This window comes from Staphylococcus sp. IVB6240, from assembly GCF_025558425.1.
In the GTDB taxonomy this organism is placed as follows: Bacteria; Bacillota; Bacilli; order Staphylococcales; family Staphylococcaceae; genus Staphylococcus.
Genome location: NZ_CP094718.1, coordinates 1672476 through 1730146, shown reverse-complemented (window position 1 = coordinate 1730146; position 57671 = coordinate 1672476). Strand labels below are relative to the sequence as shown.

Sequence of the window (57671 nt, the reverse complement as noted above, 5' to 3'; positions counted from 1 at the left end):
AACAAAAGAAGAAAAGGCTTATTTCCAACAGCAACAAGCCGTAGAATAACATATAAAGTAGATAAGGTTGCGTTATGTTCAATCTGTATTTTAGGAACTCAAATAGGGGGTCTTAGGGTTGGATTTTTAACTTAACCTTGTCTACTTTTTCTTTTCAAGTGCTATCAATTTCTATCCTGTATCTGAAACGTTACAATGAAGATGAGGTGATAAAGATGCCAATTATTTATTATGATCATCAGTGTGTTTATTGTTATAACTATGCGATATGGCTTATTCGACATGGATTACCACGTAGTTATCAATTTGCACCGCTTAAAGGTAATGTTGGTCAAGGATTAGAAGGGAAACATGTAGGTGTTACGACAAGAAACAGTGTCGTATTACAACGTGGAGAAGAACTCACTTTTGAATCAACAGCGATCGTCCATATGTTACGTGCATTAGGTGGCTATAAATGGCTCGCACTTTTATTATGGAGTGTCCCGAAACCGCTTCGTAACTTAGGGTATCGTACCTTTGCGAGTAATCGAGACAAGTTATGGTCAACGACATGGGCAACACCAACTGAAGAAGAAAAAACATTTTTCATAGAATAGTGAGGAAGAAGCAGAATGGCACATAAGATTATTATCATTGGGAGTGCGTCTATGGATTTAACGGTTCAAACGCAAATGATACCAGAACAAGGAGAAACTGTATTAGGAGAAAATTTATTGATGGCGCCTGGTGGAAAAGGCGCGAATCAAGCAGTATCTGCTGCCCGATTAAAGCGTGATCAAGATGTCTATATGATTGGAGCTGTAGGAGACGACGCCTTTGGCAAACAAATATTGGATAACTTACAGCAACATTGCGTCAATACACAATATATGCAAACGGTTGAAGGGGAACATTCTGGAACGGCTCATATTACGTTATTTGAGCAAGATAATCGTATCATTGTTGTACCTGCGGCGAATAATACGATTCTGCCTGAAGTGGTATTACCGATATTACAACAATTTGAACCAGGTGACTTTATCATGATGCAACAAGAGATACCAGAGGAGACCGTTGAAGCTGTGATAGAAGAAGCGGCATTACTTGGTTTGAAAGTTATTTTAAATCCGGCGCCTTATCGACCATTGGATAAGAAGTTACTTGATAAAGTTGCATATTTAACACCCAATGAAAGTGAATGTCGACAGCTGTTTGATGAATCGATGGACGATGCATTAGCGCAACATCCGAATCAACTTATCGTAACACTGGGTGCAGAAGGTGCAGTGTATTTTGATGAGACACGACAAACAGTGCCTGCTTACCCATGTGAAGTCGTTGATACGACAGGTGCCGGTGATACATTTAATGGCGCGCTTGCGGTGGCACTAAGTGAGGGACAATCACTTGAAACAGCAATTCAGTTTGCGAATAGTGCATCTAGCTTTGCGGTAACAGCATTAGGTGCACAAGGTGGTATTCCGACACGTGAAGAGGTTGATGAAGCACTGAATAAATAATAAAAATTCCCCACAATCATGGTTGAATCACCATTGTTGTGGGGATAAGCTTTTTATAAAGATAAATTATTCAGCAATTTCAAGTGCAACTTCCATCATTTGTGTAAATGAGTTTTGACGTTCTTCAGGTGTTGTTGCTTCGTCGCGTAATAAATGGTCAGAAACTGTGAAGATTCCTAACGCTTTTTTACCAGCTTTGATCGCATTTAAGTAAAGACCTGCTGATTCCATTTCTACACCTAGGATACCCATATCAATCCATTTTTGGTTGAAGTCAGCATTTGCATTATAGAATGTGTCTGAAGATAACACATTCCCAACATGTGTACGTGCACCAATGGCATCCGCTTTTTCTTTCGCTTTAACGATTAAGTCAAAATCACCAAGTGGTGCGAAGTTGCCTGGAATTTGGTATTGATCTACAAAGTTTGAATTTGTTGATGCGCCTTGAGCAATGATGATGTCATAAAGTTGAATGTCTTCTTGCATTGCGCCACAAGAACCGATACGGATAATTGTGTCTACATCGAAAAAGTTATATAACTCATATGAATAGATACCGATACTTGGAATCCCCATACCAGAACCCATCACTGAAACTTCTTTCCCTTTGTATGTGCCTGTGTAGCCAAACATATTACGCACGTCATTGAACTGTTCTACATTTTCTAAGAAGTTATCCGCAATATATTTTGCACGTAATGGATCGCCTGGCATTAATACCGTTTTAGCAATTTTTGTTCCGTTTGGTTGAATATGTGGTGTACCTTGTGTCATAACAAACAGCTCCTTGAATAATTTGATTTTATTGGATTACCTTAAAGATAACAGACCTGTCCCTAAATGTCGATTAGAGTTACTATTCGTCTATTGAACAAGGAATGAAACACATAGACAGTTATGTGATTGAATGCTAAGAGCTATATTCACAACTTTGTTAGGTGCTTAATCAAAATATTTACGATTTACAACTCGAAATATTTATCAAATGAAATATAATCAGATATAATAGAATAGAAAAGGCTTACAAAATAAATAAGGAAAAGACATAATCATTTTGTATTCTAGGAAACTGATTGTCAGTGTTTAAGGAACAGAATTCTAAATGCTTCTTTATATAATCTGGATACATGAGACTCCTAAGCGTAATATTTTCAACAGGCCTGTCACGATTCCAACATAATCCAAATGTGATTGTGTTTGTCGTATGGTTCTGTTCAAATACGATGCACATTTGTCTTAACCTTGTTTAAATGTAAAAGAGAGAAGAGGAGAATAATCATGAGAATGGTAGACATTATCGCAAAAAAAAGAGACGGACATGCTTTAACAACGGAAGAGATTAAGTTTTTTGTGAATGGATATACGAATGGTGATATTCCGGATTATCAAATGTCAAGTTTAGCAATGGCAATTTTCTTCCAAGATATGACAGATGAGGAACGTGCAGATTTAACAATGGCAATGGTTGAATCAGGTGATCAAATTGATCTGTCAGATATTAATGGTATCAAAGTAGACAAGCACTCAACAGGTGGTGTAGGTGATACAACAACACTTGTACTTGCACCTTTAGTAGCAGCATTAGATATTCCAGTTGCTAAGATGAGTGGACGTGGCTTAGGTCACACAGGTGGTACGATTGACAAATTAGAAGCAGTTGAAGGCTTCCACGTTGAGATTTCTGAAGATGAGTTTATTAAGTTAGTAAACGAAGATCATCTAGCAGTTATCGGTCAAACAGGTAACTTAACACCTGCGGATAAGAAAATTTATGCGCTACGTGATGTAACAGGTACGGTTAACTCAATTCCGTTAATTGCATCTTCTATTATGAGTAAGAAGATTGCTGCCGGTGCAGATGCGATTGTATTAGATGTTAAAACAGGTAACGGTGCATTCATGAAAACAGTTGAAGATGCAGAACAGTTAGCAAATGCTATGGTAAAAATTGGTAACCAAGTTGGCCGTAACACAATGGCGATTATTTCTGACATGAGTCAACCACTTGGTCGTGCCATTGGTAATGCACTTGAATTAAAAGAAGCGATTGACACATTAAAAGGTGAAGGACCAGAAGACTTAACAGAATTAGTCTTAACACTTGGTTCACAAATGGTCGTATTAGCTGAAAAAGCTGAGACTTTAGATGAAGCACGCGAAATGTTAAAAGGCGTGATCAATAATGGTAAAGCACTTGAGAAATTCAAAGTGTTCTTAAGCAATCAAGGTGGCGATGCATCTGTAGTGGATGATCCATCTAAGTTACCAACAGCACAATACACATTTGAATTACCAGCAAAACAATCTGGTGTTGTATCTGAAATGATCGCAAATGAAATTGGTATTGCGTCTATGATGTTAGGTGCAGGTCGTCAAACAAAAGAAGATACGATTGACTTAGCTGTTGGTCTTGTATTAAACAAAAAAGTCGGTGACAAAGTTGAAGAGGGCGAGTCACTCTTAACCATTTATGCGAACCAAGAAGATGTTGAACAAGTGAAAGAAAAATTATATGATAATATCACAATTAGTGATCATGGAGAAACACCTACATTGATTCACGAGATTATTACGAAATAAAGGATTGAGTATCATGAAATGGATAAGTCGACAACTGTTAGCAATCTTATTTACGGGAGCGGGATATTTACACTTTAAGAGAGAACGTAATTTCAGAAATATTGTACCGCACTATTTACCGTTCAAAAAAGAGATTGTTTGGATAACAGGTGTGATGGAATTGATCTTTGGTATTGGCTTAGCTATAAGAAAACCTGGCTACTGGTTTAAACATGCAATCATTGCATTTTTATGGGCGGTACTTCCAGCAAATATTTATATGGCACGTCATAAACTACCATTGGGTGATAAAGAATTACCTCAATCTGTTTTATATGGTCGACTCCCATTACAATTTGTCTTAATGACATGGATACGAAAACTATAATGATATAAAAAACACGGATGCACATGCACCCGTGTTTTTTTATGATTTTTAACCTATCCCTCACCAAAGACATCGTGCCATTGATCACGTTTATCTAAAAAGGCTTGAGCAATTTCTTTTGCGCCTTCTAATGAGTGAGAAGCTGCCCAACCACATTGTACTTCGTTGCATGCGGGTACTTCTGTGGCATTAAGGACATCTTGAACTGTCTTTTCAATAATGTTTAACACATCTTCATAATCGTCATGGTTGATGAATGATACATAAAAACCAGTTTGGCATCCCATAGGGCTTAAATCTACCACTTTGTCTGAATGGTTACGAATATTTTCGGCCATCAAATGTTCTAATGAGTGGAGCCCAGGCATCTCCATGTGCTCTTTGTTTGGTTGCTTAAAGCGAATATCATATTTATGAATTTCATCCCCGTTGTTACCTGTCATTTTACCGGCTAGGCGGATATAAGGAGCAACCACTTTTGTATGATCTAAGTTAAAACTTTCAACATTCATTTTTGGCATCGTCATAACGCCTCCTTTTTAGTTTATGGTTATTTTATCATATTCATTAAAAAGTGACAGGGGTGTGAATTGAATAATCTAACCATTTACCTGTACCTCCTTTGTTTAAAGGTTGAGAGTAGCGGGTATTATTAATTTTGTAAAGATTTTAGAAAATATTGAAAAAATAGCATGACAAATGGTAACAAATCCGATAGAATGAGTAATAATTAAATATAATTTATCAAGAGTGGTGGAGGGAATTGGCCCAGTGAAACCCTGCAACCTCATCGGAGACGATAAAGGTGCTAAATCCAACAGCAACATGGCTGACAGATAAATGACGTGGACAAGATATTATCAACTTTGTACATATCGCACTTGATAAATAGAGCGTTATTACAAAGTTGATATTTTTTTGAAAGGAGCTTTTTTCATTGATTACAGTAAAACAACAGATCCTAGACTATATAGATAACCATAGGCTGAATTATTTGGACATGAGTCATCAAATACATGAACGCCCAGAATTAGGCAATGAAGAATTATTTGCTTCACGATTATTAATTGATCATTTAAAGCAACATGATTTTGAAGTAACACGAGATATCGCTGGTCATGCGACAGGCTTTATCGCAACTTACCAATCTGAGAAACCAGGCCCAAGAATTGGCTTTTTAGCTGAGTATGATGCATTACCAGGTCTTGGTCACGCTTGTGGTCACAATATTATTGGGACAGCGAGTGTGTTAGCGGGTATCGCTTTAAAACAAGTGGTCGATGAGATTGGTGGTACAGTCGTAGTGTATGGTTGTCCAGCAGAAGAAGGTGGCGAAAATGGCTCTGCAAAAGCATCTTATGTGAAAGAAGGACTCATTGATGTTGATGTGGCATTAATGATTCATCCGGGTAATGAAACCTATCCAACGATTCATACATTAGCCGTTGATGTATTAGATATAAAATTCTTCGGACGTAGTGCACATGCTTCAGAAAATGCATATGAAGCACGCAATGCGCTAGATGCAATGCTCAGTTTCTTTAATGGTGTGGCACAATTACGTCAACATATTCAACCTTCTGAACGTGTTCATGGCGTGATATTAGATGGTGGTAAGGCTGCGAATATTATTCCTGACTTTACTCATGCGCGTTTCTATACAAGGGGGACAACGCGTAAGTCCTTGGACATCTTAACGGAGCGTGTGCATGACATTGCTAAAGGGGCGGCATTACAAACAGGCTGTAATTACGAATTTGGTCCAATTCAAAATGGTGTAAATGAGTTTATTAAATCTCCATTATTAGATAAATTATTCGAAAAGTATGCCACAGAACTTGGAGAAGAAGTCAGTCACGATGACTTTGGATTTGGTTCAACAGATACAGGTAACGTGAGTCATGTCGTGCCTACGATTCATCCTCATGTAAAAATAGGACCTCGTAGTTTAGTGGGACACACACATCGTTTTAGAGAAGCAGCAGCAAGTCCAATGGGCGACAAGGCGTTAATTAAAGGGGCAAAAATTATTGCGTTGATGGGCGCGAAGTTAATTCAAGATCCAGCGCAACTCGAGAAAATACAACAAGAACATCAATTGTTAAGGGAGCATTTATTATGACCAATGTAAAAAATAGTCATTCATATTTAACAATGGCTGAGTTGTATTCTAATGATGTCGTATACTCATCTCGACCTTCATATATTTCTAATCCATGGTTAGAACCAGATGAACACCAATCAAACTTCTTGTCAGCGAGAGAACTGCTCATCGCTAACATGCCAGTCATCGTACACGAAGCAAGTGTGACAGATAAGTTAGCACAATTATTTGAATTGGTTCATCGCAGTATTCCAGATAATTTATATTATTTTAAAGACCAATCTTCATATGAGTCACTATTACAACGTTTAACCTTAGAAGAAGACCGAAAAATTTATTTCCAATATGTGCATGGTGAAGATATTGTACCAGCAGATAAGTATGCGATGAATAAGCAAACGTTTATTGATTTGAACAATAAATCCAAAATACCAGAATGGACTAATGGTAAGTATTTACCAAAGCGTGAAGTCGTGCCATTTAAAGCGTTTGAAGATGCGGTACGTGAATGGGAACTACCCGTTGTCATTAAGCCGGGTGATGATCTACCGACAGCCGGTGGATATGGTGTCATGATTTGCTATACGCAAGAAGAACTTGAAAAGGCAATTGAACGTGTGAAAAAGGCTGAAGCAGCTACGGACACATTGATTATTGAACAGTGCATTGATGTGGTGGATAATTATTGCGTGCAGTTTGCCAAACATCCAGACAAAGGTATTCTTTATCTTGGAGCGGCAAAACAATTGACGAATGCGTATGGTTTTTATCAAGGAAATATCAACGCACAACATGTACCACAAACGGTCATTGATGCAGGACGTGCATTGATGGAAAGAGCAGTTGAAGAAGGCTTTATCGGTGTGGCAGGATTTGATTTGTTGGAAGACGCAGATGGTGAAGTATATGCGATTGATTTAAACTATCGACAAAATGGCTCTACAAGTATGTTGTTATTGGCTGATTGTTTAGAAGGTGACTATCATAAGTTTTACAGCTATGTCGCAAATGGAGATAATGAGCGTTTTCATGAAGCAATTAAAACATTCATTAAAAAAGGTGTTCTTTTCCCATTATCATACTATGATGGTGACTGGTATACAGATCAACATGTAGATTCACGTTTTGGTTGTATTTGGCATGCAGAAAGTGAAGCGGATATTGAAGAATATGAACAGGAATTTCTGGAGGCAGCAGGACTTAAGAACTAACGAGTATGTCATTATGTTGAGTAGATAGAAATGCCGGCTGAATTGTGGATGTACTTTTCATCATTTCGTCCTGTCAGTGTTCGAGCAACAGGGGTTACGGCAGAATTTTGCAATTCGATAAAATCCAAAAGTGATTCTACCTTGTTGTTTCGATACTGCTCAAACCCAAAGTGCGCCTCTCACAATCTCGTGCTGTCAGTGTTCGATAAGCAGAATTCTCAGCAGAACTTCACAGTTCTTCAAAATCTGAGAAACGATTTTGATCGCTGCTTGAGTTCTGTTCAAATTCTAAGCGCTTCTCTTACAACCTCGTTCACCTATGTTATCTGTATAAAGTATGTTATAGTCTAACTAAATAGGGACGTCATCAAGCTATCGTTTTTTTATTTAGATAGCTACATCGTTGGAGTGATGAAAGAAGACTTCGACACATTGACGGAATCATCGGTGTCATTTATAGTCGATGATGAGAATTTACAAGTGGAGGGCTATCGCATGACTTATAAAAGCGAACGTTTTTATAAAGACATCTTAACGAACGAACAGTTTTTTATCGCAGTTAAAGACAAAAAAATCATTAAGCATACGTATCGAGATCGTCCGTACTTCTGTTTTTGGACACGTGAATCATTTGCAACAGAGTACTTAGAGAAGTTTGATGTGGCTTACGATAAAATTATCACAATGGATATCGATCGTTTTGCAACGTACGAGTTAGATGAAATGTTCGATCAAGAAGATGAAGCTTTAGTAAATGTAACAGATAAGGCGGCTGGGCATGAGATTAAAATCGTAGAAGCTGTCAATGATATTATGACGGATTTGGATAATATTCGTATTCGTGAATTTGTTCAAGACGTCGCAAAATCAGATACTGTTTATGGTTTAACACAAAAAGGAATGAAGCATTTTGCGGTTGTTTATGATGAGAATGACAACTTTGAACAATCACACTTCATGCCTGTATGGAGTTTGAGTAAACGTGCTGAAAGAGTCGCTGAAGAAGACTTTGAATCATTTGAATTAATTGATGTAGAAGGCGAAGTGTTTGCGGAGTGGCTTGATGAGTTACGCGATGACAATCGTTACGTAGCCATTGATGTGAAACCAGGTGTTGTCGGCACAATTGTTTCAGCTCAAAAATTAGCAAATGAACTAACGTTTTAAATAATAAAAAGTGGGAAAACGACCTTATCAAAAGGTATGTTTTCCCACTTTTTTATAGATATAATGTTCCGAGTGCACCTGAAAATGCACCATTATCTAAATAGTGTGGTTTGAAGCCACGTAAAATCGTATAGTCTGTCACAACTTGTTGAAGTAATGGATTGTTATGGAATGATGACCCGATATATACGACATCTTCAGCTGCATGTTCACGTGCAACGTGGATTGAAACGGTTGTCACACTTTCACCTACAACGCCCATTACAGAGGCAAGCTTATCGGCATCTGTAAAAGTTTTATCCAAGTTATGGAGGACATGTCCAAAGTTTGCGGCAGTTAATTCACCTGAAATCGGTGGCGTATCATTTTTATAGATATGTTTTACTTTTAAATCAATAATATCTCGATCTCCATCTTGAGCAAGATTTGTTAAAGTTTCATAGTCATCAATTTCAGTGAGGAGATAACCTAAACCACGAATCATGCCACCACCTGTACCAATACCACCAACACGTTGTTGACCTGAAGCATCAGACAAGTGAATAGATGTGCCTGTTCCTACATTTGTGAAAATATAGCGATCAAGTTGTGTTCCTTGTTCTTTTAGTAAAATTTGTATGCCCTTTGCAGCAGCATCAAATTCGATATAGGTTTTGGCATCACAGTTTAGCATGTCATGTAACATTTTTGCCTTACCACCTGTGATATGGATATCTTCGCATGGTTGGTCATTGAGCCATGCTGCAACTTCTTCTAGTTGTGTAGACAGATAAGTTTGGTACTTGCGCTGGTCATCTTGTTCAATGACCATTTTGATCAATGTCCCACCCGCATCAATACCGATTCGCATTAAGCGTCACCTCTTTATTTATATTTACATATACATATTAAATGAATTTGTTGTAAATGGATAGTATCAATTACTCTGATGTTATACCTTTTGCAATGGAAGTAATAAATGTATCAATATCTAAATTTTGCGAGCATCAATACGATGAAGTCAGAGACTAAATTGGCTATAATATTTTCATCTTCTGTTTTTATAATGTTATGTTTAACGGTTTTTAATGGCATTGTAACTATGTATAGTATTATTAGCCTAAATATTTTCAATAGGAATATTCCAGAACTAGCAGCATTTAACCTTATTAATTTGTTATTTCCTTATTTAGTGTGGGTTGTTTTATATATAGTGTCGAAATTAACTCTAAAATCATCGATAATATGGGTTATCTTAGTGGATATCGTTAATTTAGCAATAGATTTACTTGTTATTCAATTAGTAGAAGTACTAAAAACTCTTATGTTAGGGGTAGGTACTCTTAAACAAAATTAAAGATATGTTGAACTTTGTTAAAAATATGTTAACATGTCATTGTAAAAGTTAAAGGAGATTATAATTGATGACTGATAAAAAAATACCGGAATGGTTATTGTCTCTTGAAAATGAAGACATAGAATTTATTAAACAATTCATTCTTTCATCTGGTTCATTAAAAGATATAGCAAAATTTTATGGAGTATCTTATCCTACAGTTCGTTTAAGATTGAATAATTTAATTCAAAAATTAAATATTGTGGATCGACAAAATGAAAGTGATTTTGTTAAATATATTAAACATCTAGCTATTGAAGATAAAATATCTCTGTCGGATGCTAAGAAAATCATTGATCTATACAATACTGAAAAGAAAGGTTAAATTTAAATGAATGAAATAATAACTATAGTTATACTTATTATTATGTTAGCAACACAGTATTATCTTTCGTCTTCAACTAATAAATACCTAGGTCTAATAATTCCTATTGTTTTTAGTGGATTTGTTATATTTATGTTGGTTACTGATAGGTTAGGGATAATAACATCATTAGTTCTCTTGGTATTAGGTCTAATATTTTTATTAGAGCAATGGTATAAAGGTCAAAAAAATAACAAGAGGAAAATGAATAAAGAACTTACAAAAATGAAAAGCAAAGATTTATAAAAAAAAACAAAAGGGGTTGAGACATAATAAATTGTACTCTGGGGAACCAATAAACGGTGTCCCAACCTCTTTTGTTTCTCCTTTTTCTGATTAGCAAAAGATTTTAATTAGTAGAAATTGAGTATGTTTAAATACACCTCAAAATTAGATTTATTAATCTAATTTTGAGGTGTATTTTTATGGTTCTCTGTCAAATAGAATTAGAAAATGTTGAACAGTTCTGTTGTAGTGCTCCTATGAGGGTAATTAGATATGTGGCGAACAATAATAAGGTGTAGGCATTTATCAATCAACTTCTACACGCAATTCGATAAAATCAAAAAACAATTTTTCTTATTGCTCCGATTCTGTTCGAATTCTAAGCTTTTCTCTCACAACCTCGTAATGTCAGTGTTCAAGAAGCAGAATTCTCAACAGAACTTCACAGCTCTTCAAAATCTGTGAATAGATTTTGATCGCTGCTCTAGTTCTGTTCGAATTCTAAACGCTTCTCTCACAACCTCGTTACTACATTTCTTTGTTTTTTTCGCGTTCTTCAATGGTTTTAGAGAAGTCTTTTTCATCTTCAATGTGTGTCATTTGGAAATGTTCCGTCGGTTCACGATGTAGTGCACGCATTAAAGAGAAAATCATTAGCAATAGAATAATTGAGAAAGGTAATCCTGTTACTACAGACGCGGTTTGTAAACTTGTGAGTCCACCGGCAACAGTAAGTGCTAGTGAAATACCACCAATTAAAAGCCCCCATACAAGTTTGTGTTTACGCTTAGGGTTTTCCACACCGCCCGTTGCCATACCTGAAACGATATGTGTTGTAGAGTCGGCGCTCGTCACGATAAATGTGAAAATCAAGATAATCGCTAAGCCGCTTGTTACTTCATATAAAGGGAAGTTACGTAATAATTCAAACAGTGCGACTGTATAATCTTTGTCGACAACTTGTGCGATATTTGAATTTTTGTGTAGTGCCCAGTTAATGGCTGTTCCACCAAAGCCTGCAATCCATGTGAATGAGATTAATGGTGGGATAATAAGTACACCCACAACAAACTCACGAATGGTACGACCACGAGAAACACGTGCGACGAAACCACCAATGAATGGCGACCAAGAGATAACCCAAGCCCAATAGAAGACTGTCCACTGTTGAATCCAACTGTTATCGCCAGTATACGGATCAATACGAAGACTATAAGTGACAAAGTGAGAAATATAATCTCCAATAGATACAGTAAATGTTTCAACAATAAAACGTAAATCACCAAAAATAAAGATAAAGATGAGTAATGCTGCACCGATAATGATATTTAAATTACTCAACCATTTTACACCACGTTCAATACCGGTTAATGCAGAACTTAAAAAGATACCTGTCATAAGTACTGTTATCACAATGAGTGTAATGGTGTTGTTCGGAACATGAAAGACATGATTTAAGCCACCTGCAATTTGTAAAATACCTAAACCGATAGAAGTGGCAATCCCCATCACTGTAGCAATAATCGCAAGGATATCAATCACATTTCGGTATGGTCGGCGATAGGTTTCCCCGAATACGGGTTCCATTGCGGTAGAAATAAGACCGTCACGCTGTTTTCGGAATTGGAAGTACGCAACAATTAAACCACTCATGGCAAAAATAGACCATTGTGAAATACCCCAGTGGAAGAAGGTATATCCCATTGCTAAGCGAGCAGATTCAACGGATTCTCCTTTGACACTATTTGGAAATGGAGAGTGTAAATAATGTGTTAATGGTTCGGCAACACCCCAGAACACAATCCCAACACCAAGACCTGCAGAGAACAACATGCCAATCCATGAAATAAATGAGAATTCCGGTTCTCCATCATCGGGTCCTAATTTAAATCGGCCGTAACGTGAAGCGGCAAGGAAAATTAAAAAGATATCTAAGACAAATACAATAATGAGGAAAAGCCATCCAAAATTAATGGATAAAAAGTCATAAACATGTTGCGCATAGTTACCAAAGCCTTTTGGGAAGACGGCAGCTATGAGCGTCATAAGTAAGATAATAGAGAAAGCGACAGTATAAACAATATTACGATGCTTTTTCTTTTTTGATAATGATTGTTTCATAGTTTCCCCTTTCAAATTTAAAAAAATCATAGAGATAAGACATCGTTTATTGATACTTTAGGCATTTTAAAAATGATGTACCAAAAGTATGATTTCTGACATAACTGGCACAATATGAGTAAATTGTAAAATGATTTATGATATATCATGCAGTATGTTGAAATTTTAAATAATTTGTCCAACCCCAATGTGCGTTTACTTATTATAGGTGTGAAAAAATACCATTTTGCGTTTTAATGATACCAAAATAGTGTATGATATCAATAAAGTATAACCTTAAAAAGGATGGGTATTTTTATGACAAAAAGTAAGCGCTTTGATGATATTACTATACAATCTTATGACAAGCAATACCGTGATGCGTTAGAGAACTTTGAACTAAGCGAAAGGCAACGCATCTATTCATCTTTACCCTTAGAAGTTCTCGATGAAGCACTTAACGATGAAAATCGTGTTGCGAATGTTGTTTTGAACACACAGCAAGAAGTGATTGGTTTCTTTGTGCTACATAAGCATTACCAACATGAAGGTTATGATACACCGGAAGAGGTCGTCTATGTACGTTCGCTTTCAATTAATGAACGCTATCAAGGACATGGGTATGGTACAAAAATGATGATGATATTGCCGCAATATGTACAGGAAGTCTTTCCTAAGTTTAATCATCTTTATCTCGTTGTTGATGCTGAAAATGCAGCAGCATGGAACTTATATGAACGTGCAGGGTTTATGCATGCTGCAACAAAAGAGGAAGGACCTATTGGAAAAGAACGCTTATATTATTTAGATTTAGATGCGAAATACGTATCTTCGCTTAAGCTACAATATCATGAGAGTGACCTAGAAAGTCCTATTGATGTGGTAGATCTGATGTTGAATGGAACCAAAGTTGGATTTATTGCGCTAGAACAATTTGAACACCGCTTAATTATTCGTTCTGTCTATGTTAATGAATCACACCAATCTACAGGTGTTGCACAAAATGCACTGCGACAGTTGGCAACGTATGTTAGAAAAAACTTTGAAGATATTAAGGTAATAGAAGTGACATTATTTGGTCCAAATCATCAATTAAAACCATTATTTGAGAAGAGTAACTTTGTTGAGACATTGGTAGCGGATGATTACCGCACATTTGAGAAGTATATTAATTACTAAAAAATAGGATGAATGATATTTAAACGAGTATTTATCAATGAAATGGTATGTTTTATCTACACAATGATAAAATCCAGTTTTTTAATAAAATTTTTGATATAGTTGTATTTAATGTGAATCTGATTTTTGATAGATTTTATTATGCTGAGAACTACTCATATATTAATTAAATTCGACTATTAAGGAGATTTGAAATGTTAAAAGGTGTTATAGATAGATTGAAAAAATCATGCATTAAACTTATTTTTCAAGTTGTTTCTTTAAAGCAAAATAAGAAATTAGTGTATTTTGAAAGCTTTCATGGCAAACAATATAGTGATAATCCGAGAGCATTGTATGAATATTTAAAACAAAATACAGATTATAAGCTTATTTGGGGTGTGAAAAAAGGCTATGAATCAGTATTTAAGCAACATGGGGTACCATATGTGACGCGTTTTTCAATAAAGTGGTTTTTAACAATGCCACGCGCCAAGTATTGGATGATTAATACAAGATTACCGCAATGGTTCTATAAATCTTCAAAAACAACATATTTACAAACTTGGCACGGTACACCATTGAAACGTTTGGGCTTAGATATTGAAGAGGTACAAATGCCAGGTACCAATACAATGAAATATAAGCAAAATATTGTTAATGAGAGTAAACGTTGGGATTATTTGATTTCTCCTAACAGATACTCAACTGAAAACTTTGAACGTGCTTTTCAAGTAGATCGTTCTAAGATTATTGAAACCGGATATCCAAGAAATGATAAATTGGTTAATGAACAGCATAACACTTCATATATTCAGCGTATTAAAGATGAGTTGAATATACCTGCTGATAAAAAAGTCATTATGTATGCACCGACATGGCGAGATGATAAATTTATAAAACAAGGATCATATGAATTAAATTTAAATTTTGATATTGAGAAGTTGAGACAACATTTGAGTGATGAATATGTTATTTTATTAAGAATGCACTACTTGGTTGTTACAAGAGTTGAAGAAAATGATAGTTTTGTCATTGATGTTTCAGACTATAAAGATATCGCTGAATTATATTTGATCAGTGACATATTGATAACTGATTATTCGTCAGTCATGTTTGACTTTGGTGTGTTAAAAAGACCTCAAATATTTTATGCTTATGATTTGGAAGATTATGATAGCCGATTGCGAGGCTTCTATATGGACTATCAAAACAATTTGCCGGGTCCAATTATTCAAAATGAAGAAGATTTAATTCACTTATTGAAGAGTGGCGAGGATCTTAAGAAGAACTATATGGAACCATTAGAACAATTCTATGAAACATATTGTTCTCTTGAAACTGGAGATGCTTCGAAAAAAGTGATTGATAGAATCATGATGTAGGAATATGAGGTTTTTGAGAAGTGTCACTTTGATGAGAGTGAGTGCTAAGATATCATAAAATTGAGCGCTAGGAAATCGAATGTCAATATTTAAGAAGTAGGCGTTTTGTCATAATGGGGAATCGATTTTGATCACTGTTCGAGTCCTGTTCCAATTTTAAGCACTTCTCTCACAACCTCGTACATTCGAGAAGTAAATGAATGACTAAAAAAGAAAAATAAAAAGAACTTTGTAAAACATTGCGAAAAGCGCTACAGTCATTTATAATCTATTTTTGTTATAGTTAATTATAGGAAAGGTTGAGAGGCTATTGTTAGAGTTTCTAAAGCTATAGCCGCAACCTAAGTTACAAAATAGATACACGAAATAAACGCGAATCTTTGAAAGGAAGATATGCTGATGAAATTACAAGATTACACACAAGAAATGATGGACGAAAAGTCATTTATCGATATGGCTTATACATTGCTCAGCGAACAAAACGATACAATGAACCTGTACGATATTATTGATTCATTCAAACGTATTGGTCATTATGAAGATGCACAAATTGAAAACCGTGTTGTTCAATTCTACACAGATTTAAACACAGATGGTCGCTTCTTAAGCGTTGGGGACAACGTATGGGGTCTTCGTGACTGGTATTCAGTAGATGATATTGAAGAGAAAATCGCGCCAACGATTCAAAAATTTGAAATCTTGGATGAAGATGATGAAGAAGATCAAAACTTAACATTACTTGGAGAAGATGATTCTGAAGGTGATGTGAACATTCCAAATCGTACAGATGATCAAGAAGAATTAAATGATCCAGAAGATGAACACGTTGAAGATGAGATTGAAGAGTCAGACCTTGTTGTAGAAGAAGATGATGAAGAAATCGATGAAACGTATGACGATGATGAATTGGAAGATGATGACGAGTTAGAGGACGAAGAAGAACTATAATTATCGTTTAAAAAGATTGTTATCCTTTTAAAAGTCGTCATCATGGAAGCATGAAATATTGTTTAGCAGATGATTAGATGAATCATCCATGAACAATTAAGCTTTTTTACAGTATGATAAAAAATCATAATTCGTATTGGAAGTTTATTGACTTTTTGGTTCAAAGTGATAAAATTTTAGTCGGGCTCCTTTAATTAGGACGATTGAATAAACTGATACGTCAGAAGATGAATTAATTCACTTCGACAATAAATAAAGCTGTGTAAAGACATAGTAGACGTAAAAGTTCCCCCTTGCAAACGACGCATTGTGAGAGGGAGCTTTTTTATTTTTTAAATGCACCCATCATGTTGGTAGGGCGATCACATTATTGAAAACTGTTGAGGAGGATTTTTTGCATGACTAAATTTATTTTTGTAACGGGTGGCGTGGTATCTTCACTCGGTAAAGGGATTACAGCAGCATCACTTGGACGTTTGTTAAAGGACAGAGGACTTAAAGTCACAATTCAAAAGTTTGACCCTTATTTGAATGTAGACCCAGGTACTATGAGTCCATATCAACATGGCGAAGTATTCGTTACAGATGATGGTGCTGAAACAGACCTTGACTTAGGACACTATGAACGTTTTATCGACATTAATTTAAATAAATATTCTAACGTAACAGCGGGTAAAGTTTACTCACACGTTTTACAAAAAGAGCGTCGTGGTGACTACTTAGGTGGAACAGTTCAAGTTATTCCACATATCACAAATGAAATCAAATCACGTCTTTTATTAGCTGGAGAAAGTACAAATGCGGACGTTGTTATCACTGAAATTGGTGGAACAACAGGTGACATCGAATCATTACCATTTATCGAAGCCATTCGCCAAATCCGTAGTGACTTAGGACGCGAAAATGTCATGTATGTGCACTGTACGTTATTACCGTACATCAAAGCGGCAGGCGAAATGAAGACAAAACCAACACAACATAGTGTAAAAGAATTACGTGGATTAGGCATTCAACCAGACCTTATCGTTGTTCGTACGGAACATGAAATGACACAAGATTTAAAAGATAAAATTGCGTTATTCTGTGATATCGATAAGCAAAATGTGATTGAATGTCGTGACGCTGAATCATTATATGAAATCCCGTTACAATTAAGCCGTCAAGACATGGACGATATCGTGATTGATCGCTTAGGTTTAGAAGTTGAGCGTGACACGCAATTAGATGAGTGGAAACACTTATTGGATGTTGTAAATAACTTAGAAGGTAAAGTGACAATTGCTTTAGTTGGTAAATATGTTGCATTACAAGATGCATACTTATCAGTTGCTGAATCACTAAAACATGCGGGTTATCAATATATGAAAGATATTGAGATTCGTTGGATTGATTCAAGTGAAGTAACAGATGAAAATGCGGAATCATACTTCCATGATGTAGATGGTATCTTAGTACCTGGTGGATTTGGTTTCCGTGCAAGTGAAGGTAAAATTTCAGCGATTAAATATGCACGTGAAAATAAAATGCCATTTTTCGGTATTTGCTTAGGTATGCAACTTGCGACTGTTGAATATGCACGTCACGTTGTTGGTTTATCAGACGCACATTCAGCTGAGTTAGATCCAAACACGCCATATCCAGTGATTGACTTATTGCCAGAACAAAAAGATATTGAAGATCTTGGTGGTACATTAAGACTTGGTTTATATCCATGTGAAATCAAACCAGGAACATTGGCTGAAAAGATCTATGGTGAGACATCAATTCAAGAACGTCATCGTCATCGTTATGAGTTCAACAATGCATACCGTGAACGCCTAGAAGAAGCGGGTATGATTTTCTCAGGAACAAGCCCAGATGGACGTTTAGTAGAAATGGTTGAATTAGCAGATCATCCATTCTTTATCGCATGTCAATTCCACCCAGAATTCTTATCACGTCCAAACCGTCCACAACCGATCTTTAAAAACTTCATCGGTGCTTGCGTAGAACAACAAGAAAAATAATAGTGATATTTAATAAAGGCTGGACCTTCTTGAAAGAGGGGACCAGCCTTTAATATTGGTAAGATTTGTAAATTAAAAAAATAAAAATGTGTAATCGTTTACAAAAATGTTATGGATGTCATTGACAATTACTTAAACTCTCTTTAAAATCAGAATGACTTATTTTTTTATAATATAAAAAGAGAATAGAGGGGTTTTGTTCATGTTTAACTTTTTAAAACCACCAAAACCTGCACAATCAGTGGCAGATCAACATGTGGATGAAACGTATAAAAAATTACGTTTTCAAGTTTTTATGGGGATCTTCCTTGGTTATGCAGGTTATTATCTATTGCGTAAAAACTTTTCGATTGCCATGCCGTACTTGGCGGATCAAGGGTTTTCAACAACTGGATTAGGTTTTGCATTATCTGCTGTATCTATTGCATATGGTATTAGTAAGTTTGTAATGGGGACAGTCAGCGACCGAAGTAATGCCCGAACATTTTTGGTGTTGGGTTTAGTGTTAACAGCAATTGTTAACTTATTAATGGGATTTGTTCCTGCATTTACATCAGGTATTACGATTATGTTTATCATGCTCTTCCTTAATGGTTGGTTCCAAGGAATGGGATGGCCACCATCTGGCCGTGTGCTAGTTCATTGGTTTAGCGTGAGTGAGCGTGGTAGTAAGACAGCCATTTGGAACGTTGCACATAACGTCGGTGGCGGCTTAATGGCACCATTTGCAATTTTTGGTGTGTACTTAATGTCTGTACTTGGTTTTGACTATATGAAAGGATATGAAGGGATCTTCATCTTTCCAGCAATTATCGCTATGATTGTTGCAATTGTGTCATATTTCTTAATCAGAGATACACCACAATCAGTTGGGTTACCTCCGATTGAAGCATATCGTAACGACTACCCAACAAAAGATAAAACGACTTTTGAAACAGAGCTTACAACAAAAGAGATTTTATTTAAATATGTATTGAATAATAAATGGGTATGGATTATTGCTGTTGCTAACATCTTTGTTTACTTTGTACGATACGGTGTATTAGACTGGGCACCATTGTACCTAAGTGATGTAAAACATTTTGATGTTGAAGGTTCAAGTTGGGCATACTTCCTTTATGAGTGGGCAGGTATTCCAGGAACACTCTTATGTGGTTGGTTATCAGACAAAGTGTTCAAAGGTCGTCGTGGACCAGCAGGATTTATCTTCATGATTGGTGTAACAATTGCCGTTGCTGTGTACTGGTTAAACCCAGCAGGGAACCCAATTGTTGATAATCTTGCTTTAGTCACAATTGGTTTCTTAATTTATGGTCCAGTTATGCTAATTGGTTTACAAGCACTTGACTATGTACCGAAAAAAGCGGCAGGAACAGCTGCTGGATTAACAGGCTTATTCGGATACTTAGGTGGTGCCGTGATGGCGAATATCATCATGGGTATCGTTGTTGATAACTTAGGATGGGATGCAGGATTCATCTTGCTTATCATTGTAAGTGTATTAGCAACAGTGAGCTTTATCTTTACATGGAACAAACGAGGACAAGAAGTCGTTCACTAGAAAGAGGTTGTGAAAGGGCGATGATCTTTCATAATCTAATTTTATATAAAAAACAGCACTTCATGTACATTTTATGCATGAAGTGCTGTTTTTTACTATAGACCGAGGTCACGAATCATTTCGATCATTTGTGTATAAATTTCATAATAGATATAGTTCAATGCCATTAAGTGTGGCACGACAACCTTATCGTAATCCTCTGTGAAAACAAGAGGACGTGGTGTAGAAAGATCAATGAAATGTACAAGATGATCAGGAATTTCTGATGAAGTCGGTTTGTTTGTAATGACGAAAACGTCTCGATGATCATCAATAAGTTGTGATAAGTCTTTTGCCATTTCATCTGTATAATGTTCACCAAATAACAATACACGATCAGTTGAATCAAGCGCAGATAATGTATCTAATGAGTCAAGAGGGCGACTTGCTTCTAATTTCTCTTCACTAGTTAAGACATAAGATTCAAATGATTTGATATCGCCATATCCTCGTACATAAATATGACCTTCGCCGCCAATTGCTTGAATTAAACTTTGTGCTGCCATTTGTATATCAAGTGACTGTGCATCTAATCGATTAAATACACCCGTCAGTTGAGTCGTTAGCATTTTTGACACGAGATTCAGCTCCTATAAATTAATGTTCTCATTGAATATTTCATGCGTTTATTCTATAGAAATTAACAACTTTAAGCAACGACAAAAAATGGTGGCGTTTTCATTTTAGGATTTGAGATTTTTTTCACAAAAACGCCTCATTTCAAGGTGATTTCTTATGCAAGACGGGGTATAGTTTGCTATACTGTATTTATAAAAATAAGTGCAATAAGCACTCAAGGAGGAACTTACATGCCTTTAGTTTCAATGAAAGAAATGTTAATCGACGCAAAAGAAAATGGCTATGCAGTAGGTCAATATAACTTAAACAACTTAGAATTCACGCAAGCTATTTTACAAGCATCACAAGAAGAAAATGCACCAGTTATCTTAGGTGTTTCTGAAGGTGCTGGGCGTTACATGGGTGGTTTCTACACAGTTGTAAAAATGGTTGAAGGATTAATGCACGACTATGAAATTACAATCCCAGTTGCAATCCACTTAGACCACGGTTCAAGTTTCGAAAAATGTAAAGAAGCAATCGATGCTGGTTTCACATCAGTTATGATCGATGCATCACACGAACCATATGAAGATAACGTTAAAATTACGAAAAAAGTTGTTGAATATGCACACGAACGCGGTGTTTCTGTAGAAGCAGAATTAGGAACTGTTGGTGGACAAGAAGATGACGTAGTAGCAGATGGCGTAATCTATGCAGATCCAATTGAATGTCAAAACTTAGTTAAAGAAACTGGTATTGACACATTAGCACCTGCTTTAGGTTCAGTACACGGACCATACAAAGGTGAACCAAACTTAGGCTTCAAAGAAATGGAAGAAATTGGTTTATCAACTGGTTTACCATTAGTATTACATGGTGGTACTGGTATCCCAACTCACGATATCAAAAAATCTATCTCATTAGGTACTGCTAAAATCAACGTAAACACTGAAAACCAAATTGCTTCAGCTAAACGTGTTCGCGAAGTATTAGCTGCTGACACTGAAGTATACGATCCACGTAAATACTTAGGACCAGCTCGTGAAGCAATTAAAGAAACTGTTGTTGGTAAAATCCGTGAATTCGGTACATCTAACAAAGCAGACAACTTCAAAGCTTAATTAACTTATTAATTTAATCATATAAGTTTAAACATATAAGACCTGGGGAACGTATCTTTTGGATATTGTTTCTTAGGTCTTTTTTATTTGGATATATGATGAGATATAAGTATTGAAAAGTATTCGAGAAAAAGCCATCAAAAGAATGAATACAATGGTTACGCCAATCATTCTTCTAGAAATAATACATTTTGCAATTTGAAAATTTTTACATTATAATTGCCCTTAAATATGGTATTCTAGGGTTATAAGAGACTGAAAAGGAGTTCTGAAGAATGGCACAAGATGTAATTAAAATTAGAGGTGGCCAAAAGTTAAAAGGTAAGGTTGAAATCAGTGGTGCCAAAAATAGTTCGGTTGCGATTATACCAGCTGCATTAATGGCTGAAGGACCAGTGACATTAGACGGACTACCAGAAATATCAGATGTTGAAACATTAGTGAGCTTGCTTGAAGATTTAAATATAAAAACAAATTTATCTGAGGGAACATTAAAAATCGATCCTTCAGAAATAGAAAATGCCCCACTTCCTAATAATAAAGTTGAGTCATTACGTGCTTCTTATTATATGATGGGGGCAATGCTTGGCCGTTTTAATAAATGTGTAATTGGGCTTCCAGGTGGATGTCCATTAGGGCCAAGACCGATTGACCAACATATTAAAGGATTTAAGGCACTGGGTACAAAAATCGATGAGTCAGACGATACATCTATGAAACTTGAAGCGGAACGTCTTGTAGGTGCAAATATTTATTTAGATATCGTCAGTGTAGGTGCAACGATTAATATTATGTTAGCTGCGACGCGTGCGGAAGGCCAAACAATTATTGAAAATGCTGCGAAAGAACCTGAAGTGGTAGATGTAGCAAACTTTTTAAATAGTCTTGGCGCAAAAATCTCAGGTGCTGGTACAAGTACGATTAAGATTTCAGGTGTACCATATTTGTCTGGCAGTAGACATACAATTATTCCTGATCGTATTGAAGCTGGAACGTATATGTGTATTGCAGCTGCATGTGGTGAAGAAATAGTCATTGATAATATTATCCCTGAACATGTTGAGCCGTTAACTGTAAAGTTAAAAGAGTTAGGTGTTAATATTGAATCTGGCGATGATTATATGATCGTTAAAGCAACGGCACCATATAAAAATGTTGATATTAAAACACTTGTTTATCCGGGATTTGCAACGGACCTACAACAACCAATTACACCGTTATTATTCTTAGCTGATGGTCCAAGTTTTGTCACGGATACCATTTATCCAGAACGTTTCAAACATGTACCAGAACTACAGAATATGAATGCGGCAATTACTGTTGATCAAGGAACAGCAACCATTAAACCATCTCAACTTGTAGGGGCAGATGTTTATGCGAGTGATTTGCGCGCAGGTGCATGTCTCATTATTGCTGGTTTACTTGCAGAAGGTGTGACAACCATTTATAACGTTCGTCATATTTATCGCGGCTATTCAAATATCGTAGAAACATTGAAATCATTGGGTGCTGATATTTGGACAGAACAACAAGCATAAGCAATTTTAATTGTGCAATGTGAGTTCATTAAGTGAGGCGATAATCATGGAAGTTTGTCCATATATAGAAGAAACGTTTAAGATTTTAGGACGCAGTTGGAATGGGTTAATTTTACATTATTTAGACAAATGTCCTGATCAATCTGCACATTTTTCGGACATGAAACGAGATTTAAAGCCTATTACGAATCGTGCGTTATCTTTAAAACTAACTGAGTTGGCAGAGGCACAATTGCTTGTGAAAGATGTGATTTCAGAAAATCCGCCATCTGTACGTTATCAATTAACAGAGAAAGGCAAAGCTTTGGCAGAAGCCTTAGTTCCTTTAGAAGATTGGGCGCATAAACATATGGAACTTAAACAAGAAGTGCAGTAAACTGCTGATGAATATAGAGTGGTCAGATATCTTTAAATAAAGATGTCTGGCTTTTTTTAATCCATAAATAATGTGGAAATTGTATTTAAAGATAGAAACGTTTTAATTTGCGTTAAAAGGGTTATACAGTGACTATGATAAATGATGAAGAGGTGTTATATATTATGAGAAATGATACTAAGCAATATATTAATGGAGAATGGATTGAGAGTGAAAGTGGCGAAACAATCGATGTCATTAATCCAGCAACTGAAGAAGTATTTGGCAGAATCGCAAAAGGGAATCAAGCCGATGTCGATAAAGCGGTACAAGCAGCAAAAGATGTTTACGTATCGTTTCGTCATACGCCTGTCAAAGAACGTCAAGAGATGCTAGGTCGAATTGTTGAAGGATATAAAGCACGCAAACAAGACTTAATCGATGTGATGACATTAGAATTAGGATCACCAGTAACGAAGTCAGATCAGGTTCATTATGAAACAGGACTTAAGCATTTTAAAGCAGCTTATGACGCATTGGATACGTTTGAATTTGAAGAACGTCGCGGTGACAACTTGATTGTTAAAGAGGCAATTGGTGTGACAGGATTAGTGACACCATGGAACTTTCCTACGAACCAAACATCACTAAAATTGGCAGCCGCATTTGCAGCGGGTTCTCCTGTTGTGTTGAAACCTTCTGAAATGACACCATTTGCGGCAGTGATTCTTGCTGAAATTTTTGATGAAGCAGGCGTACCAAAAGGTGTATTCAATCTTGTGAATGGTGATGGTGAGGGCGTTGGTACACCATTAAGTCAACATCCAGATGTCCGCATGATGTCATTCACTGGTTCGGGTGGCACAGGTTCAAAAATTATGGCAGAAGCCAGCAAAGACTTTAAAAAAGTATCGCTTGAGTTAGGTGGTAAGTCACCATTTATTCTTTTAGAAGATGCTGACTTAGATGAGGCAGTACAAGCAGCTGTCGCAAAAGTGGTAAATAATACGGGGCAAGTGTGTACAGCGGGAACACGTACACTTGTACCAGAACACCTAAAAGATGCCTTTTTAGAGAAAGCAGCAGCTGAAATAGCGCAAGTGAAAGTAGGAGATCCACAATCACCTGAGACTGAAGTAGGACCCATTGTGAGTGAGAAACAATATAACCAAGTTCAAGAATATATTCAAAAAGGAATTGATGAAGGTGCCACACTAGTACAAGGTGGTCTCGGAAAACCAGATGGCCTAGAAAAAGGTTATTTTGTAAAACCAACGATTTTTGCAGATGTGGATAATCAAATGACAATTGCACAAGAAGAAATCTTTGGACCTGTCATGTCAGTCATCACATATAAAGATCTTGATGAAGCAATTCAAATCGCAAACGATACAAAATACGGTTTAGCAGGTTATGTATTTGGTAAAGATCAAGAAACATTGAAAAACCTTGCACGCCGTATTGAAGCAGGTACGGTGATTATCAATAAGGCACCACGTACACCAGACTTACCATTTGGTGGTTATAAACAATCAGGTATTGGTCGTGAATGGGGCGACCATGGTATTGAAGAATTTTTAGAAGTAAAAGCGATTGCAGGCTTTTATAAATAATAAAGATGGGAAATATAGGTCAGGGATCTGCTACAGGTCTCTGGCTTCTTTTGATTAAATATAAATCTTTTGAAAGCAGTATGCGTTTTTTCTAAATAAAAAAAGGTTATAATATAACTATGATTTAAAAAACGATTTGAAAGGGTGCTTATACATGTTAGAGAGAACCAAACAATATATTAACGGTGCTTGGGTTGAAAGTGACAGTGGCGAAACGATTGACGTCATCAACCCAGCAACTGAAGAAGTATTTGGACGTGTTGCAAAAGGGAACAAGGCAGATGTAGATAAAGCGGTACAAGCAGCAAAAGATGTGTATGTCACGTTCCGACACACACCGGTTGAAGAACGCCGTGCGATGTTAGGTCGTATCGTTGAAGGATATAAAGCACGCAAACAAGACTTAATCGATGTGATGACTTTAGAATTAGGATCTCCAGTGACAAAATCTGAAACAGTACAATATGCAAGAGGACTTATGCACTTTGAAGCAGCATATGAAGCATTAGAGACGTTTGAATTTGAAGAACGTCGCGGTGACAACTTAATCGTTAAAGAAGCTATTGGTGTTGCAGGTCTCGTAACGCCATGGAACTTCCCAACAAACCAAACCTCATTAAAAATAGCAGCAGCATTTGCGGCAGGGTCTCCAGTCGTTCTTAAACCATCAGAATTAACACCATTTGCAGCAGTGATTCTTGCTGAAATCTTTGAAGAAGCGGGTGTGCCAAAAGGTGTATTTAACCTTGTGAATGGTGACGGTGAAGGTGTGGGTGCACCATTAAGTCAACATCCAGATGTCCGTATGATGTCATTTACTGGTTCAGGTCCTACAGGTGCTAAAATTATGGAACAAGCGACAAAAGACTTCAAAAAAGTGTCATTGGAGTTAGGTGGTAAATCACCATTTATTATTCTTGATGATGCTGACTTAGATGAAGCGGTAAAAGCAGCGATTGGTGCTGTTGTAAACAATACCGGACAAGCATGTTCTGCAGGGACACGTACGTTAGTACCTGAACACTTAAAAGATGCATTTTTAGAAAAAGCAGCAGCTGAAATTGCACGCGTTAAAGTAGGAGACCCTCAATCACCTGAAGTAGAAGTGGGCCCTATCGTTAGTGAAAAACAATTTCGTCAAGTTCAAGGTTATATTCAAAAAGGGATTGACGAAGGTGCAACAGTCGTTGCTGGTGGTTTAGGAAAACCAGAAGGATTAGAAACAGGTTATTTTGTAAAACCAACGATTTTTGCAGATGTGGATAATCAAATGACAATTGCACAAGAAGAAATTTTTGGACCTGTGATGTCAGTCATCACCTATAAAGACCTTGATGATGCTGTTCGAATTGCAAATGATACAAAATATGGTTTAGCAGGTTATCTATTTGGTAAGGACCAAGAAACGTTGAGAAATCTTGCCGGAAAAATCGAGGCTGGTTTAGTTGTCATTAATGAAGCGCCACGTACGCGTGATTTACCATTTGGTGGTTACAAACAATCAGGTATCGGCCGTGAATGGGGCGATTATGGTATTGAAGAATTTTTAGAAGTAAAAGCCATTGCAGGATTTTATAAAGAATAGGTACTAAATTTGAATAGATTGATTATTTCCTAGGTAATAAATGGAAAAGTAGGGTGCTAAGAACTGCTGTTGAAAGCAAATGCACCCTACTTATTTAGTTTTGATTGCAAAATATATTTGAAATGGGTTTTATGAGGTATTCAGAATCGTTCGTCTAATACACTGATATATCACCACAGAATACCTAAAATGGATCTAGAAATTTGTTGATGGCAATAGATATCTAAAGTATAAAAGCGGTTAGAAAATTGAATATCTGTATTGTACGACTTTGCCATAAATCTAAAACTACTTTTACAATCTTGCACACAGTTTATGACTTTTCAAGCCTTATTTTATAAAGTATTTAAAATGACATATTTGATGAAAATATGTAGAAGAATTCCAAAATTTTGTTTGCCATATTTCATGGGCTATTGTATGTTAAATTACATAGCCGATTAAAAATTAAAACGAAATGAGTGTGTTACATGTCTACAAGGGATACTAGGGAGAGAACTTCACCACAGTATGAATCATTCCATGAGTTATACAAGAACAATACGACAAAAGCCCTGACGGAAAAAGCCAAGGCATTGAAGTTAGTCAACTATAGCAAGTTGAACAAAAAAGAACTTGTTCTAGCGATTATGGAAGCACAAATGGAAAAAGACGGCAATTATTATATGGAAGGTGTCCTAGATGATATCCAACCAGATGGTTACGGTTTTTTAAGAACGGTTAACTTCTCTAAAGGCGAAAAAGATATTTATATCTCTGCAAGTCAGATACGTCGCTTTGAAATTAAACGAGGCGATAAAGTAACTGGGAAAGTACGTAAACCAAAAGAGAATGAAAAATATTATGGTTTATTACAAGTGGATTTTGTTAATGATCATAATGCCGAGGAAGTTAAGAAAAGACCTCACTTTCAAGCTTTAACACCCCTTTATCCAGAAGAACGAATCAAGTTAGAAACAGCCCCTCACAACTATTCAACACGTGTTATGGATTTAGTTACACCGATTGGTCTTGGACAACGTGGTTTAATTGTTGCGCCACCTAAAGCAGGTAAAACTTCACTATTAAAAGAAATTGCGAATGCGATTGTTGCGAATAAACCGAGTGCTAAATTATTTATTCTTTTGGTGGGTGAACGTCCAGAAGAGGTAACAGATTTAGAACGCTCAGTTGATGAAGCAGAAGTGGTACATTCAACTTTTGATGAGCATCCGAAACATCATGTAAAGGTAGCAGAATTACTATTAGAACGTGCCAAGCGTCTTGTGGAAATTGGTGAAGATGTCATTATTCTAATGGATTCTATTACACGACTTGCACGTGCTTATAACTTAGTTGTACCACCAAGTGGTCGAACATTATCAGGGGGGTTAGATCCAGCTTCATTGCATGGACCTAAGGCATTTTTTGGTGCAGCTCGTAACATTGAAGCGGGTGGAAGCTTAACGATATTAGCAACGGCACTTGTAGATACGGGTTCACGCATGGATGATATGATTTACGAAGAGTTCAAAGGAACGGGCAATATGGAATTACACTTAGACCGTCGACTTTCAGAACGCCGTGTTTTCCCTGCGATTGATATTGTGCGCAGTTCAACACGTAAAGAGGAATTATTGATTCCAAAAGATGAATTAGAAAGCTTATGGCAGTTGCGTAATATGTTCTCAAACGCACCAGATTTTACAGAGCGTTTTATGAGAAAGTTAAAAAAGACAAAAACAAACGAAGAATTTTTTGAAGAACTGCAAAAGAGTGCGGCCGAAAGTACAAAAACAGGACGTCCTATCATTTAATATGAAATTATCGTGTATAGGGTTGCTTTTTAAATAACGACCCTTTATAATGATTAAGTATTGGGTAAAAACTCACAAATAACTCTGTTCCAGATGGTTCAGGGCAAAGGAGCTGAAAAGAATGAAACCAGGAATTCATCCAGAATATCGTAAAGTTATCTTTTTAGATACAACGACTAACTTTAAGTTTTTAAGTGGATCAACTAAATCAACTAGTGAAACAATGGAATGGGAAGATGGTAACGAATACCCAGTTATCCGTTTAGATATCTCTTCTGATTCACATCCATTCTACACAGGACGTCAAAAGTTTGCTGCTGCAGACGGTCGTGTGGAACGTTTCAACAAAAAATTTGGTCTCAAATCAAACAACTAATGTATGTTCAAGCATTCTCAACTTACTTGAGGATGCTTTTTTTAATGCAAATAAAAGATAAATTATAATGAGCAAAAGTTTGTGATATAATAAAGTGATTTGTTTTAAAAAGGTGGAAAAAAGTCATGTATGAAGCGTATCATTCGGGATGGATAGAATGTATTACTGGCAGTATGTTTAGTGGTAAGTCAGAAGAATTAATTCGTCGATTACGCCGCGGTGTCTACGCAAAGCAAAAAGTAGTCGTATTCAAGCCGCTAATCGATGATCGTTATCATAAAGAAAAAGTCGTATCACATAATGGGAATGCAATCGAAGCAGTAAATATTTCTTCTGCTGATGAGATCATGCAGTATGATTTAAAAGGCGTCGATATTGTAGGGATAGATGAGATACAATTTTTCGACCGCGAAATTGTAGATGTCGCAACATCACTTGCTGAAAAAGGGTATCGTGTCATAACAGCAGGCTTAGATATGGACTTCAAAGGAGAACCTTTTGATCCTGTACCAGAGATGTTGGCAGTGAGTGAGCATATTACGAAGTTGCAAGCCGTATGTGCAGTGTGTGGGGCATCATCAAGTCGAACACAACGTCTGATTGATGGCAAGCCAGCGAAAGTAGATGACCCGATTATTTTAGTTGGGGCCAATGAAAGCTATGAACCACGTTGTCGTGCGCATCATGTTGTGTTGCCGAGTGACAAAGTAGAGGAGGACAATAAATAATGTTTGATCAATTAGATATTGTAGAAGAAAGATATGAACAATTAAACGAATTATTAAGTGATCCAGATGTTGTAAGTGATGCGAATAAGTTGCGTCAATATTCAAAAGAACAATCAGATCTACAAAAGACAGTCGATGTATATCGTCAATATAAACAAGTAAAAGAAGATAGTGAAGAAATTGAATTAATGATGGCTGAAACAGACGATCAAGATGAAATTGATATGTTAAAACAAGATGCCAATGAATTAAAAGCACAAATACCAGAGTTAGAAGAACGACTCAAAATTTTATTAATTCCAAAAGACCCGAACGATGAAAAAGACGTTATCGTTGAGATTCGTGCGGCAGCAGGTGGAGATGAAGCGGCTATCTTTGCTGGGGATTTATTCCGTATGTATTCAAAATTTGCGGAATCACAAAGTTTAAAAACAGAAGTCGTGGAAGCAACTGAAAGTGATCACGGTGGTTACAAAGAAATTAGTTTCTCTGTAACAGGACAAGATGCCTACAGTAAATTAAAATTTGAAAATGGTGCACACCGTGTACAACGTGTTCCTGAAACAGAGTCAGGTGGACGTATTCATACATCAACAGCAACAGTAGCAGTCTTACCTGAAGTTGAAGATGTTGAAATCGAAATCCGTAAAGAAGACTTGCAAATTGATACGTACCGTTCAAGTGGTGCGGGTGGTCAGCACGTCAATACAACAGACTCAGCTGTGCGTATTACCCACATCCCAACAGGTGTAATTGCGACATCATCTGAAAAGTCACAAATTCAAAACCGTGAAAAAGCGATGAAAGTATTGAAAGCACGTCTATATGATATGAAGCTACAAGAAGAACAACAAAAGTATGCGGCACAACGTAAATCAGCAGTAGGTACGGGTGACCGTTCAGAACGTATTCGTACTTATAACTATCCACAAAGTCGTGTGACAGACCACCGTATTGGTTTAACATTACAAAAATTAGACCAAATTATGGAAGGTAAGTTGGATGAAGTGATTGATGCATTGACAATGCACGAACAAACTGAAAAGTTGAAAGAGCTTAATAGTGGTGAGCTATAAACAGTGGCTCTCTCAAGCTAAGGCGGAGGCAAGTCATGCGGATGTAGAAACAACTGCTGTAGAATGGCTGTTGCTTGATTTATTGAAGTGGACGCGCGTCAATCTTCTTATTGATGGAGATACAATGATGTCAGAGACTGATAAAGTACTGTTGAATAGCGGATTAGAACGGCTTTTATCAGGAGAACCTGTACAATATATTACTGGGGAAGCAACATTTTATGGTCGTACGTACCATGTGGATTCACGTGTGCTGATTCCTCGACCAGAGACAGAAGAAGTGTTTGCGACATTTATTGAGCAATGTCCTAAGTCAGGCTGTATCGCTGATATTGGCACAGGGTCAGGTATTATCGCCTTAACACTTCAGCAAGAATGTCCACATTTAGAAGTATGGGCCTCTGATATATCACCAGATGCCTTAGCAGTTACCCGTCAAAATGCAGAACGACATCATGTATCGATTCAACTACTTGAAGGTAGTGTCTTGAATCCATTTATTGAAAAGGGCATACGGTTAGACGGCTTAATTAGTAATCCACCGTATATAGGTAGAGATGAAATCGCTCAAATGGGACAAAGTGTCGTTGCACATGAGCCACATCTTGCATTATTTGCTGAAGATGATGGCTATGCTATTTATGATGCATTATTAAGTGCGCTACCAAAAGTGATGAATGATGATGCGCCTATTGTATTTGAAATTGGCTATCAGCAAGGCGCAAAGTTATGTGATATGGCAAAACAATATTATCCACATTTAGAGCCGAAAGTGATATCAGACATTAACGGTAATCCACGTATCTTTTATATGCAGTGGAAAATACCATCATAAAAAATAAGGTTATGACATAGTTGATGATTCGACTGTGCATAACCTTTTGTTTTGCAGTAAAATAGAAGAGAAGAGAGGTGTTTAACTTGGCGAAAACTACAATATGGGATGTACGCGACTTTACGTCTAACCTGATAGAGTACCCATATTTATCGGATATTATTGAAACATACAAACAAGGTGGATTGGTTGCTTTGCCCACCGAAACAGTGTACGGCTTAGGGGCTGATGCAACGAATGATGATGCTGTAAAACGCATTTATGAAGCGAAGGGACGACCATCGGACAACCCTCTTATTGTTCATATTTATGATACGAAACAGCTGGAGGATTTTGTTGAGTCTATTTCTGAAGCAACAGAAAGACTCATGGAAGCATTTTGGCCAGGGCCTATTACATTTATTTTACCTTTAAAAGAAGGTGTTCTTTGTGATCGTGTGACAGGTGGGCTTAACTCTGTGGCAGTCAGAATGCCAAGTCACCCCGTTGCGCGTGCGTTACTTAAAGAAGTAGATTTGCCGATTGCTGCACCAAGTGCAAACTTAAGTGGCAGACCGTCACCTACTACTTTTGAACATGTGTTTCATGATTTAGATGGACGTATTGATGGTATCATCCAATCTACACAAAGTGATGCCGGCTTAGAAAGTACCGTTTTAGATTGTACGTCGTTCCCATTTCGCATTGCAAGACCTGGAACGATTACGCGAAGTATGTTGAATGAGATTCTCCCTAATGGTATCGATGCATTAGTTGAAACTTCAACGGACAAGCCAATTGCGCCAGGCATGAAATATAAGCACTATGCACCCGAAACACCTTTGAAAATATTTGAAAGACTAGAAGGTCCTATTGAAACAACTGATGAGAAAGATTGGTCTAAGATAGCATTTCTTTTACCAGCAAGTCTTTTGCCTTTTATTCCGAAACAGGCACAAACTATTGTTTTGAGTACGTCTGAAACTGATATTCAACAAGCCAATCACAATTTGTACGCAGCTTTACATGAATTAGATCAACTAGAGGATATTGAACAAGCTTTTATATATGGCTATCCGAATATGGAAGAGGCAGAAGCTTTGCATAACCGTATGGAGAAGGCTGCGAATCATATTTATGTTAAGGAGGAATGGTGATGAAGGTTATCTTCGTATGTACAGGTAACACATGCCGTAGTCCAATGGCAGAAGGAATTGCACGCAGTTATTTACAAGGGCATGAAATCTTTTCGAGAGGTATTATGGCACAAGAGGGCGCCCCGATTGCGACACATACACAAAAGCTATTAGAACAACACGACCATCCAATTCCTGAAGGCGCTACGCCATTTTCTAATGATGATACTGACGCAGATCTCATTTTGACGATGACCTCTTCACATGCGCATCATATCAGAATGTTATATGGTGAATCATTATCAGTAATGACATTAAGTGAATATGTTGGTGAGACAGGAGAAGTACCAGATCCGTTTGGTGGTTCCTATGAAACATATATTGAAACTTTTGAGCAATTAACATTTCTCATTCAACAACTGCAGAAAAAACTTGATACAGAATTAGTATGAGTCATATAAAAAATAAGTTATAATAGTAAACATACAGCACGTTTAGGGTTCTAAGAATGGTCTGTATCGTTTCAGTCATACATATTCTTAAGGAGGTTGTTATGATGAAAGACTTCAAGCAGTTATTGCAAGAACTCAAGTCAAAATCTTTTTTCGTGGAAGGAGAACTTTGTGTGATTGGATGTTCTACTTCAGAGGTGCAAGGTGATCGAATTGGGACAGCAGGTTCATTAGACATTGCGCAAGAACTTTATGACGCATTGGTTGATGTTCAAAAGGAAACGGGTGTATCTTTTGCGTTCCAAGGATGTGAGCATATCAATCGTGCCTTAACAATTGAACGAGAAGCGTATGATCCATATACCATGGAACTCGTTTCAGTTGTGCCGGATACCCATGCAGGAGGTTCGTTAGCAACATATGCTTATCGCCATATGAAAGATCCTGTTGTTGTGGAATTTATTCGAGCAGATAAAGGCATCGATATTGGTCAAACTTTAATCGGTATGCATCTCAAACACGTAGCGGTACCTGTTCGTTGTATGGTCAAACAAATAGGTGATGCAATTGTAACTGTTGCAACAAGCCGTCCGAAGAAGATTGGTGGCGAACGTGCAAAATATCAACTTGATTAGGAAAGAGGGAATGGTCTATGTCATTTATTGCGAAACAAGATAAGGCTGTCTTTGACGCGATTCAAAAGGAATTTAATCGTCAGAACAACAATATTGAATTGATTGCTTCTGAAAACTTTGTCTCTGAAGCAGTAATGGAAGCACAAGGGTCAGTAATGACAAATAAGTATGCTGAAGGTTATCCAGGTCGCCGATACTATGGTGGTTGTGATTTCGTTGATGTAACAGAATCACTTGCCATTGAACGTGCAAAAAAACTTTTTAATGCAGAACATGTAAATGTACAACCTCATTCAGGATCTCAAGCAAATATGGCAGTATACCTTGTTGCACTGGAACATGGTGACACAGTTTTAGGTATGAATTTGAGTCATGGTGGCCATTTGACCCATGGATCACCTGTCAACTTTAGTGGTAAAACATACAACTTTGTTGAATATGGTGTGACTAAAGAAGATGAGCGTATTGATTATGAAGAAGTTCGAAAATTAGCGAAAAAGCATCAGCCGAAATTGATTGTAGCAGGCGCATCTGCCTATTCACGTGAAATTGACTTTAAGAAATTTAAAGAAATTGCAGATGAAGTTGGTGCCAAGTTAATGGTAGACATGGCACACATCGCTGGTTTAGTTGCAACAGGTTTACATCAAAACCCAGTAGAGTATGCGGACTTTGTTACAACAACGACACATAAAACATTACGTGGTCCTCGTGGTGGTATGATTTTATGTAAGGCTGAATACCAAAAAGAGATTGATAAAACAATTTTCCCTGGTATTCAAGGTGGTCCACTTGAACATGTGATTGCTGCAAAAGCAGTTGCATTTGGTGAAGCACTTGAACCTGAATTTAAAGCATATCAAACACAAGTAATTAAAAATGCGAAAACACTTGCAAAAACACTTAAAGATAACGGATTCCGCATCGTATCTGGTGGTACAGACAACCATTTAGTTGCAGTAGATGTGAAAGGTTCTGTAGGCATTACTGGTAAAGTAGCAGAAAAAGTTCTTGATGAAGTGGGCATTACATGTAATAAAAACACAATTCCATTCGATCAAGAAAAACCATTTGTAACAAGTGGTATTCGTCTTGGTACACCAGCTGCAACAACACGTGGATTTGACGAAAAAGCATTTGAAGAAGTCGCACACATTATGAGTGACGTACTTAAGAACCATGAAGACACGAAAGTGCTTGAAGAAGCAAAACAACGTGTTAAAACATTAACAGAAAAATTCCCTTTATATAATAAATAATTCATTGGAGGCATAGCAATGGGAAACGTACAAGTACTAGATCATCCTTTAATTCAACACAAATTAAGTTTTATTCGTGACGTTAATACAGGAACAAAAGCATTCCGTGAACTTGTCGATGAAGTCGGTATGTTAATGGCTTATGAGGTAACACGAAATTTAGAACTAGAAGATGTAGAAATTGAAACACCTGTAACAAAAGCGACAGTGAAACGCTTATCAGGTAAAAAATTAGCATTTATTCCAATTCTACGTGCTGGTTTAGGTATGACAACAGGTATTTTAAACCTTGTTCCAGCTGCACGTATTGGACATGTCGGTTTATATCGTGATCCAGAAACACTTGAAGCAGTTGAGTATTTTGTGAAGTTACCACAAGATATCGAAGAACGTGAAATTATTGTTGTAGACCCTATGTTAGCAACAGGTGCATCAGCGATCGAAGCCATCACATCATTGAAAAAACGTGGTGCAAAAAATATTCGTTTCATGTGTTTAATTGCAGCGCCAGAGGGTGTTGAAAAGTTACAAGCAGCACACGAAGATGTAGATATTTTTATCGCTGCATTAGATGAAAAGTTAGATGAGAATGCTTATATTATTCCAGGTTTAGGTGATGCTGGAGACCGTTTATTCGGTACAAAATAGTCTCTATAAGGAGAAAAATATTAATGAAAAAAATTATGACTATTTTTGGTACGAGACCTGAAGCAATTAAGATGGCACCACTCGTCTTACAATTGCAAAAAGATCCGCTGTTACAACCAGTTGTGGTTGTAACAGCACAACATCGTGAAATGCTTGATACAGTATTGGATACATTTGGAATCGAACCAGACTATGATTTGAACGTTATGACACCAGGGCAAACTTTATCGGAAGTTACATCACGTGTCTTGACTGGTTTGGAGCATATTATACAAGAGGAAAAACCAGACATGATTTTAGTTCATGGTGATACAACAACAACATTCGCGGGTAGTTTAGCGGCATTTTACAATGAAGTTCGTATTGGTCATGTTGAAGCGGGATTACGCACATATAACAAGTATTCACCTTTCCCAGAAGAATTGAATCGTCAAATGACGGGGAATATGGCGGATTTACATTTTGCCCCGACTGTTCAGGCGCGACAAAATCTCTTAAATGAGAATAAGTCAGAACACTCTGTGGTTGTAACAGGTAATACAGCAATTGATGCAATGCGTACAACGATTCATGGAGCGTATGAGTCAGATATTTTGGCAAAACATGAAGGTAAACGTATTGTCTTATTAACTGCACATCGACGTGAAAATATTGGACAGCCAATGGCAGAAATCTTTAAGGCAGCTAGACAAGTTGTGGAAGAAGTTGAAGATGTGGTACTCGTGTATCCAATGCATAAAAATCCTAAAGTACGTGACATTGCACATCAATATTTAGAGGGTCATTCACGTATTGAGCTCATTGAACCATTAGATGTTGTGGATTTTCATAACTTTGCGCACAATGCCTTTTTAATTATGACTGACTCTGGAGGTGTTCAAGAAGAGGCGCCTTCTCTTGGTAAACCTGTACTTGTTTTACGAGATACAACGGAAAGACCAGAGGGTGTTGAAGCGGGCACTTTGAAATTGGTAGGTACTGATGAAGCATCTGTTTACCAGAATTTGATGAAGCTGCTAACAGACACAACAGAGTATGATGCAATGAGTCATGCTAAAAATCCTTATGGAGATGGTTATGCGTCAGAGCGTATTTGTGAACACATCAAATATTATTTTGACTTAATTGATGAAAAACCATTGCCATTTAAAGTAACAAAGTAAATAGGCCTAAATGTGTCTAATTTGTGACAATTTTATTTAAGAATGAAAGCCCTTTTCATTGCACAATTGACACACTTTTGGCCCTATATTATCATGAAAGTTGTATGTGTGAAACGGCTTTCTTATTTGTGTCTTAAGGCAGAAAAGGGGACCAAAAATGAAACGTTTCTATATTAAATCACAGCCATTTTTAACCATTTACATGAGTGTGATTGTGATACTTGTCGTGTTAAACTTGTTGTATCATCACACATTTGTGGTTGGTGTGCTTATCGGGACGCTTGCATCTATGGTGAATACAACCATATTTGAGTATTATCTTTGGCGTGCTCAACATCGTCCTTCAGCTCCAGTTTCAACGGGGAATGGCTGGCGATATTTAGTCGCGATAGTCGCCTGTACCATCTGGTTTTTTAACCAATCTGCAATACATATTGTAGGTGTACTCATTGGGCTAATGATTTCATACGCATTGATTATTTTTCGTCCCTTATTTAAAAGGGGATAGGGGTTATTTTAAAACTGAAAAGAGGTGAAATCCAAAAATGCAACATGAAAATCCTATTGTAACGTGGCACTTCCTAGGTATTGATATTAATTTCAACTTATCTACCATTATGATGCTCTTGATTACGGCGGTCATTGTTTTTGTAATTGCGATTGCATGTACGCGTAACTTACAAAAGAGACCTAAAGGTGCCCAAAACTTCATTGAGTGGGTTTTTGACTTCGTGCGTGGTGTTATTGAAAGCAACATGGCATGGAAAACAGGGGGGCAATTCCACTTCTTAGCTGTGACGTTGATTCTATTTATCTTTGTCGCAAATATGTTGGGATTACCAATGTCATTAGTTGTCGGTCATACGTTATGGTGGAAATCACCAACAGCTGACCCGCATGTAACGTTGACACTTGCGACAATGATGGTGTTATTAACACACTATTACGGCGTCAAGATGCGTGGTGCCAAAGCTTACGCGAAAGGGTATGCAACACCATATACAGCGTTACTGCCTATCAACATCTTTGAAGAATTTTCTTCAACATTAACACTTGGTTTACGTCTTTACGGTAACATCTATGCCGGTGAGATCTTATTAGGCTTATTAGCAGGTGTTACCACAACAGCAGTTGGTTGGATTATCGGTATTCCGGGTCTGATTGTTTGGCAAGGCTTCTCAATCTTTATCGGAACAATCCAAGCATATATCTTTATCATGTTATCAATGGTATACATGTCACACAAAGTGGCAGACAACCATTAAATAAAAATAATATAAGTTTATACATTTAGGAGGAAATATATAATGAATTTAATCGCAGCAGCAATCGCAATCGGTTTATCAGCATTAGGTGCAGGTATTGGTAACGGTCTTATCGTATCTAGAACAGTAGAAGGTGTCGCTCGTCAACCAGAAGCACGTACACAATTAATGTCAATCATGTTCATCGGTATCGGTTTAGTTGAAGCACTTCCAATCATCGGCGTAGTTATTACATTTATCGTATTATTCCAATAATCAAACACACGAGTATTGGTAACAAAAGCCATGACGATATCGAGATAATGCCTTGTATCGAACAAGTGTAATTGTCTGCGGCGAAGTCTAACTCATGATAGGCCTTCGCCATTCGTTTTATGTAATGAATGAAATGATTGAAAGGAGTGTACAGCATAGTGACTGCCAACTTATTTACCTTTGCAGCTGGAAGTGGCGTTAACATCGGTGATATTGCCGTAACTTTGGTAACATTCACGATTTTATTAGTGCTACTGAAAAAATATGCATGGGGACCATTAAAACAAGTGATGGACGATCGTGAACGTTCTATCAATAAAGATATTGATGATGCGGAACAAGCGAAATTAAATGCGCAACGTCTTGAAGAAGAAAATCAAAAAATCTTGAAAGAAACACAAGATGAAGTTCATAAAATTATTGAAGATGCGAAGTTACAAGCACGTCGTCAACAAGAAGAAATCATCCACGAAGCCAATAAACGTGCGAATGGTATGATTGAAACAGCACAAAGTGAGATTAACAGCGAGAAAGAACGTGCGTTAGCTGAAATTAATAACCAAGTATCAGAGCTTTCAGTATTAATTGCATCAAAAGTTTTACGCAAAGAAATTTCTGAGCAAGATCAGAAAGCACTCGTTGAAAAGTACATTAAAGAGGTAGGGGATAAATAATGGCTAATGTAGCTCAAAAATATGCCCAAGCACTTTTCGATGTTGCTTTGAAAGCAGAAGTGTTAACGCAAGTTTATGGTGAACTCACTGAAATCCATACTGCGATTCAAAATCAAAAACGTGATTTAGCAACAATGGATTATGAACCAAAAATTACAGCAAATGAACGTCGTCAATTGGTAGATGACGTATTTAAAGGTGTACACCCATACTTATTAAATACATTAAAAGTCATTGCGACACAACGCAATTTCCGTCTTTTACCTGACATTTATCGTGCATTTGAAGAGAGTTATTATGCATTTCATGGGCTTGCTGATGCTTACGTTGAAACAGCAGCATCACTTTCTGAAGAAGAGTTAGAACAAGTGAAACATGCTTTACTTGATCGTACAGGTTTAAAAGATTTAAATTTACACACAACAGTTAACCCAGACTTGATTGGTGGCGTACGTGTGAAGATTGGAACAAAAGTCTATGATGGCTCAATCCAAAACGATTTAAATCAACTTGTGAAACAGTTTAGCAGAGTTAATTAATTACGATATAAAAGAGGAGTGACATAGATGGCCATAAAAGCTGAAGAGATTAGTGCATTACTTCGCTCACAAATTGAAAACTATGAGTCTGAGATGTCAGTAACAGATGTAGGTACAGTTATTCAAATTGGTGACGGTATTGCATTAGTTCACGGATTAAATGACGTTATGGCTGGGGAATTATTAGAGTTCCATAACGGCGTTCTTGGATTGGCTCAAAACTTAGAAGAAACAAACGTTGGGGTCGTTATTTTAGGACCTTTCGACGATATTAAAGAAGGCGACGAAGTGAAACGTACAGGTCGTATTATGGAAGTACCTGTTGGTGAAGAACTTATCGGCCGTGTTGTAAACCCATTAGGTCAACCAATTGATGGTCAAGGCCCATTAAATACAACAAAAACTCGTCCAATCGAGAAAAAAGCAACTGGTGTTATGGCGCGTAAATCTGTAGATGAGCCTTTACAAACAGGTATCAAAGCTATTGACGCACTTGTACCAATTGGTCGTGGTCAACGTGAGTTAATCATCGGTGACCGTCAAACAGGTAAAACAACAGTTGCTATCGATACAATCTTAAACCAAAAAGATCAAGATATGATCTGTGTTTATGTTGCAATCGGTCAAAAAGAATCAACTGTTCGTGCATCAGTTGAAAAATTACGTCAAGCAGGTGCATTAGACTACACAATCGTTGTTTCAGCATCTGCAGCACAACCAGCACCAATGTTATACATTGCACCATATGCAGGTGTATCTATTGCTGAAGAATTTATGTTCAACGGTAAACACGTATTAATCGTATATGATGACTTAACAAAACAAGCGGCAGCATACCGTGAGTTATCATTATTATTACGTCGTCCACCAGGCCGTGAAGCTTACCCAGGTGATGTATTCTACCTACATAGCCGTTTATTAGAGCGTGCTGCTAAGCTTAACGATGATTTAGGTGGCGGTTCTATCACTGCCTTACCATTCGTAGAGACACAAGCAGGGGATATCTCAGCATATGTCCCAACTAACGTAATCTCTATCACTGATGGACAAATCTTCTTACAATCTGACTTATTCTTCTCTGGTATTCGTCCTGCCATCAATGCAGGTTTATCAGTATCACGTGTAGGTGGTTCTGCACAGATTAAAGCGATGAAGAAGGTTGCAGGTACATTACGTCTTGACCTTGCATCATATCGTGAGCTTGAGTCATTCGCTCAATTCGGTTCAGATTTAGATGAAGCGACATCACGTAAACTTGAACGTGGTAAGAGAACGGTTGAAGTTTTAAAACAAGACCAAAACAAACCACTTCCAGTAGAACATCAAGTATTAATTATTTATGCTTTAACACGCGATTATCTTGATGATATTCCAGTTGAAGATATCACACGCTTTGAAGACGAAATCATTGAATGGACAAAAGCCAATGCGAACGACATTTTCACAGAAATCCGTGAAACAGGTGGCTTACCAGCAGATGAGAAATTTGAAGCTGCGATCAACGAATTCAAAAAAAGCTTCAAAAAAACAGAGCAATAATTGATATTTAATTGATGAAGGTGGTGAGATAGTGGCTTCTTTAAAAGAAATAGATTCTCGTATAAAATCAACCAAAAAGATGAAACAAATTACGAGTGCAATGAACATGGTATCGAACTCCAAACTACGTAAGGCTGAGAAAAATGCGAAAACATTTAGACCTTACATGGATAAAATGCAAGATGCAGTGACTGCGATTGCAGGTACCAATACGTCATCTTCACATCCAATGCTTGTCAAAAGACCTGTGAAACGCGTAGGTTATATGGTCTTAACAAGTGATCGTGGTTTAGCAGGTGCTTATAACGCGAACGTATTAAAGACAATGATACGTGATATTGAATCACGTCATCAAAGTCCTGAAGAATACAGCATCATTGTCCTTGGGCAAATTGGTGTATCATTCTTACAAAACCGTGGTTATCAAGTAGCGAATGCCCTAACAGACATTCCAGACCAACCATCATTTAAGGCAGTACAAGCGATTGCGAAACGTGCCGTTGACTTATATGTTGGCGAAGAAATTGACGAATTGCATGTATATTACAGCCATTATATTAGTGTTATTGAAAACAAACCGACAAGCAGACAGTTGTTACCATTATCTTCTGAGAGCGCAAGTGAAGGCCGTGGAAACATGGCATCATACGAATTTGAACCGGATAAAGAATCAATTTTAGAAGTATTGTTACCACAATATATTGAGAGTTTGATTTACGGTACAATTTTAGATGCGAAAGCAAGTGAACACGCATCACGTATGAACGCAATGAAGAATGCGTCTGATAATGCAACTGAAATGATTGATGATTTATCTTTAGAATTCAACCGTGCGCGTCAAGCAGCCATCACGCAACAAATTACGGAAATTGTTGGTGGTTCAGCAGCATTGGAATAATTTGATTATAAGGAGGAACAAACATGGGATTAGGCCGTGTAACTCAGGTCATGGGTCCAGTCATCGACGTGCGTTTTGAGCATGATGAAATGCCAAACATTAACAATGCACTTGTGATTGAAGTACCTAGAGATGGCGAATCTGAGAGTTTAACTTTAGAAGTTGCGCTACACTTAGGTGACGACGTTGTACGTACAATTGCAATGGACTCAACTGACGGTGTGCAACGTGGTGCAGAAGTAAAAGATACTGGGGCTCCAATTAGTGTGCCAGTAGGTGATGCGACATTAGGTCGAGTATTTAATGTATTAGGTGATCACATTGATTTAGATGGTGAAATCGATGCGTCAGTACGTCGTGATCCAATTCATCGTCAAGCACCAACATTTGATGAACTCTCTACAGAAGTAGAAATTTTAGAAACAGGTATTAAAGTTGTTGACTTATTAGCCCCTTATATTAAAGGTGGTAAAATCGGATTATTCGGTGGTGCCGGAGTAGGTAAAACAGTATTAATTCAAGAATTAATCAACAACATCGCTCAAGAACACGGTGGTATTTCAGTATTCGCTGGTGTAGGTGAGCGTACTCGTGAAGGTAACGACCTTTACTACGAAATGAAAGACAGTGGCGTTATCGCTAAAACAGCAATGGTATTTGGTCAAATGAACGAACCACCTGGTGCACGTATGCGTGTAGTATTATCTGGTTTAACAATGGCAGAATACTTCCGTGATGAACAAGGTCAAGACGTACTATTGTTCATCGACAACATCTTCCGTTTTACTCAAGCAGGTTCAGAGGTATCAGCGTTATTAGGCCGTATGCCTTCTGCCGTAGGTTACCAACCAACACTTGCTACGGAAATGGGTCAATTACAAGAGCGTATCACTTCTACAACAAAAGGTTCAGTAACATCTATCCAAGCGGTATTCGTACCTGCCGATGACTATACTGACCCAGCGCCAGCGACAGCTTTCGCTCACTTAGATGCAACAACTAACTTGGAACGTAAATTGAGTGAGATGGGTATTTACCCAGCGGTAGACCCATTAGCGTCTACATCACGTGCACTTGAACCAACAATCGTGGGACAAGAACACTATGAAGTTGCGCGTCAAGTACAATCAACACTTCAAAAATATCGTGAATTACAAGATATCATTGCCATTCTTGGTATGGATGAATTGTCTGATGAAGATAAGAAAACAGTTGAACGCGCACGTCGTATTCAATTCTTCTTATCACAAAACTTCCACGTAGCAGAACAATTTACAGGTCAACCAGGTTCATATGTACCAGTTAAAGAGACTGTTCAAGACTTCAAAGCAATCTTAGAAGGTAAATATGACCATATCCCTGAAGATGCATTCCGTTTAGTGGGTGGCATTGATGATGTACTTGCTAAAGCAAAAGATATGGGTGTTGAAGTATAATTCAAATTAGGAGGCATGGATAATGAATACATTAACCTTAGATATCGTCACTCCTAATGGTTCTGTTTATAACGAAGACAATGTAGAAATCGTTGTCTTACAAACAACAGCAGGCGAGATGGGTGTGATGCATGGTCACATTCCGACGGTTGCGCCATTAAAAATTGGTCATATCAAAGTAACACGAGACGGTAAGTCCGACTATATAGCTGTGACTGAAGGATTTGCTGAAATTCGTCGCGAAAAAATCAATATTCTTGTTCAATCCGCTGAATCAGCAGAAGATATTGACTTAGAACGTGCGAAGTCAGCAAAACAGCGTGCAACATTTTATCTTGAAGGCGACAAAGAAGATACTGACATGAAGCGTGCAGAACGTGCATTGAAGCGCGCAGAAAACCGTATCGAAGTAGCCAAATTCAAATAATCATTCATAAAAGAAGGTTTAGCTTAAATATAGGCTAAACCTTCTTTTGGTATTCTATGAAAGAGAATCTTTCTCTATTTCATAGATGTGGTTGTAAACAGCACATATTTTAAAAGTATTCTTTCCTATTTAAGTACTAATAGTATGAATTGGCAGTAAAATCATGTAAAATCATAATAGATTTATGTGTAAAGGAGCAACATGATGGAATATTTAGGACAGTTTGCAGTCGCGCATATCGTGATGCATGTACTCTGTATTTGTGTTGCCTACTGGGCACTAAATGCAATTAGATTAGATCAATTTTTTAAAAAAGGATACCCAGTTCAAGTACAAGTTGTCATGATTTTTTTGGCAATTACAATTGGAACAGGTGTTAGTAACTTTGTGATGGACTTGCTTAAGTTTTCAACACAACTGAAATATTTATTTTAACAATCAAGAATACGATGAAATTTATTTTTAGTAATGATGAAAGTGTATAGAGAGATAGTGGAGGATTTTTGAAGATGGATAAAATTATTGTACGAGGCGGACAAACATTAAAAGGAAACGTAACTGTTGAAGGGGCAAAAAATGCAGTTTTACCGATCATTACAGCAGCTCTATTAGCGAGTGACGGTAAAAGTGAATTACGAAATGTACCGCCATTAAGTGACGTGGAAACAATCAATAATGTATTGAGTGTTTTGAATGCAGACGTTGCATATGATGAAGCAACACAAGTTGTCACAGTAGATGCGACAAAACAATTAAATGAAGAAGCACCATATGAATATGTTAGTAAAATGCGTGCGAGTATTCTAGTGATGGGGCCTTTATTGGCGCGTCTTGGCGTTGCAAAAGTGGCTTTACCTGGAGGATGTGCAATTGGTTCTCGTCCGATTGAGCAACATCTTAAAGGTTTTGAAGCATTAGGTGCTGAAATTCATCAAGAAGCAGGATTTATCCATGCAACGGCGCCGAATGGTCTTGTAGGATGTGATATTCACTTAGACTTCCCAAGTGTAGGTGCAACTCAAAATATTATTATGGCAGCTTCATTAGCAAAAGGACGTACAGTTATTGAAAATGTTGCACGTGAACCTGAAATTGTAGACTTAGCTAATTACATTAATGAAATGGGTGGCGATGTAAAAGGTGCTGGAACAGATACAATCGTGATTCATGGTGTTGAAAAGCTATATGGTACATCACATGCGATTATTCCAGACCGTATCGTAGCAGGAACGCTCATGATTGCAGCTGCGATTACAAGAGGAGATGTATTTGTTAAAGGTGCCACTAAAGAACATATGACAAGTCTTGTATATAAGCTTGAAGAAATGGGGGTAAAACTAGAATATCGTGAAGATGGTATCCGTGTAACGGCACCAGAACAACTAAAACCAGTAGATGTTAAAACATTACCACATCCTGGGTTCCCAACAGATATGCAGTCACAAATGATGGCACTCCTCTTAACAGCAGAAGGTCATAAAGTTGTAACGGAAACTGTTTTTGAAAATCGCTTTATGCACGTTGCAGAATTTAAACGTATGAATGCTAACATTTCTGTTGAAGGACGTAATGCTAAAATTCAAGGCAAAAGCGCATTACAAGGTGCACAAGTAAAAGCAACAGACTTACGTGCAGCAGCGGCACTTATTTTAGCTGGTCTTGTGGCTGAAGGTGAAACAACCGTTACAGAGCTAAAACATCTTGATCGTGGATATGTTGACTTCCACGGAAAATTAAAAGCACTCGGTGCAGACATTGAACGTGTTAATAATTAACGAATAAAGCCTAAATTTTTTAGATACCTGTTCAAATCATTAGGGGGTTCATAAAAGATGGAAACTATTTTTGACTATAATGAGATTAAAAAAATTATTCCACATCGTCAGCCATTTTTGTTGATTGATAAAATTGTTGAATATGAAGAAGGCAAGCGCTGTGTAGGAATTAAGCAAGTATCAGGTAATGAGTCATTTTTCCAAGGTCATTTTCCTGAATATGCCGTGATGCCAGGTGTGCTGATTACAGAAGCATTGGCACAAACAGGCGCAGTCGCAATGCTGAACAGTGAAGAAAATAAAGGCAAAATAGCCTTATTTGCAGGAATTGATAAATGTCGATTTAAAAGACAAGTCGTTCCTGGAGATACATTAACACTAGAAGTTGAAATTACAAAGATAAAAGGGCCAATTGGTAAAGGAACAGCTAAAGCAACTGTTGATGGACAACTTGCATGTAGCTGCGAACTAACATTTGCACTTCAATCACCAGAATAAAATGATAAAAGCAAGAGAAAACGCCAGAAGTATGTTTATACTTACTGGCGTTCATCTTTAAGTCGAGGTTTCGATTGCATTTTACGACTGAAGGTTTTAATCAAGTCATCGCCTTCTAAACCTTCGTCAACAAGTTGTTCTAATAAGCTTTCTGCATATACTTGGCGTAGCGTATAAATATGGCATTCAAAGATAACTGAAATCTTATCTTTAAGCTGTGTAATATGTTTAATCGTTGCATCAAATAATGCTGGATCATTAGATGGACGTGTAATGACAACCCGGATATTGAGTAATTCGTTATTGTCCATGTAAGCGGTCATTTGCTCTTTATGGATATCTGAAATAACAATTTCAAGCAACCAACCTGTTCCCCGATCCTCTTTGTTTATAATGACGCCATCGATTAATTCATATTCAGTGACACTACTATTATCGGATACAATTTGAAATCGTACGGCTTTAAAAGTCTTCATGTCGCCATCATCCCCTAAAGTTTTTAAATTTTACATTTTTTTAATTAATCATTCTTATTATAACGCAAATTGTCATACTATTAGTGCTTAAAACGATAATTGTTCAATTAATATCATGAATTAAGCATGATAAATTAAAAGATGACAATTTGCCTTTTTATTTACTTCTATACTATCATACTTTCAGGAGGTGAAAATAATTAATCAAATTAAAGCAATTGGCACTGTCTCTAAAGCACCAAAGTATTATGAGAAGCCAGGCAGTTATTTTGTAACCTTTTTTCTTGCGGTTGAACGCAAATATAAAGAAAAAGGAAAGGCGCCTATCTATGACTACTTGAATTGTAAAGCATTTGTCCCTATTGCAATACAAATTGATCAAGAAGTTAGTCAAGGAGACACGCTCTCTATTGAAGGTTATCTCACGACACGTCGTTATCAATTTAATGACGAAAAACGTTTTTCAACTGAAGTTGTCGTTGAATCTGTTGAAAAACTTGAAGTCCCACCCCGTATTAACGCCAGCGACACCACTCTTGTCTCGTTTTAACATCCATTCCCTAAATATTTGTATCCACCACTTATTCATTATTTATGGACCACTCTCTAAATAATTCCTTAATCTCTTTTATTTGTTTTTTTAATTGAACGTTTCCGTATTATTAAAGGCGGGTTGCACAATGCGTAAGGCGTGGACCCGTCTTATACATATCACATCATGCAGAAGGCTGAATTAATAGTGATTTTAATAGATTCCCATATTTTGTTGAATCGCGAAGAGTAAGTGATTGATATGAGACGACACCTTATTGGCTTGTCACATATCAAAGAGGTACTACAACGAAACGAAATAGTGTTCTTAATTCTGTCGAAAAGTCCCAATCAAATGATATAGGCCATCAGTTAATTAATAGCGTATCTGTCTTGTTGTTATTTATGATTAGATTTTTAATAGGGAGGATTGGGCAAAAGCGAGATAAGAAATAATTTTGTTTGTATTTGTATTAATTTGAAAAAACAGAGTGAGTTTGCTAAATTTAAGTAAATTAATCATTGAAGACTACTAGGGGCGCCACTGGCTGAGATGAATGAAATTTCAAACCCTTTGAACCTGATTTGGATGATACCAACGTAGGGAAGTAGACAATAATGTATCAAGACAAAATGAACCGTCCTTGGTACCTCTGTGTAGTCTATATGAATTAAAAACAAAACACGGAGGTATTCAAATGATTCAAAAACCTAAGATTGCGTTATCGATTGCAGGAACAGATCCATCAGGTGGTGCAGGTGCAATGGCAGACTTAAAGGCATTCCATGCTTGTGGTGTTTATGGCATGAGTGCAATCACTAGCATCGTGGCACAAAACTCACTCGGTGTACAACATATTCATAACCTTGAACCTGCTTGGTTAGAAGAACAGCTAGAAAGTGTTTTTACAGATGAACCACCACATGCACTTAAGACAGGTATGATACCGACACCTGAGATGATGCAGATTATTCAACAGTATTTAAAAAAGATTGATATTCCATATGTAATCGACCCAGTAATGGTCGCTAAAAGTGGTGACTCACTTATGGCTGAACAAGTTCGAAATCAACTGAAAGAGACATTGTTACCTTATGCAGATGTTGCAACACCTAATATTCCAGAAGCAGAAGAAATTACAGGTTTCAAGATAGAAACAATGGATCAAATTCATCGTGCAGGAAACTTTTTCATTAATGAAATTGGTGCAAAAGGTGTCGTGATTAAAGGTGGTCATTTAGCAGGAGATGCGACGGACTATCTATTCACACGAGAAGGGCATTATGTATTTGAAGATGAACGTTATCCAACCGAACATACACATGGAACAGGATGTACATTTTCAGCAGTTATTACGGCGGAATTAGCGAAAGGGCGTTCTGTCTATGAAGCAGTTGCTAAGGCGAAAGAGTTTATTTCTTTAGCAATTAAGTATACGCCAGAAATTGGACGTGGCAGAGGTCCGGTGAATCACTTTGCATATCAAGCACAGAAAGGGTGGGATTAATGAGTGATTATCTAACGAGCGTACGTGAAGCACAACCACTTGTTATTTGTTATACAAACGATGTTGTCAAAAATTTCACAGCAAATGGTTTACTCAGTTTAGACGCAAGTCCTGCAATGAGTGAGGCACCTGAAGAAGCAGCAGACTTTTTTAAAGTAGCACAAGCATTACTTATCAATATTGGCACTTTGACACAACAAAGTGGTGAAGATATGTTAAAAATAGCGAAAGAAGCGAATCGACAAAATGTGCCGATTGTTTTAGATCCTGTTGCTGTGGGTGCCTCTCAGTTTAGAAAAGATTTTTGTCGCAAATTTTTAGAAGAAATACAGGTAACGGTCATTAAAGGAAATGCTTCAGAGATATTGTCATTAGTGGATGCATCTGCAACGATGAAGGGAACAGATAGTACCATTGAGGACGTACCTGTTGAAGCAGCTCGAAAAGCACATTTGAAATATGGTGCAGCAATTGTAATGACTGGAAAAACAGACATCATTGTTCAAGATGGACGTGTCTTCGCCTTAGACAATGGCACACCGTTACTTGTAAAAGTGACAGGTACGGGTTGTTTATTAGGCGCTGTGATTGCTAGTTTTTTAATGAAAGAAACACATCCTTCAATAGAAAAATTATCAGAAGCGGTATCATATTATACGATTTCTGCCGAACGTGCGGAAGTGAGAGCGGGTGCTGACTTACCGGGTACATTCTCCGTTGCCTTTTTAGATGCATTGAATCAAACGGCGACGGTAGCTTTTCAGCAAGAGATAAAAAAGAGAGAAGTGAAGAATGATGACATTTGATCGTAAACAATTACGTGTTTACTTTATTGCGGGGACGCAAGACGTAAAAAAAGGAAACTTAGATGACATCCTTGAATCAGCATTAAAAGCAGGTATTACGATGTTTCAATTCCGTGAAAAAGGGCCTTCAGCTCTGACTGGAGAGGCTAAAAAGGAAAAAGCATTAGCACTTCAAAAACTTTGTAAAGCCTATCAAGTGCCATTTATTGTCAATGATGATGTTGATTTAGCATTGGAAATTGATGCAGATGGTATTCATGTAGGACAAGATGATGCAGAAGTTCAAAGTTTTTATGCGCAAGCAGGGGATAAAATCATCGGTTTGAGCGTAAGTAATTTTGAAGAATATGATCAATCGGACCTAACACATGTAGATTATATCGGTGTTGGTCCTGTTTATAGAACACAATCAAAAAGTGATGCCAAACAAGCAGGTGGTATTGAAATGATTCGTCGTATGCGCCGCTATGATGAGGAAATTCCAATTGTTGCGATAGGTGGTATTACTGAAGAAAATATGGCTTCTATTATTAATAATGGTGCGGATGGGGTTGCAACGATTTCTTCAATTACACAAAGTGATAATATTGAAAGATCTGTGTCACGCTACTTGCATTATTTTAAATAAATAGACTTAAAAACAGAGAAATGTTTCCACCTCAATACGTTATATGATAAAATGACACTTATGTGAATAATAGTATAGAGGTGGAAAAATGAAGAACAAAGCGTTACTGGCCATGCTTTTAGGTGTCACACTATTCTTAGCTGGTTGTGACTATAGTAAACCTGAAAATCGTGATGGTTTCTTTTACAATACATTTGTACAACCAATGGACCGTTTAATTCATTGGTTGGGTCATCAATTAGATAATAACTACGGTCTTGCGATTATTATTATCGTATTAGTCGTACGTATTGTATTGTTACCATTGATGTTATCAAACTACAAAAACATGCATATGATGCGTGAAAAAATGAAGGTTGCAAAACCTGACATTACTGCAGTACAAGAAAAGGTTAAGCGTGCGCGTACACAAGAAGAAAAACTTGCAGCCAACCAAGAAATGATGGATGTTTACAAGAAATATGGTATGAACCCAATGTCTAGTATGATTGGTTGTTTACCATTACTTATCCAAATGCCGATTATTATGGGATTATACTTCGTCCTTAGATATCCAACAGGTGGCGGTATTACGAAGTACCCTGATTTCATGTGGTTCCAATTAGATAAGCCAGATATTTGGATTACATTAATCGCCGGTATTTTATATTTCTTACAAGCTTATGTATCTTTATCAAACATGCCACAAGAGCAAAGACAAATGGGTTATATGATGATGATCATGTCACCAATCATGATTATCTGGATCTCATACACATCAGCAGCCGCTTTAGGTTTATACTGGTCTGTATCAGCGGCATTCCTTGTTGTTCAAACATACTTTGCGAATGTGATTTATAGTAAAAAAGCAAAAGAAGAAGTAGCACCATTAATTGCAAAAATGGAAGCTGAGAAGAATCAAAACAGCAAGTCAGGTAAAAATACGAAAGTCGTATCTAAAAAGAAGAAAAAGAAATAATGACATCACATAAAACGCCCGTTACGGTATGCAAACAATGCATATTGTAACGGGCGTATTTTTTATAGGTCAGAGACTTCCCATTCATCAAAGAATTGTACGAGAAACTGTTCAAGAAATTGATGGCGTTGTGTAGCGATTTCTTTCGCTTCAGGTGTATTCATCAAATCTTTTAGTAATAACAATTTTTCATAAAAATGCTTGATAGCAGAAGGGGATAACTGATCAAGATCAACTGCATGATGACTAAGTGATTCTTTAGTTGCTTCACCAGTCCACATGGGTTCTTTGAAGTGGCCGGCGAATTGAAAGGTACGTGCAATGCCAATAGCACCAAGTGCATCGAGACGATCGGCATCTTGTACAATTTGTGCTTCGATTGTTTGAAGCTTACCGACCTGTTTTGTTTGACGAAAACTCATATGCTGAATAATATAGCGGATGCCCTCTTGATGTGTAGTTGTGACGTTTAAGTCGTCTAGAAATGTATTGAGTATCTGATAGGCTAGGTCAGGATCCACCAGTTTATCATCTACCGTGTCGTGCAATAAAGCCGCCATCTCAATCACATAATGATTCGCATTGGGATAAGATTTTGCAATTGTTTGTGCTAGATGATGTACACGTTTGACATGTGCTATATCGTGACCTGTTGTATCTTGTGCATGAATATCTTTCATATATTTCACTGCTGCTTTAATATGTGTTTGCATATTTTAACCTCTTCCATGCATTATAATATCCGTGATAAAAGTTGACTAATTGCCTCTTTAAATTTAATCCAAAGACCTCGATTTTTATAAGCTTCTTTTGTCAGTTCTGAAGAAAGTTTTAAATCTTTTTCAAAACTTTCTCGTACTTGTTTTGCGATATCTTCATTATAAATAAAAGCGTTCACTTCAAAATTTAAAGAAAAACTACGATTATCCATATTCGTTGTACCTACACTTGTGATTTCATCATCAATCGTCATCGTTTTCGCATGTAAAAAGCCATTTTCATAATGATAAACGCGAGCACCTGCTTCTAAAAGACTCGCTACGTTTTTATAGGTTGCCCAATAAACGAATGGATGATCAGGCATGTTTGGAATCATTACATGCACATCGACACCACCGAGTGCTGCAATTTTTAAAGCATCCATAAAGGAATTATCTGGAATGAAATAGGGTGTTTGAATATAAATAGACTTCTGAGCCATTGAAATCATTTTTAAATAGCCATACTTAATCTGTTCCCATGATTCATCTGGACCACTCGATGCGATTTGTACACCTGTATTATGTTCCACATTGACATGATTTTCAGGAAAGTATTTTGGATCATAGCCAATATTATGACGATGAGATTGGGAGTTCCAGTCCAAGATAAAGCGTAACTGCAAGGCGTTGACAGCTTCACCTTCTATACGTAAATGCGTATCACGCCAATACCCAAACTTTTTAGAGAGGCCCAGGTATTCTTTCCCAACATTGAAGCCACCCACATAACCGATTGTACCGTCAATCACGACGATTTTTCGATGGTTACGGTTATTCATTCGTAAGTTAATTAAAGGTAACTTGGAAGGGAAGAAAGCTTCCACTTGTCCGCCTTTTTCACGGAATTCTTTAAAGTGGCGTAGTTTCAAAGTTCGTGACCCAATGTCATCGTAAAGCATTTTAACTTCTAAACCTTGTTCTAGCTTTTCTTCGAGTAAAGATAAAATTTCTTGACCGAGTAGATCTTTCCGGAAAATATAATATTGGATATGAATATAACTTTTCGCCTGTCGAATATCTTCCTTTAATCGTTCAAACTTGTCATGGCCATCAGTGAATAGTTTAATCTGATTGTCATTTGTATAGAAAGCCGCATTATTGTATAGCAACATTTGAATCATATGACTGTAATACTTCATATGAGGATTGTTTGGATCGAAAGTACCTGCTTTCAATTCCTCCAGCTGCTCATTGACAAGACGTTCTAGGCCAACTTTATCTTCTTCATCCAATTTAAATAGGGATTTACGTTGTATTTGACGACCGAAGAGCAAGTATAAAACGAACCCTAAGATTGGAAAGAGACCTAATACGAGTAGCCATGCCCAAATTGATTCCGCACTTCTTCGTTCCATAAAGATGATAGTGAATACAAATGTTAAATTCAGAAAGAACAAGCCAATCAAAATAATATTAACAACTGCATTGCCATCAGCAAATAATGATAAAAGTAAGTCGCTCATGATTGTCTCCTTTTAAATTATGTTCTTCATATTGTAGCACTTTTCCGAGTGAATTTATAATAAAATCAATATCATTGACATATACCTATATAGGGTATATTATAAGAGTGTAAAATAAATCACAAAGAATTGAGGGAGACGCGATGATAGAACATGCGAATCATTCTGAAGTGACAAAACGCAATTTGCAATCCCGTTTAAATCGCATTGAAGGTCAAGTGCGTGCAATTAATCGTATGATTGAAGAAGATGTTTATTGTGATGATGTCTTAACACAAATTCGTGCTACGAGATCGGCTTTAAATAGTGTAGCTTCGAAATTGTTAGAACATCATATGAAAGGGTGTATTTTGCATAAAGTTGAAGGTGGGAATGAGCAAGAAGCAATGGATGAATTGCTTGTGACATTCCAAAAGTTGATGAAAGATTAGGAGGTGAACGTACGTGCACAGCAAAGTATGGTTATCAGGTCTCTCGAGTGAGGAGCAAAAGCAACAGCTTGAATCGCGCCTGAGAGATATGATTGGTGTTGAAACGGCAGAGGTCGACATCGACAAGCAAATTGTGATTTTGACGTATGAAACCCCAGCCAATCTAAACACATTAGAAAAAGAAATTTATGATGCAGGTTACACTGTTATTAATTCATATAAAGGAGAAGATTAATTATGGCTAAACATACAATTGCAGTAGAAGGTATGAGTTGTGATCATTGCAAAAAAACAGTAGAAACAGCAGTAAAAGAAAACAAAGATGTTGTGTCAGTCGTTGCAACACCAGCAGAAGATAAGGTGGATGTTGAATTATCAGATGACGCTGCATTAGATCAAGTAAAACAATTAATCTATGATGTAGGTTACGACGTTAAATAGTATCATATAGAGTGGGACGAATATTCCGTTATCGCTAACGGTTATCCCGCTCTTTCTTTAAAATCAAAATATACCCCTTATAGGTATTGGAGTGGGACATATGACAAAAGAGACATTTAAAATATCAGGTATGGATTGTGCGGCCTGTGCAACACGAATTGAACGCACACTCAATCGTGAAGCGGGTATTGAATCAGCCAATGTGAATCTTGTGATGGAAAAAGGGGCTGTCCAATATGATCCATCTCAAATTAGTCAAAAAGATATATTTGAACGTATCGAAAAGATTGGTTTCCAAGCACATCCAATTGAAACACAACAACAGACGCGTGAACGTAAGCAGCGTGAATTGAAACATCAAAAAAATAAATTTATTATTTCTCTTATTTTATCATTACCATTGCTATATACGATGTTTGCACACTTTTCATTTTTAAGTTTTGTACCTGTACCAGACTTATTTATGAATCCGTGGTTCCAATTGATTCTGGCTACACCGGTACAATTTATTCTAGGGTGGCAATTCTATGTCGGTGCCTATCAATCATTGACGAATAAAAGTGCCAATATGGATGTACTGGTTGCGATGGGTACATCAGCTGCCTATTTCTATAGTATTTATTTAATGTTTACACATACGCACGAATCAGGACATGTACCGCTTTATTTTGAAACAAGTGCGGTTTTAATTACGCTCATTCTTTTAGGTAAATACTTTGAAAAACGCGCAAAAGGCCATGCCAGTGATGCGATTGAAAAGTTAGCAGCATTACAAGTGAAGGGTGCAGAAGTCGAGCGTGATGGACAAATCCAACGCATGTCTATTGATGATATCCAAGTTGGTGATGTTGTACGTGTCCGTAGTGGGGAACAAATTCCGTTAGACGGTACAATTGTAGAAGGTTGGTCAACTGTAGATGAATCTATGTTAACAGGTGAAAGTATTCCAATTGATAAAAATGTTGGAGATACCGTCATTGGTAGTACATTAAACCAACAAAACTTTATTAAAATTCGAGTTACACATACGGGTGAAGATCTTGTTTTAAATCAAATTATTCAAGTTGTTGAAGAAGCACAAGGTGATAAACCCCAAATCCAACGATTAGCTGATAAAGTATCTAACATTTTTGTCCCGACTGTTATTGCGATTGCATTCGTTGCATTTTTAATCTGGTACTTCTTTGTGACACCATTTGAATTATCTCAATCTCTTGAAATCTTTATTGCGGTTATCGTAATCGCATGTCCATGTGCATTAGGTCTTGCAACACCAACCTCTATCATGGTTGGATCTGGGCGTGCTGCAGAAGCAGGTGTTTTATTTAAAACAGCTGAATCATTAGAACAAACACATCATATCAATACGATTGTATTTGATAAAACGGGTACTTTGACAGTTGGACACCCACGTGTCATTGCAGAACATTATCTCACAAATGATTCAGAAGCAGGGCGCTATATTAAGAGTTTAGAAGCACAATCAGAACATCCGTTATCAAAAGCCGTTGTTGATTATTTTGAAGATGTAACAACGTTGCCTGTAGAAGATTACAAAACACATACAGGTAGTGGTATTTCTGGTCATATTGATGGCCATCACATAGTTGTCGGTGCCATTTCTTTCATTGCACAATATGCTGAAATTAAAGAAGAAGTACAACAACAAGTTGAAACATTGCAAGATTCAGGTGCGACTGTGATCGCAATGACTGTTGATGATCATGTGGCATTGGTTCTTGGTATTCGTGACGAACCGAAACAAGAAGCGAAAGACGTATTAGCCGCATTAAAACCGAATTATGAATTAATCATGTTAAGTGGTGATAGTGAAACGACTGCGCGTGCAATCGGACGAGAACTTGGTGTGACAAATGTGATTGCAGGAGTCAAACCTGATGAGAAAGCACAAGTCGTTGCGGACCTTCAAGAAAAAGGTCATAAAGTGATGATGGTCGGCGATGGTGTGAACGATGCGCCTGCATTGATGAAGAGTGATATCGGTGTAGCGATGGGATCAGGTTCAGACATCGCATTAGAATCAGCAGACATTGCGCTTGTAAAAGGAAACTTAAATCATATTCCAGAAAGCTTAAAATTAAGTCATCTAACTATCCGCAATATTAAACAAAACTTATTCTTCGCGTTTTGTTACAACATGATCGGTATTCCGTTTGCAGCTATGGGATTCTTGGCACCTTGGATTGCAGGAACAGCGATGGCATTTAGTTCTGTTTCTGTTGTCTTAAACGCTTTAAGATTGAAACATATCGCAAAATAAAAGTGATAAATTTTAATTATCTATAGTAAGTACTTTTAATTTAGGTTAAGATAGGTGTAGTAGGTTGACAAGTTGGGGTGATAATATGGCAAAGCCAAATGACAAGTTTTACAACGTGGTGAAAATGTTATCATCAATTGGGGTTAGTGTTAAAAAGACCAAATCACGATTGGATATCATGCGATCACTACCGAACACAACCGTTGCACCAGAAAAACTCAAGTAAGATACAATTTCATAGAAACACAAAAACCACTTTTTCGTCCTAGTTAAGGACTTAAAAGTGGTTTTTTATGTTATATTTTTTTATTTTGTCGTACGAGATTGTGCTTGTGTTGCATCGTATTTTTTTGGTGTGTAATAGTAAATACTAAGTATGACACCGATACCTGACATCAGACTCCATAATGAACTACCGCCATAACTAATGAATGGAAGAGGAATTCCGGTAATTGGTAAGAGTTGAATTGTCATACCGATATTTTGAACAATATGGAATAACAGTAAGCTCGTATATCCCATAATGAATGCCTTATTGAAGATATCATCTGATGAAACAGCTAGGCGTATCAGATGCAATAAGAGTAATAGGAAAACACCTAATACCGCCACTGCACCAACGAAGCCAAACTCCTCGCCAATCACAGAAAAAATAAAGTCCGTATGGTTTTCAGGAATATAAACTTCACCATTATTTAAGCCTTTACCAATCAATTGACCTGAACCAATTGCTTTCATAGACTCTGTTAGGTGGAAGCCATCTCCAGTACTATATGTGTAAGGATCTAACCATGAATTGATACGGCCAAGTTGATACGTTTTGATACCCGAAATATTTTCTATCAGACTTGGATTATAAATAATAGATAAAATGATACTACCACCTAAAACAATCGCTGATCCGAATAGTGGTGCTAAAATCTTCCATGTGACACCACTTACAATCACGATACCTGCAATAATAGCCAGGAAGACAAGTGTTGTACCAAGGTCATTTTGTAATAAAATCAGTCCCATTGGTAAAATGGTCACACCCATTATTTTAAGAAGTAACATAAAGTCTGTTTCCAAAGACTTATTAAACGTAAAGCGATTATGTTGTGCAACCACCTTGGATACAGATAATATGA

61 protein-coding genes and 2 riboswitches (2 of these 63 cut by a window edge) are annotated in these 57671 nt (G+C 37.1%); of the genes, 52 read left to right on the top strand and 9 right to left on the bottom strand.

Annotation, left to right across the window (positions count from 1 at the left end):
• From nhaC to rbsK, 3 genes are all read left to right on the top strand, one after another.
• A protein-coding gene (gene nhaC, locus MUA88_RS08600; RefSeq protein ID WP_262605156.1) for a Na+/H+ antiporter NhaC crosses the window boundary here: on the top strand, positions 1–49 show its final stretch. 1379 nt of this gene lie to the left of the window's left edge; 49 of the gene's 1428 nt are visible here — the last part of the coding sequence; the start codon falls outside the window, past its left edge; the stop codon is at positions 47–49.
• A 166-nt stretch (positions 50–215) separates the two neighbouring features.
• Positions 216–599 carry a thiol-disulfide oxidoreductase DCC family protein gene (locus MUA88_RS08595; protein ID WP_262603763.1) on the top strand — a complete coding sequence of 128 codons (384 nt, stop codon included), beginning with the start codon at positions 216–218 and terminating at the stop codon, positions 597–599.
• Between the two features lie 15 nt (positions 600–614).
• The gene (rbsK, locus tag MUA88_RS08590) at positions 615–1502 is read left to right on the top strand and encodes a ribokinase (RefSeq protein ID WP_262605402.1); all 888 of its coding nucleotides are present in this window, start codon (positions 615–617) and stop codon (positions 1500–1502) included.
• 66 nt (positions 1503–1568) lie between these two features.
• Here rbsK and deoD read toward each other — a convergent pair whose 3' ends face one another.
• Complete coding sequence (gene deoD / locus MUA88_RS08585) at positions 1569–2279, bottom strand: purine-nucleoside phosphorylase (protein ID WP_262603761.1); 711 nt, start codon at positions 2277–2279, stop codon at positions 1569–1571.
• 504 nt (positions 2280–2783) lie between these two features.
• On the opposite strand from deoD, the gene MUA88_RS08580 reads away from it, so the two are divergent.
• Together MUA88_RS08580 and MUA88_RS08575 are read left to right on the top strand one after the other, a co-directional pair.
• Entirely contained in the window at positions 2784–4085 is a 1302-nt protein-coding gene (locus tag MUA88_RS08580; RefSeq protein ID WP_262603760.1) for a pyrimidine-nucleoside phosphorylase, read from the top strand.
• A gap of 13 nt (positions 4086–4098) precedes the next feature.
• The gene (locus MUA88_RS08575) at positions 4099–4452 is read left to right on the top strand and encodes a DoxX family protein (RefSeq protein WP_262603759.1); all 354 of its coding nucleotides are present in this window, start codon (positions 4099–4101) and stop codon (positions 4450–4452) included.
• Positions 4453–4505: 53 nt separating this feature from the next.
• Here the strand turns inward: MUA88_RS08575 and MUA88_RS08570 are convergent, their stop codons facing one another.
• Complete coding sequence (locus MUA88_RS08570) at positions 4506–4973, bottom strand: S-ribosylhomocysteine lyase (RefSeq protein WP_262603758.1); 468 nt, start codon at positions 4971–4973, stop codon at positions 4506–4508.
• Positions 4974–5190: 217 nt separating this feature from the next.
• Positions 5191–5295, top strand: a riboswitch (SAM riboswitch).
• 97 nt (positions 5296–5392) lie between these two features.
• Between MUA88_RS08570 and MUA88_RS08565 the strand changes: the two genes are divergently transcribed.
• The 3 genes from MUA88_RS08565 to MUA88_RS08555 all read left to right on the top strand — a co-directional run bounded on the left by MUA88_RS08565 (position 5393) and on the right by MUA88_RS08555 (position 8934).
• The gene (locus tag MUA88_RS08565; protein WP_262605155.1) at positions 5393–6574 is read left to right on the top strand and encodes a M20 family metallopeptidase; all 1182 of its coding nucleotides are present in this window, start codon (positions 5393–5395) and stop codon (positions 6572–6574) included.
• On the top strand, positions 6571–7767 hold the full coding sequence (gene ldmS / locus MUA88_RS08560) for an L-aspartate--L-methionine ligase LdmS (RefSeq protein WP_262603757.1): 1197 nt from the start codon (positions 6571–6573) through the stop codon (positions 7765–7767). The genes MUA88_RS08565 and ldmS overlap by 4 nt, the downstream gene beginning before the upstream one ends.
• A gap of 495 nt (positions 7768–8262) precedes the next feature.
• Positions 8263–8934 (top strand): DUF2750 domain-containing protein, encoded by a 672-nt coding sequence (locus MUA88_RS08555; protein ID WP_262605154.1) that lies wholly within the window; start codon positions 8263–8265, stop codon positions 8932–8934.
• Positions 8935–8986: 52 nt separating this feature from the next.
• Here the strand turns inward: MUA88_RS08555 and coaW are convergent, their stop codons facing one another.
• Complete coding sequence (gene coaW / locus MUA88_RS08550; protein ID WP_262603756.1) at positions 8987–9784, bottom strand: type II pantothenate kinase; 798 nt, start codon at positions 9782–9784, stop codon at positions 8987–8989.
• A 553-nt stretch (positions 9785–10337) separates the two neighbouring features.
• On the opposite strand from coaW, the gene MUA88_RS08545 reads away from it, so the two are divergent.
• Positions 10338–10634, top strand: coding sequence for a DUF2089 family protein (locus MUA88_RS08545; RefSeq protein ID WP_262603755.1), 297 nt, complete (start codon positions 10338–10340; stop codon positions 10632–10634).
• 792 nt (positions 10635–11426) lie between these two features.
• On the opposite strand, the gene MUA88_RS08540 is transcribed toward MUA88_RS08545, so the two are convergent.
• Complete coding sequence (locus tag MUA88_RS08540) at positions 11427–13019, bottom strand: BCCT family transporter (RefSeq protein WP_262605401.1); 1593 nt, start codon at positions 13017–13019, stop codon at positions 11427–11429.
• 297 nt (positions 13020–13316) lie between these two features.
• Between MUA88_RS08540 and MUA88_RS08535 the strand changes: the two genes are divergently transcribed.
• From MUA88_RS08535 to glpT, 5 genes are all read left to right on the top strand, one after another.
• Positions 13317–14177: a GNAT family N-acetyltransferase gene (locus tag MUA88_RS08535; protein WP_262603752.1), complete on the top strand. Its 861-nt coding sequence runs from the start codon at positions 13317–13319 to the stop codon at positions 14175–14177.
• A 194-nt stretch (positions 14178–14371) separates the two neighbouring features.
• Positions 14372–15541, top strand: coding sequence for a teichoic acid glycerol-phosphate transferase TarF (tarF, locus tag MUA88_RS08530; RefSeq protein ID WP_262605400.1), 1170 nt, complete (start codon positions 14372–14374; stop codon positions 15539–15541).
• A 399-nt stretch (positions 15542–15940) separates the two neighbouring features.
• Positions 15941–16489, top strand: a complete 549-nt coding sequence (gene rpoE, locus MUA88_RS08525; protein WP_262603750.1) for a DNA-directed RNA polymerase subunit delta — start codon at positions 15941–15943, stop codon at positions 16487–16489.
• 398 nt (positions 16490–16887) lie between these two features.
• Entirely contained in the window at positions 16888–18495 is a 1608-nt protein-coding gene (gene pyrG / locus MUA88_RS08520) for a CTP synthase (RefSeq protein WP_262603749.1), read from the top strand.
• Positions 18496–18697: 202 nt separating this feature from the next.
• Entirely contained in the window at positions 18698–20056 is a 1359-nt protein-coding gene (gene glpT, locus MUA88_RS08515; RefSeq protein ID WP_262603748.1) for a glycerol-3-phosphate transporter, read from the top strand.
• A gap of 95 nt (positions 20057–20151) precedes the next feature.
• Here glpT and MUA88_RS08510 read toward each other — a convergent pair whose 3' ends face one another.
• Complete coding sequence (locus MUA88_RS08510) at positions 20152–20673, bottom strand: DUF2529 family protein (RefSeq protein WP_262605399.1); 522 nt, start codon at positions 20671–20673, stop codon at positions 20152–20154.
• A 231-nt stretch (positions 20674–20904) separates the two neighbouring features.
• Between MUA88_RS08510 and fdaB the strand changes: the two genes are divergently transcribed.
• From fdaB to fabZ, 28 genes are all read left to right on the top strand, one after another.
• Positions 20905–21777: a class IIb fructose-bisphosphate aldolase FdaB gene (fdaB, locus tag MUA88_RS08505; protein WP_262603746.1), complete on the top strand. Its 873-nt coding sequence runs from the start codon at positions 20905–20907 to the stop codon at positions 21775–21777.
• Positions 21778–22052: 275 nt separating this feature from the next.
• Positions 22053–23315 (top strand): UDP-N-acetylglucosamine 1-carboxyvinyltransferase, encoded by a 1263-nt coding sequence (gene murA, locus MUA88_RS08500; protein ID WP_262603745.1) that lies wholly within the window; start codon positions 22053–22055, stop codon positions 23313–23315.
• Positions 23316–23361: 46 nt separating this feature from the next.
• Positions 23362–23691: a winged helix-turn-helix transcriptional regulator gene (locus MUA88_RS08495; protein ID WP_262603744.1), complete on the top strand. Its 330-nt coding sequence runs from the start codon at positions 23362–23364 to the stop codon at positions 23689–23691.
• Between the two features lie 164 nt (positions 23692–23855).
• On the top strand, positions 23856–25283 hold the full coding sequence (locus tag MUA88_RS08490) for an aldehyde dehydrogenase family protein (protein ID WP_262605398.1): 1428 nt from the start codon (positions 23856–23858) through the stop codon (positions 25281–25283).
• Positions 25284–25437: 154 nt separating this feature from the next.
• Positions 25438–26868 (top strand): aldehyde dehydrogenase family protein, encoded by a 1431-nt coding sequence (locus tag MUA88_RS08485; protein ID WP_262603742.1) that lies wholly within the window; start codon positions 25438–25440, stop codon positions 26866–26868.
• Between the two features lie 470 nt (positions 26869–27338).
• Entirely contained in the window at positions 27339–28664 is a 1326-nt protein-coding gene (rho, locus tag MUA88_RS08480) for a transcription termination factor Rho (RefSeq protein WP_262603741.1), read from the top strand.
• Between the two features lie 121 nt (positions 28665–28785).
• Positions 28786–29040, top strand: coding sequence for a type B 50S ribosomal protein L31 (locus tag MUA88_RS08475; RefSeq protein ID WP_262603740.1), 255 nt, complete (start codon positions 28786–28788; stop codon positions 29038–29040).
• A gap of 125 nt (positions 29041–29165) precedes the next feature.
• On the top strand, positions 29166–29768 hold the full coding sequence (locus tag MUA88_RS08470) for a thymidine kinase (protein ID WP_262603739.1): 603 nt from the start codon (positions 29166–29168) through the stop codon (positions 29766–29768).
• Positions 29768–30844, top strand: a complete 1077-nt coding sequence (prfA, locus tag MUA88_RS08465) for a peptide chain release factor 1 (RefSeq protein ID WP_262603738.1) — start codon at positions 29768–29770, stop codon at positions 30842–30844. The genes MUA88_RS08470 and prfA overlap by 1 nt, the downstream gene beginning before the upstream one ends.
• Positions 30834–31679, top strand: a complete 846-nt coding sequence (prmC, locus tag MUA88_RS08460) for a peptide chain release factor N(5)-glutamine methyltransferase (RefSeq protein ID WP_262603737.1) — start codon at positions 30834–30836, stop codon at positions 31677–31679. Before prfA ends, prmC begins: the two co-directional genes overlap by 11 nt.
• Positions 31680–31765: 86 nt before the next feature.
• Positions 31766–32815: an L-threonylcarbamoyladenylate synthase gene (locus tag MUA88_RS08455; RefSeq protein ID WP_262605397.1), complete on the top strand. Its 1050-nt coding sequence runs from the start codon at positions 31766–31768 to the stop codon at positions 32813–32815.
• A complete protein-coding gene (locus MUA88_RS08450) occupies positions 32815–33246 on the top strand; it encodes a low molecular weight protein arginine phosphatase (protein ID WP_262603735.1) in 432 nt (143 codons plus the stop codon). The genes MUA88_RS08455 and MUA88_RS08450 overlap by 1 nt, the downstream gene beginning before the upstream one ends.
• 104 nt (positions 33247–33350) lie before the next feature.
• Complete coding sequence (locus MUA88_RS08445; protein WP_262605153.1) at positions 33351–33881, top strand: TIGR01440 family protein; 531 nt, start codon at positions 33351–33353, stop codon at positions 33879–33881.
• Between the two features lie 17 nt (positions 33882–33898).
• Positions 33899–35140: a serine hydroxymethyltransferase gene (gene glyA, locus MUA88_RS08440; RefSeq protein ID WP_262605396.1), complete on the top strand. Its 1242-nt coding sequence runs from the start codon at positions 33899–33901 to the stop codon at positions 35138–35140.
• 18 nt (positions 35141–35158) lie between these two features.
• Positions 35159–35788, top strand: coding sequence for a uracil phosphoribosyltransferase (gene upp, locus MUA88_RS08435; protein WP_262603733.1), 630 nt, complete (start codon positions 35159–35161; stop codon positions 35786–35788).
• Positions 35789–35811: 23 nt separating this feature from the next.
• The gene (gene wecB / locus MUA88_RS08430; protein WP_262603732.1) at positions 35812–36951 is read left to right on the top strand and encodes a non-hydrolyzing UDP-N-acetylglucosamine 2-epimerase; all 1140 of its coding nucleotides are present in this window, start codon (positions 35812–35814) and stop codon (positions 36949–36951) included.
• Positions 36952–37108: 157 nt separating this feature from the next.
• On the top strand, positions 37109–37459 hold the full coding sequence (locus tag MUA88_RS08425) for an ATP synthase subunit I (RefSeq protein ID WP_262603731.1): 351 nt from the start codon (positions 37109–37111) through the stop codon (positions 37457–37459).
• Positions 37460–37496: 37 nt separating this feature from the next.
• A complete protein-coding gene (gene atpB / locus MUA88_RS08420) occupies positions 37497–38216 on the top strand; it encodes a F0F1 ATP synthase subunit A (protein WP_262603730.1) in 720 nt (239 codons plus the stop codon).
• Positions 38217–38258: 42 nt separating this feature from the next.
• Positions 38259–38471 carry a F0F1 ATP synthase subunit C gene (atpE, locus tag MUA88_RS08415; protein WP_044359165.1) on the top strand — a complete coding sequence of 71 codons (213 nt, stop codon included), beginning with the start codon at positions 38259–38261 and terminating at the stop codon, positions 38469–38471.
• Positions 38472–38629: 158 nt separating this feature from the next.
• A complete protein-coding gene (locus tag MUA88_RS08410; RefSeq protein WP_262559315.1) occupies positions 38630–39145 on the top strand; it encodes a F0F1 ATP synthase subunit B in 516 nt (171 codons plus the stop codon).
• On the top strand, positions 39145–39684 hold the full coding sequence (locus MUA88_RS08405) for a F0F1 ATP synthase subunit delta (protein ID WP_262605395.1): 540 nt from the start codon (positions 39145–39147) through the stop codon (positions 39682–39684). The genes MUA88_RS08410 and MUA88_RS08405 overlap by 1 nt, the downstream gene beginning before the upstream one ends.
• 27 nt (positions 39685–39711) lie before the next feature.
• Positions 39712–41223, top strand: coding sequence for a F0F1 ATP synthase subunit alpha (gene atpA / locus MUA88_RS08400; protein WP_262605394.1), 1512 nt, complete (start codon positions 39712–39714; stop codon positions 41221–41223).
• Between the two features lie 31 nt (positions 41224–41254).
• Positions 41255–42121, top strand: coding sequence for an ATP synthase F1 subunit gamma (atpG, locus tag MUA88_RS08395; protein WP_262605393.1), 867 nt, complete (start codon positions 41255–41257; stop codon positions 42119–42121).
• Between the two features lie 23 nt (positions 42122–42144).
• Entirely contained in the window at positions 42145–43557 is a 1413-nt protein-coding gene (atpD, locus tag MUA88_RS08390; RefSeq protein ID WP_262605392.1) for a F0F1 ATP synthase subunit beta, read from the top strand.
• Positions 43558–43579: 22 nt separating this feature from the next.
• On the top strand, positions 43580–43984 hold the full coding sequence (locus MUA88_RS08385) for a F0F1 ATP synthase subunit epsilon (RefSeq protein WP_262603724.1): 405 nt from the start codon (positions 43580–43582) through the stop codon (positions 43982–43984).
• 204 nt (positions 43985–44188) lie between these two features.
• Positions 44189–44419 (top strand): DUF1146 family protein, encoded by a 231-nt coding sequence (locus tag MUA88_RS08380; RefSeq protein ID WP_262603723.1) that lies wholly within the window; start codon positions 44189–44191, stop codon positions 44417–44419.
• 74 nt (positions 44420–44493) lie between these two features.
• Positions 44494–45759, top strand: coding sequence for a UDP-N-acetylglucosamine 1-carboxyvinyltransferase (gene murA / locus MUA88_RS08375; RefSeq protein WP_262605391.1), 1266 nt, complete (start codon positions 44494–44496; stop codon positions 45757–45759).
• A 57-nt stretch (positions 45760–45816) separates the two neighbouring features.
• Complete coding sequence (fabZ, locus tag MUA88_RS08370; protein ID WP_262605390.1) at positions 45817–46257, top strand: 3-hydroxyacyl-ACP dehydratase FabZ; 441 nt, start codon at positions 45817–45819, stop codon at positions 46255–46257.
• 41 nt (positions 46258–46298) lie between these two features.
• Here fabZ and MUA88_RS08365 read toward each other — a convergent pair whose 3' ends face one another.
• Positions 46299–46733: a YwpF-like family protein gene (locus MUA88_RS08365; RefSeq protein ID WP_262603720.1), complete on the bottom strand. Its 435-nt coding sequence runs from the start codon at positions 46731–46733 to the stop codon at positions 46299–46301.
• Positions 46734–46923: 190 nt separating this feature from the next.
• Here MUA88_RS08365 and MUA88_RS08360 point away from each other — a divergent pair, with 190 nt between their 5' ends.
• The 5 genes from MUA88_RS08360 (at position 46924) to yidC (ending at position 51164) form a co-directional block, all read left to right on the top strand.
• Complete coding sequence (locus tag MUA88_RS08360; RefSeq protein WP_262605389.1) at positions 46924–47283, top strand: single-stranded DNA-binding protein; 360 nt, start codon at positions 46924–46926, stop codon at positions 47281–47283.
• 505 nt (positions 47284–47788) lie between these two features.
• A riboswitch (TPP riboswitch) is annotated at positions 47789–47888 on the top strand.
• A 77-nt stretch (positions 47889–47965) separates the two neighbouring features.
• On the top strand, positions 47966–48772 hold the full coding sequence (gene thiD, locus MUA88_RS08355) for a bifunctional hydroxymethylpyrimidine kinase/phosphomethylpyrimidine kinase (protein ID WP_262605152.1): 807 nt from the start codon (positions 47966–47968) through the stop codon (positions 48770–48772).
• Entirely contained in the window at positions 48772–49578 is an 807-nt protein-coding gene (gene thiM / locus MUA88_RS08350; RefSeq protein ID WP_262605388.1) for a hydroxyethylthiazole kinase, read from the top strand. Before thiD ends, thiM begins: the two co-directional genes overlap by 1 nt.
• On the top strand, positions 49568–50206 hold the full coding sequence (gene thiE / locus MUA88_RS08345; protein WP_262605151.1) for a thiamine phosphate synthase: 639 nt from the start codon (positions 49568–49570) through the stop codon (positions 50204–50206). Before thiM ends, thiE begins: the two co-directional genes overlap by 11 nt.
• Positions 50207–50294: 88 nt before the next feature.
• Positions 50295–51164, top strand: coding sequence for a membrane protein insertase YidC (gene yidC / locus MUA88_RS08340; RefSeq protein ID WP_262603717.1), 870 nt, complete (start codon positions 50295–50297; stop codon positions 51162–51164).
• 62 nt (positions 51165–51226) lie between these two features.
• Here the strand turns inward: yidC and MUA88_RS08335 are convergent, their stop codons facing one another.
• Positions 51227–51877, bottom strand: coding sequence for an HD domain-containing protein (locus tag MUA88_RS08335; protein WP_262605387.1), 651 nt, complete (start codon positions 51875–51877; stop codon positions 51227–51229).
• Between the two features lie 20 nt (positions 51878–51897).
• The gene (cls, locus tag MUA88_RS08330) at positions 51898–53388 is read right to left on the bottom strand and encodes a cardiolipin synthase (RefSeq protein ID WP_262605386.1); all 1491 of its coding nucleotides are present in this window, start codon (positions 53386–53388) and stop codon (positions 51898–51900) included.
• Between the two features lie 143 nt (positions 53389–53531).
• Between cls and csoR the strand changes: the two genes are divergently transcribed.
• The 5 genes from csoR to MUA88_RS08305 all read left to right on the top strand — a co-directional run bounded on the left by csoR (position 53532) and on the right by MUA88_RS08305 (position 56767).
• A complete protein-coding gene (gene csoR / locus MUA88_RS08325) occupies positions 53532–53819 on the top strand; it encodes a copper-sensing transcriptional repressor CsoR (RefSeq protein ID WP_262603714.1) in 288 nt (95 codons plus the stop codon).
• A gap of 13 nt (positions 53820–53832) precedes the next feature.
• Positions 53833–54054 carry a putative copper chaperone CsoZ gene (gene csoZ / locus MUA88_RS08320; protein ID WP_262605385.1) on the top strand — a complete coding sequence of 74 codons (222 nt, stop codon included), beginning with the start codon at positions 53833–53835 and terminating at the stop codon, positions 54052–54054.
• Positions 54055–54056: 2 nt separating this feature from the next.
• Positions 54057–54260 (top strand): cation transporter, encoded by a 204-nt coding sequence (locus MUA88_RS08315; protein WP_262603712.1) that lies wholly within the window; start codon positions 54057–54059, stop codon positions 54258–54260.
• A gap of 100 nt (positions 54261–54360) precedes the next feature.
• Complete coding sequence (locus tag MUA88_RS08310) at positions 54361–56541, top strand: heavy metal translocating P-type ATPase (RefSeq protein ID WP_262605384.1); 2181 nt, start codon at positions 54361–54363, stop codon at positions 56539–56541.
• 85 nt (positions 56542–56626) lie between these two features.
• On the top strand, positions 56627–56767 hold the full coding sequence (locus MUA88_RS08305) for an Lmo0850 family protein (RefSeq protein ID WP_262605150.1): 141 nt from the start codon (positions 56627–56629) through the stop codon (positions 56765–56767).
• An 80-nt stretch (positions 56768–56847) separates the two neighbouring features.
• Here the strand turns inward: MUA88_RS08305 and MUA88_RS08300 are convergent, their stop codons facing one another.
• A protein-coding gene (locus tag MUA88_RS08300; protein ID WP_262603710.1) for an FtsW/RodA/SpoVE family cell cycle protein crosses the window boundary here: on the bottom strand, positions 56848–57671 show its 3' portion. The gene runs 382 nt beyond the window's last position; only the last 824 of its 1206 coding nucleotides appear in the window; the start codon falls outside the window, past its right edge; its stop codon occupies positions 56848–56850.

Coding starts and splice junctions, on each gene's coding strand:
- MUA88_RS08595 (WP_262603763.1), top strand. CDS start 216: ATGCCAATTATTTATTATGATCATCAGTGTGTTTATTGTTATAACTAT.
- rbsK (WP_262605402.1), top strand. CDS start 615: ATGGCACATAAGATTATTATCATTGGGAGTGCGTCTATGGATTTAACG.
- deoD (WP_262603761.1), bottom strand. CDS start 2,279: ATGACACAAGGTACACCACATATTCAACCAAACGGAACAAAAATTGCT.
- MUA88_RS08580 (WP_262603760.1), top strand. CDS start 2,784: ATGAGAATGGTAGACATTATCGCAAAAAAAAGAGACGGACATGCTTTA.
- MUA88_RS08575 (WP_262603759.1), top strand. CDS start 4,099: ATGAAATGGATAAGTCGACAACTGTTAGCAATCTTATTTACGGGAGCG.
- MUA88_RS08570 (WP_262603758.1), bottom strand. CDS start 4,973: ATGCCAAAAATGAATGTTGAAAGTTTTAACTTAGATCATACAAAAGTG.
- ldmS (WP_262603757.1), top strand. CDS start 6,571: ATGACCAATGTAAAAAATAGTCATTCATATTTAACAATGGCTGAGTTG.
- MUA88_RS08555 (WP_262605154.1), top strand. CDS start 8,263: ATGACTTATAAAAGCGAACGTTTTTATAAAGACATCTTAACGAACGAA.
- coaW (WP_262603756.1), bottom strand. CDS start 9,784: ATGCGAATCGGTATTGATGCGGGTGGGACATTGATCAAAATGGTCATT.
- MUA88_RS08545 (WP_262603755.1), top strand. CDS start 10,338: ATGACTGATAAAAAAATACCGGAATGGTTATTGTCTCTTGAAAATGAA.
- MUA88_RS08540 (WP_262605401.1), bottom strand. CDS start 13,019: ATGAAACAATCATTATCAAAAAAGAAAAAGCATCGTAATATTGTTTAT.
- MUA88_RS08535 (WP_262603752.1), top strand. CDS start 13,317: ATGACAAAAAGTAAGCGCTTTGATGATATTACTATACAATCTTATGAC.
- tarF (WP_262605400.1), top strand. CDS start 14,372: ATGTTAAAAGGTGTTATAGATAGATTGAAAAAATCATGCATTAAACTT.
- rpoE (WP_262603750.1), top strand. CDS start 15,941: ATGAAATTACAAGATTACACACAAGAAATGATGGACGAAAAGTCATTT.
- pyrG (WP_262603749.1), top strand. CDS start 16,888: ATGACTAAATTTATTTTTGTAACGGGTGGCGTGGTATCTTCACTCGGT.
- glpT (WP_262603748.1), top strand. CDS start 18,698: ATGTTTAACTTTTTAAAACCACCAAAACCTGCACAATCAGTGGCAGAT.
- fdaB (WP_262603746.1), top strand. CDS start 20,905: ATGCCTTTAGTTTCAATGAAAGAAATGTTAATCGACGCAAAAGAAAAT.
- murA (WP_262603745.1), top strand. CDS start 22,053: ATGGCACAAGATGTAATTAAAATTAGAGGTGGCCAAAAGTTAAAAGGT.
- MUA88_RS08495 (WP_262603744.1), top strand. CDS start 23,362: ATGGAAGTTTGTCCATATATAGAAGAAACGTTTAAGATTTTAGGACGC.
- MUA88_RS08490 (WP_262605398.1), top strand. CDS start 23,856: ATGAGAAATGATACTAAGCAATATATTAATGGAGAATGGATTGAGAGT.
- MUA88_RS08485 (WP_262603742.1), top strand. CDS start 25,438: ATGTTAGAGAGAACCAAACAATATATTAACGGTGCTTGGGTTGAAAGT.
- rho (WP_262603741.1), top strand. CDS start 27,339: ATGTCTACAAGGGATACTAGGGAGAGAACTTCACCACAGTATGAATCA.
- MUA88_RS08475 (WP_262603740.1), top strand. CDS start 28,786: ATGAAACCAGGAATTCATCCAGAATATCGTAAAGTTATCTTTTTAGAT.
- MUA88_RS08470 (WP_262603739.1), top strand. CDS start 29,166: ATGTATGAAGCGTATCATTCGGGATGGATAGAATGTATTACTGGCAGT.
- prfA (WP_262603738.1), top strand. CDS start 29,768: ATGTTTGATCAATTAGATATTGTAGAAGAAAGATATGAACAATTAAAC.
- MUA88_RS08450 (WP_262603735.1), top strand. CDS start 32,815: ATGAAGGTTATCTTCGTATGTACAGGTAACACATGCCGTAGTCCAATG.
- MUA88_RS08445 (WP_262605153.1), top strand. CDS start 33,351: ATGAAAGACTTCAAGCAGTTATTGCAAGAACTCAAGTCAAAATCTTTT.
- glyA (WP_262605396.1), top strand. CDS start 33,899: ATGTCATTTATTGCGAAACAAGATAAGGCTGTCTTTGACGCGATTCAA.
- upp (WP_262603733.1), top strand. CDS start 35,159: ATGGGAAACGTACAAGTACTAGATCATCCTTTAATTCAACACAAATTA.
- wecB (WP_262603732.1), top strand. CDS start 35,812: ATGAAAAAAATTATGACTATTTTTGGTACGAGACCTGAAGCAATTAAG.
- MUA88_RS08425 (WP_262603731.1), top strand. CDS start 37,109: ATGAAACGTTTCTATATTAAATCACAGCCATTTTTAACCATTTACATG.
- atpB (WP_262603730.1), top strand. CDS start 37,497: ATGCAACATGAAAATCCTATTGTAACGTGGCACTTCCTAGGTATTGAT.
- atpE (WP_044359165.1), top strand. CDS start 38,259: ATGAATTTAATCGCAGCAGCAATCGCAATCGGTTTATCAGCATTAGGT.
- MUA88_RS08405 (WP_262605395.1), top strand. CDS start 39,145: ATGGCTAATGTAGCTCAAAAATATGCCCAAGCACTTTTCGATGTTGCT.
- atpA (WP_262605394.1), top strand. CDS start 39,712: ATGGCCATAAAAGCTGAAGAGATTAGTGCATTACTTCGCTCACAAATT.
- atpD (WP_262605392.1), top strand. CDS start 42,145: ATGGGATTAGGCCGTGTAACTCAGGTCATGGGTCCAGTCATCGACGTG.
- MUA88_RS08385 (WP_262603724.1), top strand. CDS start 43,580: ATGAATACATTAACCTTAGATATCGTCACTCCTAATGGTTCTGTTTAT.
- MUA88_RS08380 (WP_262603723.1), top strand. CDS start 44,189: ATGGAATATTTAGGACAGTTTGCAGTCGCGCATATCGTGATGCATGTA.
- murA (WP_262605391.1), top strand. CDS start 44,494: ATGGATAAAATTATTGTACGAGGCGGACAAACATTAAAAGGAAACGTA.
- fabZ (WP_262605390.1), top strand. CDS start 45,817: ATGGAAACTATTTTTGACTATAATGAGATTAAAAAAATTATTCCACAT.
- MUA88_RS08365 (WP_262603720.1), bottom strand. CDS start 46,733: ATGAAGACTTTTAAAGCCGTACGATTTCAAATTGTATCCGATAATAGT.
- thiM (WP_262605388.1), top strand. CDS start 48,772: ATGAGTGATTATCTAACGAGCGTACGTGAAGCACAACCACTTGTTATT.
- thiE (WP_262605151.1), top strand. CDS start 49,568: ATGACATTTGATCGTAAACAATTACGTGTTTACTTTATTGCGGGGACG.
- yidC (WP_262603717.1), top strand. CDS start 50,295: ATGAAGAACAAAGCGTTACTGGCCATGCTTTTAGGTGTCACACTATTC.
- MUA88_RS08335 (WP_262605387.1), bottom strand. CDS start 51,877: ATGCAAACACATATTAAAGCAGCAGTGAAATATATGAAAGATATTCAT.
- cls (WP_262605386.1), bottom strand. CDS start 53,388: ATGAGCGACTTACTTTTATCATTATTTGCTGATGGCAATGCAGTTGTT.
- csoR (WP_262603714.1), top strand. CDS start 53,532: ATGATAGAACATGCGAATCATTCTGAAGTGACAAAACGCAATTTGCAA.
- MUA88_RS08315 (WP_262603712.1), top strand. CDS start 54,057: ATGGCTAAACATACAATTGCAGTAGAAGGTATGAGTTGTGATCATTGC.
- MUA88_RS08310 (WP_262605384.1), top strand. CDS start 54,361: ATGACAAAAGAGACATTTAAAATATCAGGTATGGATTGTGCGGCCTGT.
- MUA88_RS08305 (WP_262605150.1), top strand. CDS start 56,627: ATGGCAAAGCCAAATGACAAGTTTTACAACGTGGTGAAAATGTTATCA.